Raw genomic sequence first — 56,787 nt, 5'->3', positions numbered from 1 at the left:
GCCCAGACCTTCTGGACCGACGAGATCTGCACCCGCTCGCCGGGTGTGTGGGCACCTTCGATATTGGGCCCGTAGGAGACCATCTGCATGCCCGGGAACGTGTTCGACAGGATCCCCGTCTCGAGGCCCGCGTGAATGGCGATCACGGCAGGCGGCTGGCCATGGATCGCCGCACAGGCGTCCGACATGACCTGCAGGAGCGCGCTGTCGGGGACCGGCTCCCAGCCCGGCGCGTCGTTGGCGCAGGTGATCGCGGCACCCGTCGGCGCAAGGCAGTCCTGCACCGCCCGCAGCACGGCGGGCTTGTGGCCCTCGACGCAGCTGCGGGCGAGGCAGACGATCCGCATCCGCCCCTCCGCCACCCTCGCGGTGGAGAGGTTGTTCGACGTCTCGACCAGGCCGGGCACCGAGGCGCTCATCGCGATGACCCCCGTCGGCAGGCGGCGCAGGGCCTCGACCAGCGCGGCTTGGAACACGGGATCGAGCCCCTTGGTAACGGCGCCCGTCACCGGCTCGCAGGTGATCCGCACCCCTGCCTCTGCCGCGAGGTGGGGCACGATCAGCTCCGGCAGCGCGGCTAGGGCCGCTTGCAGCATGGGGACTGCCTGCGGAGCGACGGCGAAGCGCGCGCTGGCGCTGCCTGGGATGACATTGGCGACCGTGCCGCCTTCGAGAAAGGTGAGAACCAGCGGCACCGCCTGCCCGAGGCGGGCCAGCGTCTCGGCCAGCGTCGCAATCGCATTCATCCGGCCAAGGTGGATGTCGAGCCCCGAGTGCCCGCCCAGCCCGCCGTCGACCCGCAGCTCGAACTGGCAGGAGCCGGCATCCAGCGGGCGCTCGTCGCAGAGGCCCTCGGCGACGATATCGACGGCACCGGCGCAGCCGATGGTCAGCTCGTGATCGCTCTCCATGTCGAGGTTGATCAGGTAGCGCGCGCTCAGCTGGTCGGCGGTCAGTGCCTCAGCGCCGGTCATCCCGACCTCCTCGTCGACGGTGAAGACCGCCTCGATCGCGGGATGGGCCAGCTCGGTGCCGGTGAGCACCGCAAGGGCGAGGGCGACGCCGATGCCGTTGTCGGCGCCGAGCGTGGTGCCATTGGCGGTGACCCAGTCGCCGTCGACGACCAGCTCGATCGGGTCGGTGTCGAAGTCGAAGCCGCGGCCCTCCACCTGCTGCTGCACCATGTCGAGATGGCATTGCAGCGCGACGGCGGGGCGGTCCTCCATGCCGCGCGTGGCGGGCTTGCGGATGACGACGTTCCCGCGTGCGTCGGTGCGCGTCTCGAGGTTCAGCGCCAGCCCGACGCCCTGCACGAAGGCGGCGGCCTCCTGCTCCTTGCCCGATCCGCGGGGGATCCCGCTCAGCCGCGCGAAGTGATGCCAGACGGCATGGGGTGAAAGCCCCGAGAGTGCTGCAGTCGCGTTCATCGGAATATCCCTTCGGCGCCGCGGGGTCCGCCGCGGCGCCCGTTGTCTCAGGCCCTGCGCCCGAGCAGTTTCGCCAGCACGAAGTAGAGCAGGGCGGTCGGGATGAGCGCGTCGATCGCGGAGAGGCCGGTCAGGCTCAGCAAGCCGTTCTCGGTGAGATATCCGAGCGTCGAGCCGAGGGCCCAGGATACCAGGGCCGGCCAGCCGATGGCGGGTGCGGCTTCGAGCCGGCGCAGGTCATAGTCGCGTCCGCGGATCAGGAAGAAATCGACGACGTAGATGCCGACGAGCGGCGTGGTGGTCACCCCGATGAACAGCAGGAAGGTGGTGAACTCCCCCGCGAGGCCGCCCATCGCTGCAGCGGTCGCGACGACCGCGCCGAGCACGGTCAGCTTCCAGCTCGGGACCTTCGTCGCGATGGTCGAAAGCGTCAGCGTCGACGAGTAGAGGTTGGTGATGTTGGTCGACCACGTGGCGAAGACGAGAACGAAGAGCGCGGCGAAGACGACCCCCATGCCCGCCATGATCATGATCAGGTCGGACTCGCCCGTGCGCACCGCCGGGATGGCCGCCAGCAGCGCCACCATCGGGAAGGTGAAGCCCAGCCCGACCACCGAGGCGATGATGCTCTCGCGGCTGTTGGGGCAGAAGCGGGTGAAGTCGGGCATCAGCACGGCGGCAATCACGAAAAGCCCGATGACCGTCGAGATGAGCGAGACCTCGGCCTCGGCGGTTGCGCTCCGGGACCAGTCGAGCGCCACATCGCCGCTGCCGGTGGCCTGCAGCGCGACATAGACCATGAAGCCCGCGAGCAGCGGCACCGAGAAGCGCGAGAACTTCTCGATCATCTGGAAGCCGAAGATCGTGGTGAGCGCCATCAGCACCGAGCCCGCCAGCGTCGCGAGCTGCACGTTCAGGTCGATCCCGAGCATGGTCTCGAGCGCCTGCGAGATGGCCAGTCCGAACTCCTCGCAGGTGACCGCGTACCAGCCCAGCAGGATGACCGCCATCAGGAGGTTGACCAGCTTGGCGCCGGTCCGCCCGAAGGAGAACTGCAGGATCATGTAGGTCGAGAGCCGCGACTGCGCCCCGACCATGCCTGAGAAGACCGAGATCAGCGCGACGATCCAGCTGCCCGCCCAGAACCCGAAATTGGCACTTCCGAGGCCGTTCTCCTGCGCCAGCCAGGAGCTGTAGGCCAGGACCGGCAGCGTGATGCCGATCGCGCACTGGATGATCGCGATCTGGAGGCCGCGCGTGTTCACATGCGCCGGGACCGGCTCGCGCGTGTAGTCTTCGGTCAGCGTTTCGAGCCGCGAGGCTTCGGGTCTCATTTCCGTGTCTGCCATGTTCCCCCCCTGCCGCATCGTTCCCGAGAACGGGGCCAGGTCTGTTTTGTCCTAATGCAATTAGCCTAACATGATTAGGTTTTTCTTCCTAACGAAAATAGGTAAACTTCCGGAAGGATAGGAATGTGGGCGGTTGCCTGAGATGAAGACACGCGGCGCGGGCGGTTGGAGGTACAAGGTGACGGGCAGGAAAAACTCAAAAGATCATATACTTGATGTTGTCGAGCAGCTCTGCGCCGAGGTCGGCCCCTACCGTCTGCGGCACGCGCAGGTGGCCAGGCATCTCGGGATCAAGCCGCCGTCACTCTACGCCCATTTCCCCTCGATGAACGACATGCTTGCCGCAGCGACACGGCGCGCGCTCGAGGCGATCCGCGCAACCTACGAAGAGCTTGGCGAATCGATTTCGCCCGCGGCAGCGCTCGACCGCAGCCAGGCGCGCCAGGTCGATCTTCTCGTCGCCCGACCGGGGATCGCGCGGCTGGTCCTGTTTGACCTCAGCCAGCCCGGCGGGGCCGAGACTGTCGCCTGGGACATGCCCGAGATCGAGCAGATCACGGCCTGCGAAGAGGCCCTCTTCGACCGCGCCGTGGCAGCCGGGCAGATCCCGGCACAGGATTTTCCGATCTGGTTCAGCACCCGCATGGGCGCGCTCTACGTCGGACTTTCCTACGAATGGCTGCGCCCGGAACCGAAAGACCCGTCGCGTATAATGATGCTCAAGAAGTCGCTGCAACTGACCAAGTGTTCGCGAAGCTTCGCGCCCGATATGAGCTGAAGTGCTGACCCGAGCGACGCCTTGTCATTCTGCCGGCGGTGCGCGCCGATCTGGTCGACGCCGCGGACTTCATTGCCTTGAACAATCACGAAATCGGAGTGTCGTTCCTAGCCGCGATTGAAGCGAATGGAGCAGGTTGCAGAGCGCTCCACCTAGAGCTTTCTCCGGCGCGACGATGTGGACCAAAGGAGGAGCGTGGCGCGCCACGGGCGCTACCTGATCTTCTTCCTAAAGGAAGGGCAGGGGGTCGGGACGTCAGGGCATTGCATGGCGCCCGTGATTTGCCTGGCCTCATTTTCTGACCGGTAGTTTGCTCGCCCAAGTGTTCCGGACCGTTGCAGTTTCAGTCGGAGATCTTCTTCATGAATTGAGATTTCAAGCCCATCTGACCAATGCCCGGAACCTTGCAGTCAATGTCGTGGTCTCCGTCCACCAAGCGGATGCCGCGGACCTTGGTGCCGACCTTGACGACGGCAGAGGAGCCCTTGACCTTCAGGTCTTTGATGACTGTCACGGTGTCGCCGTCGGTCAGCACATTCCCCACGCTATCGCGCACCTCTGAAGTGTCGCCCTCGGCTTCGGTAGGCCGCCATTCATGGCCGCACTCCGGGCACACGAGCAGGGCGTCCATCTGATAGGTGAAGCTCGAAGCGCATTCTGGGCATGGGGGCAGGGCATCGGTCATCGCAGTCTCTTTCCTTTCAGGGGTTTTGTGTTTGAGCGCCGTGGATTCGTCGCGGGGCCAGCTGCTTCCAACCCGAAAAAACCGTTTGGGGGATAGATGTGTCCCTCGGGGTCGGTTCTCTCCCAGATGCGGGTGTGTGCGATACGTTCCGCGGGCCGGACGAGGCCGCTTCGCTCCATTCGCCGGAGAATGTGAAGGATACCGCTGTTGCTGAGGCCGAGCATATCTCGGAGCTCTGCCTGGGTGCGTGGCTTGGCCAGGGCGTCATAGAGCGACTCCTGGCGTTGCTCCGCGGGGCTCAGGGGGCGACCGAGTGCTCTTGAGCGGGACCAGCGGTCAGGCATCGGCTGTTTCGCTTTTCTCTGCGACGGCGGCGCGATGATGTGCAACGGCCTTGGCAACATTCGCGGCATGATGGCAGAAAGGAGGCTGCAGGCCATGCACGCGCAGGGAGCGCAATATTGAAGGGCGCGCGCCAGCGGTCCAGAGGGTCACGCTCTGACTGTCGGCTTTGCGGGAGAGATCGAGGAGCATGTTGCTGCCGGTGGCATCGAGTACCGACACATTCGTCAGGTCGAGGATCAAAGCCGACTGATGCTCGTGGATGCGGTCGAGCGCGGTGGCGATCGATCCCGCAGCCCCGAAAAAAAGAGGTCCATCGATACGGTAGACCAGAATATCCTCGTTTGGAGCTAAAGCGGGCGCAGCTTGTGCAAGACCGACGTCCGCATGCGTGTGTGCGGTCACCGAGGTGGCTTTACTCATGCGTTGGATAAACACCACGCCGCCCAACGCAATGCCGATCACAATTGCCTCAGTCAAATCACGGAAAACGGTGAGCAAGAAAGTTGTCGCCAGAACAACGCTCTCACCGATGCCGGAGCGAATGAGGATCCGGATCGCACTCTGGTCGATCATGTTCCATGCAACTACGGCGAGTACGCCGGCGAGCGCGGACAATGGGATGAAGGCGGCAAGCGGCGCAGCAATCAGGACGAAGACCAGGAGAAACACGGCATGCAGCATGCCCGCCACGGGACCGTGAGCACCTGCACGGACATTGGTCGCCGTCCGCGCCACGGTGCCTGTGACGCAAAATCCACCAAAGAGGGCAGCGCCAATGTTTGCGACCCCTTGCGCGACCAACTCGCAATTGGAGCGATGCTTCCTCCCAGTCATCCCATCTGCAACCACCGCAGACAGCAATGACTCGATGGATCCGAGCAACGTGAAGGAAATAGCCGCAGGAAGCACCGCCGAGATTTTCTCGAGCGAGACCTCAGGCAAAGCTGGGCGTGGGAGCGCAGATGGTATGCCTCCAAATCGAGAGCCGATGGTTTCGACGGGCAGGCCAAGAACAAAGGCGCCACAAGACGCCACGACTATGGCGATCAGCATACCTGGCCACGTTGGACGGACCCGTCGCAGCAGCAGTATCAGGGCAACCACGGTGAGCGCGAGCGCAATTGCGGCAGGGGTGATGCTCGTCCGAACTTGCCACAATGCCGCGATCTTCTCGAGAATCTCCCCGGGTTCGTGGAGCAACGCTAGGCCGAGCAGGTCCTTTATCTGGCTGGCAAAGATGATCACGGCGATTCCGGCGGTGAAGCCAACGGTCACGGGGAAGGGAACGTATTGCACGAAGCTGCCGAGCCGCAACACTCCGACAGCGGTCAGCATGATCCCGGAAAGGCAGGTTGCCAGAATGAGCCCATCCATTCCGTGCTTTGCAACAGTTGCGGCCACAAGGATGATGAATGCGCCGGCCGGCCCACCTATCTGGAATCGTGAGCCCCCGAGGAGCGAGACCAGAAATCCGCCGAAAATCGATGTGTAGAGCCCCTGTGCCGGGGTTGCACCGGAGGCGATCGCGATGGCCATCGATAGAGGGAGTGCAACAATGGCTACAGTGAGGCCGGCGATCGTATCCTTGCGGAGCTCGGCTGCTCCATAGCCCTCACGCAAGACCGTAAGCAGCTTGGGAGTATAGGAAAGCAGGAGAGGGCGCTCCATCCGAGAAAGAGCTTTAACGTCAGTCATATCGTGGGCCGCACCTTGGAAAATAGGGCGGCGGGATCGTCGGCAGTATGTCGGCGGTCGCCGTCGCAAGGAATTAATTGATGTGAAGACGCGGAGATTTCAGTCGAACACCCCGTCCACCAGCGGAACTCGTCATGCCCTCTCCGATCAATTCAACGCCAGCAAGGTTGAGAGCATCGACTACCTTCACGAGGCTATCAACGACTCCACGTACGTTCCCGGTACCAGACTCCATACGTTGGATGGTCGGCACCGAAAGCCCTGAGAGCTCTGCGAGGGTCTGCTGGCTGATGCCAAGCAGCGCGCGTGCCGCGCGCATCTGAGCGGAAGTGATCATGCGGACCTCGTCTTGAGATATCACGCAATGATCGTTCCCACAGCGGAAGTGATAGATCAAGTATCAGTTGTGGCGCATAGAAAATCACTTGATTGGTGGATTATGGGAGGACGGCGCGTCGACGTCCTTAGCCTGCCGTGGTTGAAACCTCTCAGGACCAGGTGGAAACCAGCTCAATCCTTGGGAAACGAGGTCTGCCACGACACGTTCTAAGCACTATACGAACGAGGCGAGGCTGCGGAAATCGACGCGGATTTCTTCGGGTTCGGAAGGGACTGACGCTGGACAGGATGCAGTCACGAAAGTGCCGTTTCTGCGTGGGTTGCAAGCGAGAGTTCCCGACCTACCGCTACGACGCGAATGGCGGTCTTGGAGGCAAGACCCTTCCGTAGCTCCGCGATCACCGGGCCCGTCGAGAAAGTCGCGGGCCCAGGCTGAATCCACAAACAAATAGACGCTCACCCCTGCCCAGAACGACGATCCAATCCCCAGATTTTCCAAACCAATCCGGGCACCTAATATATTTTGTCTGCTGCTTCGGGTGCGACTTGTAGAAGCTTTTCAACGGGGATCTTCAGATCGTAGTCGATTGCGAGATGGGCTTGGGTTTCGGCGGGGCCGCAATGGCTGCGGGTTTGGGGCTCTGTCTTCCTGGAAGGTCAGCCGAAGCCGCGGGTGCCGACCTTGGCGCAGGTTGCGTCGTGCGGGCACGTCAATGGGGAAATGCACAGCTCGTGTTCCTTGGTTCTGCCGGGGCACTTGGCCCCGGCGCTAGTCAGGCCAGCTCTTCTTGATGCTTGCCAAGCTGCGACATCAGCAGCGGCAGGTTGATGCTGAGCCAGGTCTCGGCGATGAGCCCACCCTCCATGCGGTAGAGCGCGACCCCATCGAAGACGACGCGGGCACCATTGGGCCGGATGCCGTGGAACTCCCCGGAATGGGTCGCCCAGATTTCCCAATGCGCCGAGACGAAGTCCTCGGTTGCGAGGGTCTTCAGCGTCTCGAAGCTCATCTCGCTGAAGGACTGGCGGAAGACCCGGAAGAAGGCCTTGTAGCTCTCCCGGTCGCGGAACTCGCCGTCCGGGAAGCCCGGAAATCCGTGGCAGACGATATGCGGCACAACGGTTTCGTCGATGATCTCCACGTCGTCGATCTGCGGCGAGTGGGTGCCGGCCAGAAACCGTGCCACGGTTTCCCTGTTGGTCTTGATCCTTGCGTCGGTCATGTCGTTCCTTTCGTTGTGAAAAGGGATTTTGAGAAAGTCGCCGGTCCCGCAGGCCGCAGGCCGCGGGGCCGGGCTGGCGGTGGAGAGCTGGGCGCGGACTTCAGTGGAGATCGCGGATCAGCCGGAAATCGCGTCCGTAGCGGGCCGCGTCGGGGAGGTCCTCGGGGGTAAGCCCGATGTCCCGCAGCAGGTGATCGTCCAGCTCCCGCAGATCGCGAATGCCGCGCCGGATGCTGGCCTCGCGGACGAGCTGGCGAAGCCGGTTCGTAAGGGGGTTGCCCTTCGGGCGGGCCCGGAACAGGGCCCCGGGAAAGGTGCGCATCGGTCTGTCCTTTCATTCTGGCCGCGTCAGCCGAGGGCAGCCTCCAGCTGCGCGGCGGTTTCGGAGGGGATGGCCCCGGTCGTGCCCTGGCCGTAGGCCGTACGGAGCGTCCGGGTGAGAAGGTCTAGGCGGCGCGCAGGCGGCAGATGCCCCGAGAGGACATGTGCGGGAGCAAGCGCATCGAGGCCGTTCAGGATGGCACCAAGGGTGGTCCGGTCGAGCGCTGCGAGCCACGGCGCATCCACCGAGGACCAGCCAACGAGACCATCGCGCAGCGCCTCCGCGCCGATCTCCTCGATTCCGCCGACCCTCTCCGGCAGCAGGGCTCCGAAAGCATCGGCCGCGAAGAGGATGCGCTCGCTCGGGTCGAAGAAGCCCATGGTTTCGGGCGCGTCGTAATAAGGCGGCCGGACCTGGTGGACCCGGTCCGCGCCGAGCTCGAAGTCTTCGCCGGGCTGCAGGATCCGCAGGCGCTCCGGCGTGTCGAACCCGAGCAGCGAGAGCTTCCCCGCGCCGAGGAAATTGGTGACCACCTGCGCTTTTGGCGCCTTCGCGAGAATGGCCGCAAGGTTGCCGACATGGTCCGCGTCGGTGTGGCTCAGCCAGATCCAGCGCAGGTCACCGGGATCGACCTCGGAAAAGAGCGTCTCGATGAACCGGTCGGACAGAGCGGCAAGGCCGGTGTCGACAAGCATGGGCTCCGCCCCCTTTCTGAGGAAGGCGTTGACCGGAAGGGCGCCGAGCCCGGACACCGGTAGCCACGAGGGCAGCACGGACCATGTCTCGGTCACCTTCTCCGCCGGCATTTGTACCGGGACGTCGTTTTGGGTCATGCGATCTCTCCTGTGATGCGGGGGCCGGGAGCCGCGCAGCGCGGATCCCGGTCTTTGTTGCGCGGCGCTCAGCGGGCAGCGCGGGCGACGTTGCCATGCCAGTCCGCCGCGCCGACGGTGCCGTCCTGCAGGATGGCACCGGTTCCGCCCGGCACATCGGTGGCGGCAAGTCCAATTCCTACGAAGAGGATCAGTATGGCGAGCACGCGGCCCAGATCGGCGATCTGCGGAGGGTGCCTCGCGGGAGCGGTCTTGAAAGAAGGGTGAAGGTCGGTGTCCATGATGTCCGGGGCTCCTGTCGATTTCCCCGGAAATATGCCAATCTGGAGCTTACCGACCGAGACGCTCCCCAGCATGAGTTCGTGAAACTCCCTCATGAATGAGACGCGAAACATCTTCCCGTTGGAAAAGCTGGTGCAGTCGATGACTGTTCTTGCCGCGGTTTACCGCCAGCGGAGCTTTGCCGGGGCAGCGCAGGAACTGGGACTCGATCCCAGCGGCGTCAGCCATCGCATCCGCTCGCTCGAGGAGGCGCTCGATCTGGTGCTCTTCGACCGCACCACCCGCAGGGTGCATCCGACCCGTGCCGGCACGCTCCTGTGTGGCGCGGCCATCCGCACCCTCGACGAGGCCGCGCGGGCACTCGACGCGGCGCGGGACCTGCGGTCGGAAACCTCGATCCGCCTGTCTGTGCTCAGCGCCCTCGCGATGAAATGGCTTATCCCGCGGCTTCCGGATGCGCAGCGCGCAGGCTTCGACCTCTCCGTCGACGTGCGCGAGGAAGCGGTGAGCTTCGAGAAGGGCGACGTCGACGCGGGCTTTCGTTTCGGCCCAGGCCCTTATCCGGGGCTTCACGCGACCCGGCTGGCTCCCTGCGATCTGCAGCCGGTCATCGGCGCCCGGATGAGCCGCGCAAGGCCGCCGGACGAGGCTCTCATGCGTGATGGCCGCACCCCTCTGCTCGGCGCGCGCGGCGCCGAGAAATTCGGCACCGGCGGAACCTGGGCCGACTACTGGCGCCTGCTGGGCCGGGACGCGGACAGTCCGAACCCCAGGATCAGCTTCGATCGTTCGGACCTCGCGATCCAGGGCGCGGTGGGAGGGCTCGGCATCGCCCTGGGCCGCACGCTGCTGATCGAGGACGATATCCGTCACGGGCTGCTGATACCGGTCGGACAAAAGGTCAGAGCATCGTCCTCCTGGTGACTGGTGACCACGCCGGAGCTTGCCGGAACGGAAGGCATCCGGCTGCTGCAATCCTGGCTGAAGGAGCAGATCAGGCTGACGCACAGTCGTTCATGAGCGCTGGCTGAGGCCAGGAGCGCCGGGGATGCTTCTCGCGTCCGCAGCGTCCGTGAGCAGCGTGGTACTTCAGGGTCTCGACTGCGCCGTTGCGTTGATCGCGCTGGCGTTCGCCGTGACCTCTGGTCTTCGCGCTCTCAAGGTCATGCGCCTGAAAAGGCGACCAGGAAGGTGCACACCTCGCATCCGCGATGCGGCGCCAACTCATGCATGTACGACACGTTTCGGAAGCGCGCCGTCATCTGCAAAGCGTCGGCGTCTTCCGGCAGGAGGTTGACTACCAAGGCGCCACGACATCTCAGCCGAAGCTCCTCTTTGACAGCGGGAGTGCCGTTGGTATTTAATCGCGTCGAACAGCGAAGGGCGCCCTCCCTCGTTACGACCGCTCAGCGGCTATGGTCTTTGGTTCCTGACCATTTCAACAACCGTGCAAGCCAGCGCTGCAATTCCGCCAAAGAGCACTGACGCGATGCCGAGGGGGAAGAGGATGGTTCTGGAGGAGACGAAGTTTCCGGTGACTTCGGCACCGAAGGCCAGATGGTCGGTCGCGAGCATCGCAACACCGACGCCAATCAGGACGAGACCGCCAAAGAAGATGATTTTCTTCATACCTACGCTTCAACTCATGCTTTGTTCGACTAAATATTCATTCCAGCAAATACGAAGCAAAAACGGTGACCAAGAACATCTGCCGGGGCTCGGTCTAAACCCAACGTCAAGCAGGTCACCATCCGCGTAAATGCACGCAAAACGTGCATTGCTGCACAATAGACGCCGCGCATCCGCCAGCCCGACGGAAGCGGTGCCCGAGTGGCCGTATTGATCTCCTTCTCAGGTTCTCAAGGTCCTACTGTTAAGATGTGGCGCCCTCGGCGGAAAAGCTCAGCAATCCCCGCTGTCAATCCTCCCTTCCACGCTGGATCATCACATTGATATTGTGGACACAGTCGCGTCGCACCTCCTCGAAGCTCATGTTGGGCCCGGTCCGCGACTTCACTTTTGCGAGCTAATTGTCTGCGTCCGTGGGAGGCGCTTGTCACTCTACGCCGTCGCGCTTTATCAGCGTCACGACAAGCGTACGCCGCCTCCTGCAAGGCTAGTCGCAGTGAACCATAGCGCTGAGGTTCATGGTGATTTCGGCGCTTACGGTGTCGGGCGTGACTTCTCGCCGGAAAGTCCCCCCAAGCGCGGAGAGCATGCGAACGCACATGCGGGTTCCGAAGCCGTCTTCGGGGCCGGGATCTGGCGCCAGCTCGAAGCGTCCGCTTTCCCGCCAGCTGACCTCGAGACTTTCCCCATTGATCCGGGAATGGACAGTGACCGTGCCGTTGTCCTGCCCAAGCGCGCCATATTTGACCGAGTTGGTGCAGAGCTCGTAGAAGACGAATGCGAGGGGCGTTAGGGCTCTATCCGAGAGAAGGACGTCAACGCCTTCCAGAGCCAAGGGTTCGGCTCGAAAAGGTTTGACGATCACGCCCACCAACTCGCTGAGCGGAATGCCTGCGCGCAGCGACGCCAGGGGATCACTGACAGCAAGGGATTGTGCCGAGGAGAGTGCCACCAGCCGATCCTTCATCACCCTTGCGAGTTCCTGTGCCGTGTCGACCCCGCGCGCGCAGACGCTGATCAAGCCGCTGGCGATAGCGAAACTATTGCCGACCCGGTGGCGCATCTCGGCAAGAAGGATCCGTTGCTGCTCCTCAACCTGCTTTCGCAGGCTGATGTCTCGCGCAATCTTCGAGGCCGCGACGATGTTTCCCGCCGCATCCTTGACGGGAGAGATAGTGAGAGAAAGATCGACGAGGTTGCCATTCTTGCGGCGTCGGACTGTCTCGAAATGTTCAATCCGCTCGCCGAGTTTCAGCCGCCGGATGATGTCGACCTCTTCGTGTAGGTGGTCTTCGGGGATGATCATCGTGATGGGACGACCAATTGCTTCGCCCGCGGCATAGCCAAAGAGGCGCTCCGCGCTTGGATTCCAGCTCATGATGCGGCCATCGAGAGTTTTGGTGATGATGGCATCGTGCGAGCCCTCGACGATCGCGGCGAGATGGCTTTCGAGGGCGCCTTGGAGCTTTGGGGTGCTTTTCCGTTGTTTGTTCATCGCGGTATCACCCTCGCGTTGATCTTGGGTGCACATGTCTCACGCCGGACGCAATTTTGGATCAGGGTAGGTTTCGGTCCAAGTGGAAAATCTTGGCCCCATCCCACGTAGCTGACTGGCACCATGGTCAAGTCTGCTCCGCTTCCGGCTCCTCCTCGATGTGGAAGGCGGCGTCGGTCTCGAGGCGCAACGTGCCGTAGCGGTTGCGTCTGAAGATGCCGAGACTTGTCACGACATGGTTTTCGGCCCTTTCCATTACCATGACATGAGCACCATCCCAGACATGCCCTTTTGGGCCGCGCACAATGACAAAATCACCCATGAGGCCGTGTCTTCAAGTTGTTCCGAGAAAATCTGCAGACTGCAAAGGAATTCCTTCACCTCTCCACCGCCAGTCATCATGACGCTGGACTTCGCCAAGGCGATGGTGCGACAGTGATGGCGTCTCCGAAAGTGGCTGGTTCCTCGTTGGTGCCGTTGCTGCGGACGGTCTTTCTATCATCTTTGCGCTGGACCGCATCAATTTCACGAAAAATGTTTCTCAGGGTTTTATTCGATTTTTTCCGCATTCCGGTCGCCTGGTTTCGAAAATATCCGGCTTCCATCGGGGCGGAAACTTCGGGGCTTGTCGTGACCGGCCGCATCGCGGATGCGAACACCGCTCGACTACCGGCCTCTCAGACGCCCTTGGAAGCGGCCTCCGCGCAGCTCCCTGCGCGGCTGACTGCGTCACAGGGAGATGAAGCGGCACCCCGTGTTGGCCCGGTCGCCAGTGGCCCTGTTCAGGCCCAGCCCAAAGCGGAGTCGCCAAGTCTCGACGCGTCCGTGGTCGCCTCCAAGGAGCTTGCGTCGCCACCGCGGGCTTGGCGCCGGGATCTCGCCATCGTCGATGGCATGGATGTTATGTGTTGGGAGGATGGGGCCGCAAATCTGGACTCGCTGCGCTCCGTGATCGATCTGCTGCAGGAGCGACGGGTCACACCGCATATCGTTCTGGCCCCTGACGCCTGCCGGACGTCGTTGGGCGGAGATGGTGATCTCCGCGCGTTCCGTCGGCTTCTAGGGCGTGACGTGAACGTCGACGTCTGCCCGTCGGAAAAGTCGGTCGCGGCTTGGGTGATCGAGCTGGCGGGCGATTTGGGGGCGCCTATCGTGTCGAACGATCCTTACGACGCATGGCCGACCGCCCGTCATATTCCACGCCTGCAGGGCTATTCGGTTCATGGGATTGTCGGACTTCTCGAGCCGATGGCGCTGCCGAGGGCGTGATCGGGCTGATGCGCATGGAGAGGCTCCATTTGCGCTGCTGATGGCGTGATCACCTGCAGGATTTCCCGGTCTTTCCGATGGAACGCTGTGCTGCAGGAGAAGAGTTGGGGTGGTGGGTGCCCCACGTGAGCATCACGTCCCGCGCCGGGCGGGCTCGGAGGGCCGATGGCGGGGGCAAAGGCGCTCGCTCCTCGTCATTTTACCGCGCGCGCCATCTGAAGTGAAACTGCTTGGTGCGGGGGAGCGCTTTGCGCTAAAAAAGAAATGGTGCATGGCATCGTTGGGACGCATCCAGTCGCGACGTGCAGGACTGCGATCGGACGCAAGGCGGAGCGCGCCTCGTGGGACAGCATGCCAGTGTCACGTATTCCTATGGGAGATTCTCACATGGCGCTTTTCAGCTCCGAACAAGGCAAGACCATTGAATGTCTTCTGGAACGCGGCCTGTCCGATTTCGAGATTGCAAGGAGGGTGTGCCCGGAGGGCGAGGACCCCGAGCTATTGCTCGAGGCTGTCGCACTGAGGCGCGAGCGTCAGGAGCGCTGCGACAGCGTGTGATGATCGCCCAAGGTTCAATGAACTGCGCGCAGGTCTCGCTCGTCAGGCGAACCCGCTGGCTGCGCCAGCTTTTGTGGGCGCTGTGTGATCTTGCCGGAATTTAGTGGCCCGCCAATCGTTCATCTCCCCTGTCGTCTCGCCAGGTCAGAAACGCATTAAGCGTCCGCTGAATCCGCGATGCCGAGCCGATCCTCGCTTGTGTCAAACACTTGAAGTGCCGAGTGAACTGCAGCGAGCCCAAGCGTAGGCAATCATTCGGGTCAATGTCGGGCGCCTCGCACGAGGCGCCCTGAAAATCAGACGACTTGGTCCTCGAGCCTGGCGCCCTCCGCGTTTGCCTTCACCGAAGCGATCCCCGCTTCGCGAGATGACTCACTGCTGTAGGCTTCGCTGGTGCCGATGACTTGGCCATTGCTGGCCTTGAGATTGAACATGGGCTTGCCAGACGAAGTGTCCTTGCGCTCGTAGCGCTCATCGAGCGGCGCGTTTCGACGAACCGATGAGATCCCATTCTCCGCGCTGGCCTTCTGTGTGTACCCCTCACTGACGAGGATGATTTCCCCGTTGCCGGCTTTCAAGCGGAACCGGAACTCGCCGGCCTTATCCTTGTAGAGCTCGAACTTTCCTGCCATTTCTCCAAATTCCTCGTTACATCCTTCGGTGCACCCATCGTGCAACCAGTGCCGTCCGGTTGGCAAGTCATTGGTAAAACTGCAGGCGTGGGCGTTTAATCGCTGGCAGCGTTTGAGGCAGAGACCATCGGCAAGGCCGTCCTGGGGGCGGTCTCAAGGGCTCCAAGAAGGGTGGGCGCGGCGCCCTTCGCGGCCACGTCCCGGCGGCGGCCGAAGCGGACGGGGCGACGGATTTGGCGAAGTTTGAGGAGGCCGATGGGGATGTGCTGCAAAAGGAGAGTCAGGAAGGTTGGGAAGACTTTTCCACAGGGGGCCCATCTTCCTCTCCTCACCGCCGGGCCTGAAAAACGGTCCTTGGCCCTGAAAACTGTACCTGCCGCGGCGATGGCATGAATTCTGTCACCGGGTCCGCGAGTTGGTGTCCGAGGAGCTAGTGTAATTTCGACGCCGCTGACGGTGTGATCCCTGTGACAGGGCACATCGCCATCGGAGAGCACCTTCTGCGTCCGCTCGATGAGGTTTGGCGATTATTCCTCTTTCTCAGCTGTCGGGTAGGCACTCGCTGCCACCCCTGCCGGCCTTGGGGGCACGTCGATCCAGGCTTCCCCGCTGGCCAGGATGCAGGCGAGCCCATCTGGATGCTGGCAAGGATCGTCCAGTTTCCCTCCTCGGCTGCGCGCCAGACTTCCAGCATGCGCGTTGCAGACCGAAGTCCACGCCCGACAAGCGCTTCGTCGTAGGTGCTTTCGAGCGTTCCGGTGATGCTCTCGTGGAGCCCGCAGGCCATCTGCGCCGATGCCGGCGGTCCAGCGGTAGCCAGTCCAAATGTCAGGCTGAGACTTATCAGACGTTTCCACATGATCTTCTCCTTCCCATTCCCGGGGTCGGAGAACTCAAGGGCAACGACCCCAGCTCCAAGTTGCGTCATATATATGGTGTCTGAGTGTCGCGGTTACGCCGAAATATTCCGAAGATTTGATCCGCCGCGTGAGAGATGGTCTTCGTTGTGCTCGCTTATTCAGGTGCCCCCGAACTACTTGCCCATAGAGCTCGTTACTCAGCTCGCGACCGGGTCGAGACCGGCCCCCGTGTCATTTCCGGGCCGTCAGACCTGACCTGTCGGGCGCAGTTCCACTGTGAGATGCGTGGCCACAATCCAAGGTTTTGCGTGTGTGCATCAAAAAATACTTTGCTGCAGGCTGTCAGTTGTGTGTATCAATGCCATATTTGATGCACACAATCGAAACGCAGGTAAAAGATGGATCCGATATCGCACTCCCGCGCCGCCCAAGTCGCGTATCAGGACTTGCTGCGCATGCATCTCGACGAGGCGGCGTCGGAGATCATCGGCAGTGTAGAGGAGCGTCACCGCAATGGGCGGACCTATCTCTATGACCGGTTCCGAATCGGGACAGAGATGAAGAGCCGCTACCTCGGCGAGGATAGTCCAGACTTGCGTGATCGCCTGGAACGCGCTGCCGCTTTGAAAGCAGAGGCGCAAGAGCGAAGAAAACGCATGTCGCGTCTGGCGCGCGTTCTAAGGGCCGAAGGCATGATAGGAACTGATCGGGAGACAGGCTCATTACTCCTGGCGTTCGCGCGCGCCGGCGTCTTCCGGCTAGGCGGTACGTTGATTGGGACCGGAGCCTATGCGCTCTATCAGGGGGAACTTGGCGTTCGCTTTGACTCTGACGAACTTGCCCAGACAGGGGACATCGATTTCGCGAGCTTCGAGCGGCTCTCAGTGGCACTGGGCGACCGGGTGGAAGAAGAGCCAGGGGAGATTCTTCGGTCGATGAAATTCGAAGCCGTCCCTGGGGTTTATGATCGGCAGATCTGGAAGTGGCGTCAAAGCGGCGGCGAAGCCATGGTCGAGTTCCTGACACCGGCTTTCGGCGACGAGGGCATCAAGCCGCTTCCGGCACTGGGTGTCAGCGCACAAGCATTGAACTACCTCAATTTCCTGATTGCGGAGCCGATACACGCTTTGGCGCTCTACCGCTCCGGAGTCCTTGTGCAGATCCCGCGCCCCGAGCGCTTTGCAATCCACAAGCTGATCGTGGCCAGCAGACGGCATGGCGGGCCGGACGAGGCGAAGGCGCGGAAGGACCGAGCCCAAGCGGAGTTCCTGATCCGCATTCTCGCGGAAGATCGGCCCGACGATCTCGCCGAAGCATACGATCACGCAATGTCGCAAGGCCCCCGATGGCGGGAGCGGATCGCTTCAAGCCTTGGACGCATGTCGGGCACAAAAGGCCTTCTGAATGGGCTCGCGTGACCTGATGAGGATGGTCGCCCCGGTGATCAGGACCTTTGGTCTGCGTGACGAAGGACTTCGCCCGGTCATCTCGACGGCTTGTCTGAGGTATCCTCAGACTGCAGTGGAGTGCGCGCCCCTGAGTTTGCCCCCCACAATGTCTAGTCGACGGGGACCGGTGAAGGTGGGAACCAGTCGCCGGACTTCACTACCTCCTTCGGAACGTAAGCGCGGAACGTCAACGAGAAGTTCTGCCCCGCCGGGCTTGGCAGCCAGTTCGCCTCGGGGCTGCCATCGGGAAGCTCTGCGGAGACCACCAGCGTCAACGAGCCGTCCTCCTCCCGCGCGAGCGGAGAGTAGGAGTTGAAGTTGTAGCGCTGCAGGGGGTTCTCAACCACGCGGTAGTCGGGGAGGTCGACAAGAATGACCGACCAGTAGCCATCGACCACCGTCTCCGGCAAGGCATCCGCGTCGAAGTGCAGCTCGTAGGTCTTGTCGCCGCTGAGCGCCGCGCCATCGGCGTCCTGCGTGCCGACGAAGTAGATGACCTCGTCGCTCGCGTTCGCCCAGATGCCGACAAGGTTGGCCGCTGTACGAGTGCGATACTCGGCACCGTAGGTGCCGGCGGTCAACGTGCCGAGCCAGCCGCCCTGGAACTTCCCCGCCTCGGAGACGGCGGATTTTAGGAAGCCGGGGATCACCTCGTCCGCGAGCGCTGCGGCGATGCGGTTGCGCTCCGCGGGGTCGTCCGTTGCCTTAGCCACTGCCATGACCTGCGCCTGCATGCGCGCGGCGGCGGGCGAGACATCTATGGCGGAGGTCAGCAGCTCCTCGGCAAAGTCAAAGATCTCGACCCCGATCAGAGAGACGTTGTCGAAAGCAGGGAGTTCAATCGCCGGGGCGATCTCGGGCTGGCCCATGGTTTCGACGGTGAAGGCCTGCTGCAACTCTACCGCCGCATCGCTGTCGGTCTTCAGCTCGACCCGTGCCAGCATCTTGGCCTTGCTGCCATGCAGCGGCACGCGCACCACGCCTTCCAGCAGATCGATGGTCGAGCCGGGCGTGACGAGGGCAAAGGCACCGTCCGGACTCAGCGGGTAGGTGCGCTCGTTGATATTGGTGACGACCTCACCCCATTCGTCGATGATCTGGGCGGTGTAATAGCGGCCCTCGACTTGCGGGATCGACAGGATCGCGGCGGATTGATCGTCCACCCCAAACCAAGTCTCGAGGTAGGCGACGTCGAGATTGGGGTTCACGAAATCCGCTGAACCGACGGGATTGTATTTCACCACGTTGTAGTCGACGCCCTCCTCGGCGAGGTCGGTCTGTTCCTGTCGCACGACGAGGGCGCGCGACAGCAGGTAGACATAGGCATCGCTCAGCACTTCGTCGCTGATCTCGGCGCGGCCCCGAGCCGGGAAGGTAACCATCAGGGCGACGAGGAGCAGTGAAAGGGCCTGTACAGCCATCGCGCGTGCCAACATGCGGGGGTGAAGGTGACTCATCTTCTCGGCTCCTCTCATTGCTTCTCGATGGCTGGCAGGCGGTAGCGTCCGTCCTGCGCCGGTTGCTGCGGCATGTAGAGGCGCGCAATGATGTAGAAGCCGCCCTCGGGCGCGGGAAGCCAGTTCGCGTGGTGTTCGGCGCCGGGATCGTCGTGCTGGATGAGGATCCGCAGGCTCCCGTCCTCGCCGCTTTCGAGCCCCTCGGTTCGGTCGCCGATGGAATAGCGGTCGATCGGGTTTTCGACCATGAGACGGCTTTCGCTGTCGTAAATGGTGAGCGACCAGAAGGCATCGACCGGCGGCAGTTCCCCGGCCGGAAACTCCAGAATGTAGGATGCAGCGCCGGTCAGTGGCGCGCCTTCGGCATCGGTTTCGGCGATCGGGTAGAGCGCCTCGGCGGGGCTGTTGGTGTAGATGAACTTCCAGGCCACCGCCGAGCGGAAGAGATAGTCGGTGCCATAGTCGCCCATGGGCGGCGTGTAGAGCCAGCCTCCCACGTCCTGCGACAGGTTGCGGCCCTTCTCCTCGATCGCGGCGTGGCCCGCCGCGGTGCCCTCGGCAATCGCAGTCTGCACGTCCTGTGGGAACGCCGCGAGGTCAAAGGTACGGTAGGGGCCGACGTCAATCGCCGAGAGCCGGGCCATCAGGGCACTTTCCTCAAGCCGCGGGGCCTCCCATTCCAGCAACTGGTTCAGAACGCCCAGCAACTCCGGCTTTCCGTAGAAGGCACTAGCGTCGTAGATCGGAAAGTCGATGGCGGTGGCCGCCGTGGGTGGCTCGGTTCCGAGATGAGCGCTCAGGGGCGCGAGTTGGAGCTGGTCCTGAAATGCCGTGACATCTGCAACGTCGTCCGGCCCATCCACCGCGGTGCGGGTCGCGAGTGCCGCGAAGTCGCTCCGAGAGACGATCACCCTGTCGAAATCGCCCTCCGGAAGCGGGCCGTCGAAGCTTGGACCAACGAGCAGGAACGTGCCGCCGTCCCTCCCGGTCGCGCGGGTACCGATGTAGGCGAAGTTGTCAGTGAACATGTCGACCAGCTGAATTACGAAGTACCGCTCGCCGGTCCGCGGCACGGTGATCGCCAGTGGCTCGGCGCGCAGGTCTGCCCAGGTCGTGGAATAGAGTGTGTCGTTGTTCGGGCTGACGACCAGATCGTAGTCAGGACCGAAGAGCGCGCGGGCATGCACGTAATTGTTGAACCCGCCGTACTGCGGTGACGGCTCGTAGACCGACATGCCGAACATGGACTTGTAGTTCTCGACGATCCCGAAGCCGAAGACATAGGCCTCTTCGGCAAGCTCGCGGGCCTCGGCCGGAGTTATCTCCTCGGCGTAGGTCGGGATGGTGCTGAGCAGAAGAATTGGGAGGGCGGTGGACGCGCGGAAAATCTGGGAAAGCACTGGGTGTCTCCGGAAAGAAAATTGGTATAGAGGAAGTGCCGAGATCAATTTGAGCGAATGCTGAAAGTCAACTTCACCTTTGAGACGATTGCAATGAGTTAGGTAGCGCTCTACCGGCGCTCTTCTTTCCTCGTAGAGCTCCGCTCCAACCAAGTACTTCGCGGCGCTCGGCACCGGGGCATTGAATCAAAGGCCGGCAAGGTCTCGGTGAAGCCTTCCAGCACCGTGGCATTGGACCGCAGGTGTTCGGGCTCACCGGGCTTTGCGCAAGAATGCCCGAAGGTCCACATCGGCAGCGCACGTTCTCCTCGAATATGGTCGTGGGGAAACGAAAGGTGCGTCAGTTGTCGCAAAAGGCCAGCGACGGTCTTGGTTACCGTCACTGACTTCTTTTGCCGATTTTGTCTCGGTTACTCGACCTTATGCAGGTCCCCTGGTTTCCAACTGCCATCGAGCGCCGGCTCGGAGGGCGCATAAAGACGAAGGATCGCGAAGAAGCCGCGATCTGGGGCCGTGGCGAGCCAATTGGCTTTCTTACCCTCGGGAGCCTCCGGCCCGATATAGAGATCGGTGCTTCCATCAGAGTTTTGCTCCGGCTCGTTCAGCTTGCCCAACGACGGGAAAGGCTGACCGTTGTCGAGCCCCGAAGCGTTCTCCGCCTCGTACAGCGTGACCGACCAGAAAAGCTCAGCAGGGATATCAGCGGGCAGGTTCAGAACATAGTCCTGCGCGCCATCCAGGTCATCGCCGTCAGCGTCCTTGAAGCCGATCATGTAGAAGGCGCCCTTGCCGGGGGTCATGGACACCATACCCGGACTGATCGAGAAGTAGTCGGTGAAGAACCAGGCGCGCGCGTCAAGATCGGTATAGCCGGCATTTTCGGAGCGCCAGTCCAGACCCAACGGCACCTCGGGCCAACGCGCGCTGACATTGTTGACGGGGTTGAGCCATTGGCGGTCCTCGTAGACACGGAAGTCTTCACCGTTCAGGCCGGGCTCGAAACCAATGACGCGGCTGGTCTTGTATCCTGTCTCGGCGGCCGCCTCGAGGACGGCGACGGTGGGGGCGTCGGGTACGAAGTCCCGGCCCGCAACGATACCAAGGCCCTCGAGCATTCCGAGCCAATCCGGACCTGCAAGATTTTCGCCTTCGGTATCCACGAGGTATTTGAGTTGATCGAAGGCGGTTGCGTCCGAGCGGGGGAGCATGTCGTAGGACCCGCCCGCAGCGTCGGGGAACTCCATCGGTTTGGCGCTCTCCTTTTGCCCTAGCGGATAGATGACCGACTGCTTCAGGAGTTCCGTGGCCGGGCTGATGTTGTCGAGGCTTTGGTAGAAGGAACGCAGGAAGAAGAAGACGTTGTTCGTGCCGGACTGGTAGACATAGTGGTTGTCCGGCACCTCACCGTCCCAGCCTGGCGGGACGATCAGGAAATTGCCTCCGGCGCCACCATCGGGCCCGGGCAGCCCGAGGTCGCCGAAATATTCCCCGCCATCAACCGGGATGGGCCGCTGCCACGCGTCGAGAAGAATGCCCTGAAGCTTGGGCGGAGCCTCGAAGACAAGCGGCCCGGTCTCTGCGAGGTTGGCGAACACCATCGCGTAGATGAGGTCGGAGTTGGGCGTCGTGATACGGGTCTGCGCGTCGAGTCGCTGCGTCCAGATCGGCATGACATTGTAGCCCGTGCCGAACGCGTCCGCGGCACCGTCTCGCATACCCATGGTATTGAGAAGCGGCATCGCCCAGAGGTAGGTCTGTGTAGCGCGTTGGAAGGTAAGCTCCTCCATGAGCGTTTGCGCCGTCTTCTCGGTCGGTCGGTTTCGTTCGAATGGCAAGTTGGCCAGCGACTCGAACCGCGTGTCTTGCGCAAAGGTGGTGCTGGCAGATGAGAGCAGGGCCCCGCAAAGGAGAGCGGCTGAATATCTGGGCTTCATGAATCAACTCCTGATGAGCGTGGCGCGGGTTCGCCGAACCGGCGACCCGCTTGAAAGATCATTCGACGATCTCGAAGTCCGCGAGGGTGAAGCTCTTGTCGAAGAAGCCCTCTTCGGGGGCGTAGAGGCGGAAATAGACGAACCAGCCATCGTCGCCGACAGTCTCGAGGTGATTGCTCTCCAGTCCATCGGGAGCGTCGGGCCCGACGTAAAGATCGACCGAGCCATCTTCGTTGTACTGGAGCTGCTCCATCCGGCTATCGAGGCTGACATCTGAGATCTCGGTGCCGCCGTTGTCATAGGGGCGCCGCGTGTTCTCGCTATAGAGGGTCAGTGACCAGAACTGGCCCACCGGAACATCGGCCGGGACGTGAAGCACGTAGTTGCGGTCCGCCCGCAGCATCTCGCCGTCGGCATCGCGCTTGGTCGTCATGTAAACCTGCCCCGCACCGGGCGTGGGATTGACCATGCCTTCTGAAGAGCCCACGGCCTCGTAAAACCATGTCGCCCTTTGGTCGAACTGCTGGAGAGTTTCGGTCTCCTGCGGGATGTCAAAATCGAAGCTCTTGTACCAGGAAGTGCCTTCCCACCACACCTCTGTGTAGCGCGGGTTGACCTGCAGGTTGCGGGTCATCAGCTCCCCGAGCGCCGCACCTTCGAGCAGGATGCGTCGCTGGCGTTCGGTCGGCGCAAACTCTTCGCCTTTCACAATCCCCAGCGGTTCCAACATGGCCATCCAGGGCTTGTCGATCTCTCGCACGGGCTCTTCGTTCACGATGGCAGAAAGCGTCTCCCAGTACGCCAGACCGCGCGGAGCCGTTGCACTCCATTCGACATCCTTACCTTTCACGAAGGTGGCGTCGCCTGCCGAGCCCACCGGACCCATTTTGTAGGCCGAGATGTAGGTGTCGTAGTACGACGGATCCGGATCGAGAATGCGGATGCCGACAAGAACGTTGTTGGTCGCGCTCTGGAAGACATGGATACCTTCCGCTTCGTACTGGCTGGGATCGCCTTCCGGGCCGACGACAACATATGTCGCGCCCTCTCCTTTGTCGGGGCCCGTGAGACCGAGGTCGAACACCGGCCGCATCCACATGTCGAGAACGCCGCCGGCCGTCTGCCCCGCAGGGTAATCAATCTGGACTGGCCCCTCGGAAAGGTCCGTGAAGTTGAAGATATAGGGCGTGGTCAGGTTCGCCGTGACGATACCGCGCTTTTCCTTGAGCGTCTCAAGGACGGCAAAGGCCCCCGGCGTGTCAGTGCCAAACGCCTCACCCTGATTGTCACGCCAGGTCGCCGTGCTCACCAGAGGTGTGGACCAGATGTAGAGCTGCGCGGCGCGCTGCAGGTCCATCAGGTCGAACAGACGTTCTGAAGCGTCTTCGTCAAAATAGCTGTCCTGAAGAACGATGGCGCCAGCAGGGGTGTCGAGCGTCTCATCACCCTGCAGCTTCGCTTGAGCGAGAGGGGTCGCCTCTTGTGCGAGAGCCGGAAGCGTGGTGGCTGCGCAGATCACTGCGGACAATGTGAGGATGGCAAGAGGACGGGGCATAAGAAAGTCCTTGTTTCAAAGAAGCCGGGGTCCGGGCGCATGCGTGCCCCGTGGGTCACTTGATGATCTGCAGAAGTCGTTCGCGTTTCTGGCCGTCGCCATCCTGGCTGTAGATGACCGCACGAATTTCACCGACCTGCTCTACCGTTAGTGCCGCGAGGTCTGCGCCAGAAACGTAGGTGTTCACCTGCTGCGCTTCGGCAGGAGTAAGGGCGGGCGTGATGCCGATGACCATCGCTTCCAACTCGCCGGAAATCTGGTCCTTGGAGGTTTCGCCATTGATAAGCGCGAGAGCATCCGCCTTTTGCTGACCCGACATCATCATGACCAGCGAGGGATCAACATACTCCTCGATCAATCTGATCTGCTCATCCGAGAATGTCCTGGGAGGCTCGACATTCTTGGCAATGAAGGCAATGCGGATCTGCTTCTGCGCATCGTTCGCCGTGCCGTTCGCGATTGCGAAAGCCTCGGAAATCTGGTCATCGGTCATCGCCGCGACATCGACGTCTGGGGCATATTGATTGATCATCGCCGTCTGCTCTTCGGTGGCCGAATACGCAGTACCGGAGATGCTCAGAGCGATGACCATCGTCGCGACGAATGTCTTCATGGATGTCTCCTTGGGTTGAATTATCGAGCCGGGTGCAAAGCGCCCTGAAAAGGGTTCGCTATTCGCGCCAATGACGTTTGCGCTCTTCTTCGAGCCGCTCTTCAATTTCCTCCGAGAGCTCGGATGACAGCCTGAGATAGTCGTCCCACATGACCTTCGGGGCGGCGGCGTTGCCATGAAGGCGACCGAGCGCTCTGCGCACGTCCAGATAGTCCTGCCAGAGCTCCGCGAACCTCTCGTCCGCGCGTCGTAACCGGTGAATTTCGAACTCTCGCTTCCTGAAAGAATGGTCATCATCCATCTGCTGCCCCTCCGCTTGCTCGGTCGCCCCAGCTGGCGCGCGATCGAACGGTGGATGACTGGATTGGACGCGAAATGCATGTGGTCCGTGAAGGTGCAAACATGTTGCAGCTTTGGTTACACAACTGAATCCTCAGCACGTTTTCGAAATATTGCTCGCGCGGCCAACCCGCCGCTCGGTCCGGCAGATAGCTATATGAGCGCGCGACACGAATCGCGTAGGCTGCGGGTCATTACAAAAAGTCACCTTTAAGTGGAGTTTAGATGTGTCCGAAATTTCTCCGGCCCAATCTCCTGCGGCGACAGATGCAGATCCGGATGGCTCTGATGAGAAGGTCCGAAAACAGCTTCAGCGTATGCTCGTCGGGGCAGCCCTGTCGTCGTCATCCACACGAATTCGGCTCTTCGAATACATTGTAGAGGAAACTCTCGCCGGTCGTCATGACCGGCTCCGGGGCGACGTGATTGCCTTCGAGGTATTTCAGCGGGGCAACGATTTCGATCCGCAGATTGATCCCGTGGTGCGTATTGAAGCGCGGCGATTGCGCAAGGAGATCGACACCTACTATCTGGGTGACGGGCGCGATGATCCTGTGGTGATTTCGGTGCCGAAAGGCGCCTATGTGGCGGAGTTCTCTTTTCAGGATATGCCAACACCCGCGCCGTCGAATGACTCTGGCATCACCAAGCATTCTAGGCCGTCGGATCGAAACATTGCCTTGCTCTGGCTCGCGGTGTTCGCCGCTCTCATACTCGGCGCGGCAGCGATCCCGGCGATCATGGGCTTGCGGCTCTCCGAGCTTCCGTCGGCCAACAGTCCACGCCAGCTTGCCGTGCCGCCGGGACTTGCCATTGCACCGTTCCAGATACGTGGGTCATCCGAGGATGATCTCTACTTCGCGCAGGGCATATCAGATCAATTGGTGAATGACCTGCAGCCCTTTGACACTGTGAGAGTGTTTGCGCTGCCCGCGAACCGCGCCCAACTGACGGATGGAGATTTGGCAACGTTGCGGACGGACCATCAGATCGACTACGTTTTGTCTGGCAGCTACCGTAGCCCTGAGGAAGGAGCCTCAGGGCGCCTGGTCGTTCAGCTATTGCAGACCGACGGCAAGGTTGTTTGGAGCAGATCTGACAATCTCACGCGGACAGCCTCCGACTTCCTCGCCGTGCAGGACCGCATTGCCTCGGGCATCGCCACTGAGATCGGTCAGACCTACGGTGTGGTCTGGGGGCAGATGCGGCGTGTCATCCTCGATCGGCCCTTGCCGAGTGAGGGAACGTTCGGCTGCCTCTTGTTGGCCCACGCGTATCGCCGTTCCTTGGAACCTGACCTGCGACACAGAGCGTTGGAATGCTTGCGCACGGCGACAGACCGAGAGCCGAGCAATGCCGAGGGGTGGGCCATGTTCGCGCTCGTAACAAGAGATCAGGCCGTAATGGAGGCCGAGGGGGGTGGCAGCCGCGATGAACTGCTTGAGAGGGCGCTCGCAGCCGCTCAGCACGCAGTGGCCCTCGACCCCCAGAATATTCTGGCACTGCAGGCGCACGCTTCGTTGCTCCACACGATGGGCCAGTACGATGCTGCGGAAGCCACGATGCGTTCGGCACTCGTACTCAACCCAAATGATCCAGAGTCGCTTCACCAACTTGGTTGGAGATTGGCAGTCCGAGGCGAGCTGGAAAAGGGAACTGAGTTCATCCGCCAAGCAATTGCACGCTCGATCGATCCGCCGGGACGATACTATAATCTCCTGGCCGTTTCCGCGCTCATGGCCGGGCGCTATGACGAAATGCTAGCCCCCGCCGCGATCAGCGCGAGTGCGAACTCGGTTGTCGGACTCGCACTTTCCGCCATCGCCAATGATCGGGCTGCAGATGGCTCACCGGAAATTGTGATCGAAGCGATCAAGAAGCTGAAGACCACGGGAACTCCAATGGCCAAGGCCCCGCGCGATTACCTACAGAGCCACGGCGTTAACCAAGAAATCGCAGACACGATCGTGTCAGGCATGATCGATGCAGGGTGGTCTCCAGATTAGCTTGGCTCCAAATCCAGCTCTCCCTATAGCTCACTTGCTGAGCGGAAGCCTGATAAGCTGTCGTTCGATCGAAATGCAGCATTGGTTGAAATGGGCTCGGTGCCGTCATGCGGCAGTGCAGCAGTCAGGGAAAGCCTCCACGACAGGGCACATAGCGCTACCGGCCCGAAACAGCCATTCGCTCTATCCTACCGAAAGCGCCTTTCCTCAATCGGCGGCAAGAACCAAACGGCAAGTCCCGCCAGCGGCAGGAAGGCACAAAGCCGGTAGACCGCCTCAACCCCGTAGCTGTCCGCCAGGATGCCGAGCAGCGCCGCCGCGATCCCTCCGAGGCCGAAGTTCAGGCCGTAGAAGAGTCCGCCGATCAGCCCAATGCGGTTCGGCAGGAGGTCCATTGCGTAGATCAGGATCGAGGCGAAGGCGCTGGCCATGATCAGATTGATCGCTATCGTCAGCACGCCGGTCCAGAACAGGCCGGCGTAAGGCAGGATCAGGGTCAGAGGCAACGGTCCCAGCACCGAGATCCAGATGATCTGCCGCCGTCCGATTGCGTCGCCAAGGACACCGCCGATCAGCACGCCCACGGCCGCGGCCATGAGGAAGAGGAACAACATCATCTGCGAGGCGGGAATCGACAGGCCGAACTTCTCGATGAGATAGAAGGTGTAGAAGGACCGGAAGCTCTCGCCATAAGTGTTCTTGGTGAACATCAGGAAGGTGAGGACGAGCAATCCCAAGGCGACCGTCGCGGCGCTCCGCTTCGATGCAGGGGCTTCGGCCTGCCTGCGGGCCGAGCGGTGGGTGAACTCTGCCCGGATCCGCTGCTGCTGGCTGCCGATCCAGGTCAAGAGCAGCATCGCGAGCAGCGCGAGCACGGCAAACCAAGCGAGGCTTGGCTGCCCCCAGGGCACGATGATCAGCGCGGCAAGGACCGGCCCGAGCGCGCCGCCCGCCTGCCCCCCCACCTGGAAGATCCCCTGCGCCAATCCCTGCCGGTCGCCCGCGGCATAGCGCGCCGTCCGGGTCGCCTCCGGGTGGAAGATCGAGGAGCCGATGCCGATCAGCGCGACCGCTATAAGGATGCCGCCATAGCTTCCGGCGAAGGCGAGGCAGATCAGCCCCGACAGGGTGAAGGCCATGCCGACGACCGGCGAGTAGGGCGCCGGATAGCGGTCGGTCACCATCCCCATGACCGGCTGGAGCAATGACCCGGCGATCTGGAAGGTCATCGTGATCAGCCCGATCTGCACGAAGTCGAGGCCGTATGCCTCCTTCAGGATCGGATAGGCCGCCGGGATCAGCGACTGCATCAGGTCGTTCAGAAGATGCGTGGCGCCGAGCGCGCTGAGGACGACGAGGTAGGTGCGGGCGGGCGTGGTGGTGGTCACGGCAATCACTTGGTACTGGTTGCGGCGGAGTATGCCTCTAATTGCGAGCGCGACAAGGGTGGCGATGAAGCGGCGGCCTACGCAGTGTCGCGATAAGGATGTCCTAGCCTCCGCAGTCGTCAGAAGATTGCTGTGTTTCAGAAAGCAGTAGCGGGCGCTGAGCCGGTGTTCGAGACTTCGGCAATCGAGCACACGGCCGAGGTGCTGCAGGTTGACGAGACCTACCGTGTCGCCGGGCCGGAGGACTGGACCTAGGCCTCTGGGCGCAGCGACCAGTGGGGCATCGCCCCGCCGAAGACCGTGGCTTGCACGAGGGCACAGCTGGCGGTGCCGGTCCTCTGAGCATTTCCACAATACGCCGATCCCGCAAGAGCTCCGGCAGCCTTGGCACCAAGAGAGAGAGGTCCAACGAAATGCCGCTTATGCGATTCCGGGGCGGGGTAGGGCGGTTGCCTGAGCATCATCCTCGGCTCCACAAACCGACCCTCGGGCTCGCTCATCGGACTAGCTGTCAGTCGCCTCGCCGCCCTGGTCATGCAGTATACGGAGGACGCCGACCTAGCTGGACAGAGCACCCCGGCTGCCGTGCCGAGACGCTCCCGGCCCTGAGCCGACCTTGGGGCTGGACGAGCTCGCTGCGGCGCAGCTCCACCGAAACAGTCGTTCATGCGTCGCGCAGCATTTTTCTACGGCCAAGGTACGCTGTGCGGACAAAGCGGACGGTCGATGCCGCAATAAGTCGGGTCCCGCGCCCACGTGTCATCGCACCTGTGCTGCGGATTTAAGCCCGCAACTCTTGCGCTCAACGAGGACCAAATCTCCGGCGAACAACCAAGATGAGCAAGGCGAACCGGGCGCCCGACGAGATCGCAGGGCGCCCGGTCAAGTGTCACTTCTTGAGATCCACCACCACTTCCTCAAGCTCGCCCTGGAAATCGAAGGGCGCCTGGTAATCCGTGGAGACGGCCGTTCCGGTATCCGTACCGACATCCTGGTTCTCGGAGAGCGAGTATTTGAAAGGTGTTGTCCTCTCGATGGCACCGGAACCAGCGGCTTGGCCATCGATCGAGAGGGTGATGGTGCCGTTCTTGCCCATCTCCTCGCCGCCCTCATAGTCGAAGTCCATCTTCAGCTCATGCTCTCCGGCTGGGACGGCGCTGTCGCTTTCGATGGTATAGACCGCGACGTCGATATAATTATGTGCGGCCTTCAGCTTGCCATCCTTGAGATAGAAGGCCCAGCCGCCGGTATTGCCGCCCTGCGTGAAGATCATGCCACTGGCATTCTCCTCGACCTTGACCTTGGCGGTGACGCTGAAGGACTTGTTCTTCAGGTCCGGCGCCGAAGATTCCGGTAGCCCGGCCAGCACGCCCGTATAGGTGATGCTGTCGCGCCCGCCTGCGAGGTTCGGCTTGCCGGTGCCCTCTGCGCTGAAGCGCTCGGCGCCGCGCCAGTCAAGCGGCAGCGCCTTGTTCTTTGACGCTTCGGCCCACCAGAGCGCCTTCAGCTCCTCCAACTTGTCTGGATTTTCGGCGGCGAGGTCCTTGGCCTGGGTGAAGTCCTCGTCGAGGTTGTAAAGCTCCCACTTGGCCTTCATCGGGTCGAATTCGCCGCGGACAGGGTCCCAGGGCTCGAAGGCCAGAGAACCAGCCCACCAGCCTTTGTCATACATGCCGCGGTTCACGAACATCTCGAAATACTGGCTGGTGCGGACCTCGGCGGCCTTTGCATCATCCAGTACGCTGAGGAAGCTCTTGCCTTGGATCGGGGTTTGCGCAGTGCCGTTCACGCTGCGCGGCTCGGGGATATGGGCCGCATCCAGAATGGTCGGCGCGATGTCGATGACATGCAGGAACTGGGTCCGCGTCTCGCCCGCAGCTTTGAACTTGGCGGGCCATTTCACGATCATCGGGTTGCGCACACCGCCGAGATGGCTCGCGACCTGCTTGGTCCATTGGAAGGGAGAATCCACCGCCCAGGCCCAGCCGGCCGGGAAGTGGTTGAAATGCAGCTCGGTGCCGATCTCGTCGATGCGGTCGAGCATGTCCTCGGTCTTCATCAGATAGGCGTTGAAAAAGGCGTTCTCATTCAGCGTCCCGTCAAAGCCGCCCTCGGCCGAGGCGCCGTTATCGCCGACGATATAGATGATCATTGTGTTGTCGGCGTCGGGCAGCGTCTTGACGTAGTCGAGCACGCGCCCGACCTCGTAATCGACCTGCTCGCCGTAGGCTGCAAAGACCTCCATCATGCGGGCCGACAGCTTTTTCTGGTCATCGCTCAGGCTGTCCCAAGCGGGAAGGCTGGCGGGGCGGGGCGTCAGCTCGGCATTCTCGGGGATGATCCCGCGCTCTTTCTGGCGCTCGAAGGTCTCTTCGCGATAGCCATCCCAGCCCATGTCGAACTCGCCCTTGTATTTGTCAATCAGCTCCTTCGGGGCCTGATGCGGGGCATGGGTCGCGGCAGGGGCGAGATAGGCGAACCAAGGCTTGTCGGGTTGGATCGCCTCGATTGTCTTCAGCCAGCTGATGGTGTGATCGGTCAGGTCGGTGCTGAGGTAATAACCCTCTTGGTTGGGCGTGCCGATCGGGGTCTGGTTCTCGAACAGATAGGGCCGGATTTGGTTCGTGTCACCGGCCATGAAGCCGTAGAAATAGTCAAAGCCCAGCCCGTTGGGCCAATGGTCAAAGGGACCCGTGGCGCTGGTCTCGTAGATCGGCGTGTTGTGGTTCTTGCCGATCCAGGCGGTGATATAGCCGTTCTGGCGCAGGATCTCGGCAACCGAGGCAGTGTCCTTGGGAATAACCCCGGTATAGCCGTCATAGCCGGTAGCAAGTTCGGTGATGACCCCGGTCCCGGCCATGTTGTGGTTGCGCCCGGTCAGCAGCGCCGCCCGCGTCGGAGAACACAGCGCCGTAGTGTGGAAGCGGGTGAATGTCAGACCCTCCTTGGCCAACTCGTCCATCGCTGGTGAGGGAACCCCACCACCGCTCACATCGAACTGACCGAAGCCGACATCGTCAAGCAGCACCAACAGAACGTTGGGTGCGCCGTCCGGGGCCTTGACCGGGGTGGGAAATTCGGCCGGATCAGCATTCAGATAGGTGGTGCCGGCGCTGCCGCTAAACTTCTTTTCCGCGTAGGGCAACGAAACCTGGCCGTTTTGAGCTCCGAGCGGCACATCCGCCGTCTGGGCATGGGCCGAGGTCGCGAAGCTTGCCGCCATGAACAGTAACGCAAGCAGAAATCGGGACAGTTCGAGCTTCTTCATAAGATGACTCCGTGCTCTCTGACGGGCGTGGAAAACCCGTCGGCTTCAATCTGGATCGTTCATCTTGGGCAGGAGAATGGATGCCCTTTGGGCTGCCCGTAGTGAGGCAACCGCCGTAGAAAATGATTGTCTCACGTCAGCACTTTCAGCGTGGTAGCGAAGCCCAGGGTTGAACCCCTATACTGCCGTTCCACCGCAATTGACTAACATGTGCCTTGGGCGCACTTTGCACAATCAGGTGCAAATCGGAAAAATATTGAATGACTGAGCATGATCTGCAGGGGATATTTCACCGCAGGGGCTGGCTTGCCTCCCAGCCCGAGGAATTCCGCAAGGCCTGGCTCGATCTCGCCGAGTTCAGCGAGCTTTCCGCCGGAGAACTGCTCTTCTCGCTCGGGGGCCCGCCCGGTGGCATTTACGGCGTCGCCGAGGGTTACGCCGACGTTCTAATCGCGTCGGGCTATATCACCCCGGCCTTGGCGCATATCGCCCGCCCCGGCTGGTGGGTCGGCGAAGCAACGGCCCTCACCGGGTCACCACGCCGCGTCGAGATCCGCGCCCGCACTGACCTGAAGGTTTGCTGCGTCTCGCTGCAAGGCATCGAAAGCCTCGAGGCGCGTTTCCCCCGGCTTTGGCGCACACTCGCGCAACTGACCGTGCTGCATCTCGACAACGCGCTGATGTATGCCTCGGCTGTGACCAAGGGGGACGCGCGGACCAAAATCCTGAGCACATTGATTAGGCTGGCAGGGCCGGAAATGACGAACGACGCGGTCATTTCGGTCCCTTGCACTCAGCAGGAACTCGGCGAGATGGCAGGCCTGCATCGCAACAGTGCGGGACCGGCGCTGCGCAGCCTGGAGCGAGAAGGTCTGATTTCGCGAGTGACCTACAGTCAGATTGACTACAACCCTGTTAGACTTGCCCATGCAAGCGAGAGGGAGCTGAGCAGCGGAGCACGGTGACTCATCATAAATTGAGTCGCATGAATGTCGGCCTTGGGCTCGGAGCGGGCTTGCGGCGGCGCGGCGTGCTGGCCGCTTCGGTGAGTCGGGCTGACCGGCAGAGACGGCCCTACCGGTCGTCGCCGGGCCGCTCCGCCGTCTCACCGAAGCGGCCATTCATGCAGGCTGCAGCATTTTGAACGGTCCGAGGTCGGCAGTGCTGACTCTCCAGACGTTCGCTGCCATGCAGCGCGAGCGTGAGTTCGGTAGGCCCGGCGAAGACCGGATAGCCGTCAGGTGGCGGCCCGTACCTCAGTTCAGGAACAGCACTGTGGCCTGCTGCGTGAAATCACCCTTTGGACCTTTCCCAAGAGCATCATTTCACCTGGTGAGGTGCGGTCAGGCCAAGGCGCTCGCCGCGTCAGGGCAATGCGACGGTCTCCAGGATTTCGTCGGTCACGCGGTCAGGCGTCACGCCGTCTCCCAGGGCTTCGAAACGCAGCTTCAGGCGATGGCGGAAGACATTTCCAGCGATGGCGTGGATGTCCTGCGGATCGACATAGTCGCGCCCTTCGAGCCAGGCATGGGCGCGGGCGCATTTGTCCAGAGCAAGCGACGCGCGCGGGCTGGCGCCGACCTCGATCCACGTTGCGATCTCCTCGGAGTATTTCTCCGGCGTGCGTGTCGCCTGCACGAGGGCGGCCATGTAGTCCGTCATCGGGTCGGCGACATGGATCTCGTCGATCTCGGCGCGCGCCGCGAAGATGGCCGACTGCAGGACGGGGGGAGGCGCGTCGGCGACAGCCACGGGGCGATTCTTCGCACTGTCTTCGGCCCGGATCATCTTGATGATCGCCGCTTCATCCTCGACTGGAGGGTAATCCACGCGGACATGCATCAGGAAGCGATCCATCTGCGCCTCGGGCAGCGCGTAGGTACCCTCCTGTTCGATCGGGTTCTGCGTGGCGCAGACGATGAACAGGGGCGGCATGACATGGGTGGTGCCGCCGACGGTGACCTGTCGCTCCTCCATGGCTTCCAGCAGTGCCGCCTGAACCTTTGCGGGGGCGCGGTTGATCTCGTCCGCAAGGACGATGTTGGCAAAGATCGGGCCCTGCTCGAAGCGGAACTCGCCCTTGCCGTCCGTCTGGTAGTAGACATCCGTGCCGGTGACATCCGAGGGCAGCAGGTCCGGTGTGAACTGGATGCGGCTGTAGTCGGCTTCGAGGTTCTTTGCCATGGCCTTCACGGCGCGGGTCTTGGCCAGCCCGGGCAGCCCCTCGATGAGCAGGTTTCCGTTGGCGAGGAGGCCAATGATCAGGTCGCGGATCACGGCCTGCTGCCCGACGATCTGGTCTCCCATGCGGGTGATCAATCTGCTGATGTCGTCATGCGCTGTCATGCGGTGATCCTGTCGTTTTGGTCTTGTTGCGCGTTCATGGATTTAGGTCCGGAAGATCGCCATGCGGTCTCGGGCGGGAGGCGTGATGGCCACGTGCGTGGTCTTTCAAGGTCTTAATTCCGCTGGACCATCGGTCTCCGGGCTCGGCCCCGTTCGTCGCGCCCGGGCCGTAGAGTTCTCTGCCGATGTCCAGATAGGCCGATGTCACCGGCTCCGGTGGAGGCCCGTCATGACGTCCACGCCGCCACCAGTGGCGGGTCCATGTCAGCGCCGGGCCCAGTCTGTGAGCCTGCAAGGACTTTTCGGCCTGCCTCAGCGCGTAGCGCGACGAGTTCCGCCATGCCGCATGCGCGCGGGTCACCCTGTTCGCCACGACCGGCCGGGCGCGCCGCCATATCAACAGAAGCAGCAGCGCAGCCAAGATGAGGAGGGCCGCGACCACGGCAGCCCTGCGCCAGTCAAAAGGCTCGGATGCCTCCGTCGGGGCGGCACCGCTGACGGCGAAATCCGTCCCTTCGAGGATCTGTTCCTCGACCTTGTCCGCGGTGGTGTTATACCACCCCAGGCGAACTTCCGGCAGGCTGAAGCGACCGCCCTGCTTGGCGATATAGGTCACGCTTTCGATGCGGGTCCCGAGCCCGGTCTCGGGATCGTCCTCCACCACTGGCGGGTCGGGGTGTTCCGAAAGCCCCGGCTGATCCAGCGATGAAAGCAGCGGCGGGATGGCCATGGCGCGACCGCCCTCGATGGTCGCGGTGACGCGGCGGGTGATCGCGGCGCCCGGCTCCAGCGCGCCCTCCGCACCCTCGATCACCTGCTCCAGCGTCACCGAAGTCGCCGCAAGAAACGGGTCCAGACCCGCCGCTGCCGCCGGAACCAGCCCGGTCAGGGTCAGTGCCTCGGTCTGAGCCGTCACCTCGACAGGTTTGTAGGCGCTGTCGGCATAGGTGAGGGTGATCGCCTGCGGCGGCAGTTCGATCGCCCCCGGTACAAGCGGCGTGATCTGGTATTCCTGGCGGACGCCGGACCATTTGCGCCCGGCGACGCGTTCACTGACCGGACGCCCGGATTTCTCGGGCACTTCCACCATGATGTTGGGCAGGTCGTAGCTCGGCAGGGAGACGGGTTTGGAAAAGAAGCTGGGCACCAGCACGGTGACGCGCAGGGTCGTGGGCTGGCCGGTGAGGATATCGGCGGGGTCCAGCTCGGTGCGGATCACAGGCGCATCGGCACTCTCCTGCGCCGCCGCGGGCAAGGCGAGGCAGCAAAAGAGGGAGATGATCAGCAGGTGCCGCTTCATTCGCCGCCCCCCGTCTCCAGAGAAAGGCGGATCTTCAGGAAGTCCTGCATCCTTGTGTCGACGGTCCGCATCCACTGCTCCGCCGCCTGGAGTTCGAGCTCCTGGGATTCGATGGGTTGGGCGTCCTGGCCGCCCTCCATCTCGTCGTCGAAGACGACCTCGTCGGCGCCATCGTCGGCACCGGAGGTCTGCCGCGCATGATCGACGTAGGCCAGGATCGCCTGTGCGACCTCCAGGTTGCGGGCGGCCAGCTCGCTGGACGGATCGCGCGCAACGGCCTGTTCCAGCGTCTCTTCGCCCTCGCGGTACGAGCCCTGCCGGATCTGCGACAGACCCTTGGCGATCAAGGCATCGACGCTTTCGAGACGATCGAAAACCTCGGCCGCGTTTTCGTATTGACCCGCACGGTAGAGCGCCCGCCCACGCCAGTCCAAATCTTCAAACAGCCCGGCGGCCTCGGCATAGTCGCGGTGCTCGTAGGCACGGCGCCCTTGCTGATCCGGGGTCCAGAACCAATCCGCGAGCCCCTCCGCACTGGATGGTGTGGCGGGCATCACAAGCGCCGCCAGTGCTCCGACCGCCCATCGCATGGTCCAGCCGCGGCGGAACCAGAGAAGCGCCAGCAGCAGCGCGGGCGCGAACAGGAGCCATCCCCGGTCCTCCCATTTTTGCCGGTCGTCCGCCGCCAGGGCGGCCCGGTAGGCCGCGTCGATGTGGCGCGAGACGGCGGCCACGTCCTCGTCATCCGGTGTCATGGTCACGAGCCGCAGGCCACGGATGCCGCGCAACGCCTCGGCCGGTGCGTCGTCGTCGGAAATCAACAGCAGGATGATCGGCGCGCCGCCGTCCTTCAGGTAGGATTGCAGCGCGGGAATGTCCGCACGGTCGATCTCGTCGGCGACGAACAGTATCGCGCCAGGCGATGTCTCGGCATCCAGAACGGTGCCGGATTTCTCGATGGCGAGAGTCGCGTTGTTGCCCGGCTCTGGCATGACCTGGGGCAGCAGCCCGCTTAGGAAGCTGTCCAGGACCTGTGGATCGTCGGTCAGCGGTGCGATGAGATGCGCCGATCCGGCATAGGCGACAAGCGCCGCGCGCCCGCCCGCGCGGTTCGCGAGGATGTCCTGGATCTTGTACTTCGCCCGTTCCAGACGGCTTGGTGCGATGTCCCGCCGCGCCATGCTCTCCGACACCTCGAGCGCCAGCACCAGTGGCGCGGTGGGGGCGACAAGCGGATTGGGCACCCGCGTCCAGCTCGGCCCCGCGGCCCCGGCGATGACGAGCGCGGTCGCCAACATCACCACATCCACCGGCAGGAGCCGTCGCCTGCGATGCCCGTCGAGGCTGAGCGCATGGGCCAGGTGATCGGCCATCCCGGCGGGCTTCTGCGAGCGCGGCGCGAGGCGTCTGCGGGTCAGCCACCATGCCAGCAGCGTCGGCAGCAGCAGCAGCAGCAGCCACGGGCGGATGAAGTGGAAATACGACAGGCCGGTCAGGAACTCAGGCATGCGCACGCCTCGGCCTGGTGATGAAAAGCATGAGGAACTGCGACGCCAGTGTCAGCAGCACTGCCAGGATTGCCGGAAGATGCGCCAGGCTGTCGCGGGGACGATAGCTGATGGTTTCGACCATGCGCGGCGCGAGTTGGTCGATCTGATCGTAGATCTGCGCAAGCCCCTCGGTGTCGTCGGCGAAGAAGAACTGCCCCCCGGTGCGCCGCGCGATGTCCTGCAGCGCCGCGATGTCGACCTGGTTATCCGCCTGCCCGCCGTCGGGATCACCGACGCCGATGGTGTAAATCTGGATGCCGTTCTGCAAGGCGATCTCGGCGGCATTGACCGGGCTCATCCGGCTGCCGGTGTCGGCGCCGTCGCTGAGCAGGATCATCAGCCGCTGATCGACCTGGCTGTGCTCGAAGCTGCGGATGCCGAGCCCGATGGCGTCGCCGAGATTGGTATGCGGCCCGGCCATCCCGACGGTGGTCAGGGTCAGCAGGTCGCGCACCGCCTGCAAATCCTCGGTGAACGGGGCCTGCACGAAGGGTTTCGCGCCAAAGACGATCAGCGCCACACGATCGCCTTCGCGCTCGGAGATGAACTCCCCGACAACGTTCTTCACCGCGGCGAGGCGTTGCAGCGGCTCGCCGGTTTCGGTCACGAAGTCCTCCTCGTCCATGGACTCCGAGATGTCGACGACCAGCATCAGGTCGCGGGCGGCCTTGGTGACCTCGACTGCCTCGCCGATGCGTTCCGGGCGGGCAAGCGCCAGAAGCAGCAATATCCAAACCAGAACGCCCGCGATCATCTGGATGCGCCGCCGCGCGACCAGCAGCGCGCCTTCCTCCGGCGTAATGCCGAGCGCCTCGACGATGCGTGCGAAGGAGGGAAAGCGCAGGGCCTGCACGCTCTGGCGATAGGGCGCGACGAAGCGCCAGACCAGCAGGGGCAGCGGGAGCAGGAAGAAGACCCAAGGGTGCGCCAGCTCGATCATGTCTTCCCCCGCTTGTGGCTGCGAATCCAGCGCTCGGCGAGGGAGCGAAGCAACGGATCCGCGGCGGCGACGGGACGATAGGCGGCCGACGAAAGCACCCGCCCCGGTCCATCCGCGAAGCCCTCTCCGGCGAAACTCGTATCGAGGAAATTGAGCCAGGCCTCCCCGTAGAGCTTCGCGACCTGCCGTCTGGGATAGGCGGCAACGGCCGTTCTGCGGAGCACCGCCGCGATCTGCGCGGGATCGTCATCGGCCTGCTCGAGCGCCCGCAACGCGGCGCGGCGATAGGCATTCGCGCGCCGGTGGCGGAGCAGCGCCCAGACCAGTGCGGCGAGCACGATCAGCGCCGCAGCCGCCATCACCCACCACCCCGCCGTCTGCGGTGCGTAGGAGACTTGAGCCGGGTCAGGTGGCATCTCAAGCAGCTTGAGCAATTCGACGAGATCGAGGTTTTCGAGGTCCGGGTTCATCGCATGCGCCCTGTCACCCCGCGCACATTTGCCCCCAGTAGCCTGCGGACCTGCGCAACCGTGTCTTCGGCGGCGGTGAGTGGCATCAGAGGGATGCCGAACTTTCGCGACCAACCCTGCAGCGCCTCGGCGTGGCTTTGTGACATGCGCGCAAGCGCCTGCAGGGTCGCCCGGTCGCTGGTGTCAATCTCCGCCTGCATCCGCCCGTCCGAGGCCACCAGCTTGAGATCCGCCGGCGGGGTGCGGGTCATCGGGTCGCTGACCGGGCAGAGGATCACGTCGTTGCGCCGCGACAGGCTGCTGATCAGCCGTTCCGATCGCCAGTCGACCTCGTCAAAATCGCTGATCAGGAAGATGAGGTGATCGCGCTTGGCGATCTGCGCCACGACCTGCAGCGGCTCACGGATCCCCATCGGGCTCTCCACCTCGGCATTGGCATGGAGGGAGAGGTTCGCTTCGGCGATCTTGCCGAGGAAGCTCTGAACCGCGGCATGGCTGCGTTGCGGGCGAACTTCCTGCAAGCGGTGATCCGTAAAGACAATCCCGCCCACCCGGTCGCCCTGATCGAGAATGCGAAAGGCGATCAGCGCCGCGGCCTCTGCCGCCGTGACCGCCTTCATGTTGAGCTTGGAGCCAAAGAACATAGACATGCGCTGGTCCACGACGATTAACGCGGGGCGGTCGCGTTCCTCGGTGAAGACGCGGATGTGGGGCCGTCCGGTCCGGGCGGTCACCTTCCAGTCGATGTCGCGCACGTCGTCGCCGGGCAGGTAGCCGCGCAACTCCTCGAAATCGAGCCCCCGTCCGCGGAGGGCCGAGGCACTGCGGCCATTGAGAACGCTGCGCACGGGCTGGCGCGGCATGAAGCTCAGATCGGTCGCCTTGGAGGCAAAGCTGCGCAAGTGCGCCATGTCCACGTGGATGCGCGGATCAGACGGGCTGTCGCTGACCGGGGTCCGCATGTCCGGGCTACCTCCTGAAAACCTGAAACCTTCTCCCGGATCCCGGAGGGCACACCGACACCGGATTGTACGCTCTGGTCAGGGAGGTCTTCGGGGCGGCGCGCGCGGCGCCACCCCGATTGAGCTCTATCAGTGTTATTCGGCTTCCCCAGCCGAATAGAGCATCTCGGTGAAGTTCCCGACCTGCGGCGAGAAGCTCTTTTGGCGGACCGGGAAGTCCTTGAAGGACGCGACGAACTCGCCCATGACCCCGCCCAGCGTGCCGATCAGCCAGCTGCGGTTCTCGGCCCACTCGTCATAGCCGCGGGAATCGTGGAACCGCTCGAACGGGTCCAGCTTCAGGTTGGTGATGATCGGCGTGGACAGCTCCGGCTGCGGCGAGCGGAACCAGTGTTCCTGATCGCGGAACTGGAACTTCCAGTCGCCGACCCGCAGGCCGTGGAAGGTGGTCTCAGTGAAGTAGAAGAACTCCTTGCGCTTGGTCTCACCGTTGTTCAGCAGGATGTCCGACTGGTCATAGCCGTCGAGGTGAACCTTGTAGGTCATGTCGCCGACCTGCTTGCCCTCCAGAAGCTCCTCTTTCAGCGTGGGGTCACCGAGGAAGGACAGGAGCGTGGGCATCCAGTCTTCCATGGTCATGAACTCGCCAGTCGAGACGCCCGCAGGGATATGACCATCCCATTTCACCAGCATCGGCACGCGGAAGCCGCCTTCATAGGCGCTGACGCCCTTCTGACCCTTGAACGGCTGGTTGCCGCCGTCGGGCCAGGAGTTGGACGCCGCACCGTTGTCGGTCGAGAACATGACGATGGTGTTGTCGGCCACGCCGAGTTCGTCGAGCAGTCCGAGCAGTTGCCCCACGTAGTCGTCCACCTCCTTCATGCCGTCGGCATAGAGGCCGTAGCCGGTCACGCCGTCGGATTCCGGCTTGAGGTTCGTGCGGTAATGCATCCGCGAGAAATTGTGCCAGACGAAGAAGGGGTCGCCCGCCTCCACGCTGCGGCGGATGAAGTCCATCGACTGCACCATGACCTCGTCATCCAGCACGCGCTGCCGCTCCTGGCCGAAGGGCCCGAGATCCTGGATGTCCTGGTCGCCGTCATCGAGTGCACGCGCCTGGATCACCCCGCGCTGCTGCAGCCCGAGAGCCGCCTGGCCCTCTTCGTCGGGATAGTCGTATTGCTCCGGATACTCACCCGCATTCAGGTGATAGAGAATGCCGAAGAACTCGTCGAACCCATGCGCCGTCGGCAGGTGCTCGTCGCGGTCGCCAAGGTGGTTCTTGCCGAATTGCCCGGTCGCATAACCCAGCGGTTTCAGCAGCTCGGCGATGGTGGGGTCCTCAGCCTGAAGGCCCTGCGGCGCGCCCGGCAGGCCGACAGTACTAAGACCCGTCCGGATCGGATATTGGCCAGTGATGAACGAGGCCCGGCCTGCGGTGCAGGAGGCGTGACCGTAGTGATCCATGAAGATCATACCGTCTGCAGCGATGCTATCGATATTCGGCGTCTCGCCGCCCATCATCCCGCGATGATAGGCACTGACATTCCACATGCCGATATCGTCGCCCCAGATGATCAGGATGTTCGGGCGCTCGGCATCCTGGGCAAAGCTGGCGCTTGAGAAGGTTGCGAGCAGAAGCGTGAGCGCGGAGAGCAATAGTAACGGAATGCGACTGAGGTTTTTCGCTGACATGAGCCATTCTCCTATCTGAATTCAGAAAATCATTTTTTGGGTGATCTGCGCCCCGGCGCGGCGCCGCGATTGTAACTCCACCAGCCTAGGAACTCCCCTTCGGACCGACCCGGGCCATGGTGATTTAGGTGATCTCGGGCTTAATATTGCCAGTTGCACTGGCGACAGGAGATCGATGGTTCGAACGGACGATCGTTCGAGTCAAAGGATGGTGCACGGACCAGTCGGACACTTTGCTGTCCATGTGAACTTTTGTAGAAGGCACTGCCGCAGTCCTGCGACGAGAGGACATATTCAAAGAATCTACTCCTGATTGCTCAAGATTGTCGTAGCGTAACCTTTGGTTAGTCATTTTGAGGAGAAGTTTTTGAAAATGAGCGAAATTTTTCTCAATCAACGAGTGCAAACTGTCTGCGGAGTGTTCCGTTCTGTCCGTTGCTGTTTATGCGAGGAGAGTCGAACCTCGTGAAAGGGTTCTCTGCTGCCTTGCGGCGGCGCTACACGGCGACGCTTTCTTGTGGCGTGCGTTGCAGATGAAAAGAGGTGCGACTGCCGCAGGGTTAGCGCAAACATTATTGATGCAACTTTGACATGTGCAGAAGCTGCTCCTAACCTGCCGCACAGAACTGCGGCTTCTGCGCGAGTCTTGCGGACAGGGGCATGAATGTCCTGAAACCGGGCTGAAGGGGTTCTAAAATTTACACGCCCCATAAATCCAAAGCGCCGATGGAATTTGATCCTTCCAGGCATTGGGAATTTGACGGGTTTGTGCTGGACCAGCATGTCGGGCAACTGCAGCGCGCCGGCCAGAACCTACAAATACGGCCCAAGGCTTTGGCGCTATTAACCTATTTCCTTTCCAATCCCGGGCGGGTTCTCGACAAGAGCATCTTGATGGACGCCGTTTGGCCCGAAGTCACGGTTTCGGACGATTCATTAACTCAATGTGTTTCGGAGCTCCGGCGTCTCCTCGGCCCCTCAGCATCACGTGTCCGCACGCTGCCGCGTCGCGGCTATCTTTTTGTCTCTGACGGGGTCGAGACAAGCGAGACCACGACAGACACTGCAGCGCCAGACGCAGTGGCGCGCCCATCTGTATTGGTTCTCCCCTTCGTAACCTATGATCCCGCCGATCGAATTGCAGACGGACTCGCGGAAGAAATCAGCGCAGGTTTGGGGCGCTTCCGCCAGATTTTCGTGGTCGCTCACGACAGCGCGCGGGCCCTCTGTGACGCCCAGTTGGACGACTTCGCTGTCGCGCGAACACTCAGCGTGCGCTACGTAGTGTCCGGCTCCGCGCGCCGCTCCGGCGCCCGCCTTCGTGTCACCGCGCGGTTGGTCGAGGTGAACTCGGGCACGGAACTCTGGGGGGACCATTTCGATAGCGTAGACACGGAGATCTTTACCCTACACGATCAGGTCACCCAGAACATCCTTGGTGCGATGGTACCTCGAATGGAGACGGCTGAGATCAGCCGGGTATGTCGCAAGCCGCCGGAGAGTTTGGAGGCTTACGACATCTGCCTCGCCGCCCATGCCGCGATCCGGCGAATGACGCCGGATGGCAACCGGCTGGCACTGGCACTTGCCGACCAAGCACTCGCGCTAGAACCAGATTACGGGTTGGCGGCAGGTTTGGCGGCATGGGCCTATACGCTGCGCGTCGCCCATGGGTGGTACGAGGATTTCGGGGCTGAAGCACGGCGCGGCATCGAATTGGCGCACCTCGCGATCACTTCCGGTGCGCGCGCGGGAGACGCTGCCGCCTTGGCAACAGGTGGCTATGCGCTCGCGTTCCTTGACGGCTCGCTGGAAGAAGGGCTGGCAGCCATCGAAGAAGGTATTAGGATTAATCCCGGTGACGCGCGTGCCTATGTATTCGCAGGCTGGGTTCTCGGCTATCTCGGACGTGCGACCGAGGCGATCAGTATGTTCCAAACCGCGCTGAAGCTTAGCCCACGCGATCCAGAATTGTTCAGACTGCAGGCGGGCATGGCCTTTGGGCATTTGCTGAATGGCGACATGTCTTCTGCCATTGCCGCGGGCCGGGCTGCCCTGCAACATCATCCGGACTTCAGCCCGACCCATAGAGCATTGGCCGCAGCATTGGCCCTGTCGGGTCGGACCGAAGAAGCCAAGAGGGTCGTCGCCGAGCTGCTCAGGCTGGTTCCGAACCTCACTGTGAGTAAATTTGGCGAGCAGAGTCTTTTCCGATACTCGGGCCAGATGGACCGTATTCTCGAAGGCTTGCGCCAGGCAGGTCTACCGCCGTAACTCCAAGCTGTCACGCCCGTGGGGAAGCGGCGAGCAGCGTGCCTTAGTGGTGGCAATAGGTCGCTCGCTTGGGTCGCGACGAGAGCCGCGGATTGTCATGACTTTAGTTCATGCCGCCTGCTTATCGGTCTGAGCAAAACGACAGGACCATCTTCTGATCTGCCACGTCGGGTTGATGGATTGCCACCGTGCCGCTTCGTGCTGACCCATGACCATGCAGGTCATCAATGACACTTCGTAGGCGTCATATAGCAGCGATACCTCTCGGCAGGTCGCCGTTTGGCAGGCCAAAACCAAAAGTTCTATCATTCGATATTGGGTAGTTGATGCGAAATCGAAGGTTGCGTCAGCATTTGCGCTGTACGACGGCAGTCCACACAATGATGCCGTTGAAAGCAGGATTGCTGAAGCAGTGCAAAGGAACGGTCGTGACATCCGATAACTCCCAATTCGGCAAGGGGGCAGCGCGGACAAGAGCTCCGCACCTTGAATGCAAGATTGAGCAACCAGCGTGACGAAGTCCTGAACAAACCCTGAATTTCTTCCGAAGGATTCCGACCTCCTTCGAGCTCTACCTCGATGGCGGACGTATCAGCATCGACAAGTGTCCCGCCGAACGCGAATTGCGTTTCATCGGGCTCGGGCGCCGCAAGTGGGATTTCGCAGGCCTTAGTAGCGGTGGCAGAAACCGCGCTCGGGCGATGACGTGATCGAGACCGCCAGGAAGCGCCCGTGAACTCGCAGGCTAAGTGACCATGTCCTCGACCACGTCGACGATCATAAGATCAATCGGCTCGGCGAAGGGGCGCATCGATGCCGTCGGGGGGCGGTTACAGCATCAGAGCAAGTCTGGAGCCTAGTGATCAGTCGATGGTGGGGTCTGCCCGCATGTCTGCTCAGTGCAGGAAGCGGACGCACGGCAGATTCGCCCTGGACCGGCCGGAATGCGCAGCGAGCGGACGGTAGCGCGATATCCCGTTGGCGACGGCATAGGGTAAAAGCGGTCATGCTGCTTGGGGCGCATCGAAAGGAGTTCGAAACGTTCCTTTTCCTTGGTTGTGGTCTGGAGTGGGCGAGTAAATTCATCCCTCGTCACATTCGAAACGTGTTAGTGTGAGATGCAACGCCAGGACGTTGAAGCTGCCTGCGTCGCCAACTGCCAGTTCAAAGCAATGCGATGTCCGGGATGGATTCGATGCAGGAACTGAACTCTCTGATCGGCGAGCTCTACGATGCCGCGTTGGATTCGACGCGCTGGGAGATTGCTCTTACGGCGGTCGCGGCATATCGCGACGCGATTTCGGCAGGGATTGTCGTATTCGACACACGTACCCGGACGCTTCGAAATCAGATCATGTCAGACGGGGACAGCAGATCAAGCCGAGATTTTCTCGATACCTATGGTGCTCTCATGCCGCCCGAGTTCTACAATGCTTCCCTGATGACTGTAGATAAGGCTATCTGCTCAATTGATGCCATCGATCGAAGGGTGTTTGAGAGTAGTCGCTTCTTCAGGGAATGGGTGGAGCCGAATGGCCTTGTTGATTCAAGCGCCTGTTGCCTGATGAAGGATGTCAATCGCTTCGCGATGGCAGCATTCTTCTTGGCCCGCGAGGCCACAGATCGGGATCGCGAACTATCGGAGCTCTTTGGGGTACATATTCGGCGGGCGGCCACGATTTCCGACCTCCTGAACTATAGGCTCGTGGAACTCATGGACTTCGAGAACACGCTGAACACGCTGAGCGCGCCGATGATGCTGGTCGATGAGGCAGGCACTATCCATTTTGCCAACCATGCCGCCGAAGCAATCTTGCGCCACGGTGGACTACTGCGTTCGGCAAAAGGCCGGATTTCCGCCGGCTCGACAGCGCTGACGAAGGCGCTGCATGCAAAGATATGCGAGGTTATTCGCAGCACAGTACCGACTGCTGCTGTAGGAATTGGGGTGCCGGGTGAGCACGGACCGCGGTCCGGTGCTGTCTTGCACATACTCCCGGTAGAGCGCCATTTGAGCGGATCACTGCCTATTGGTCCCCGGGCTGTTGTCTTTGTTGGAACGCAGTCTGCACGCCCAATGATCGGCCCCAATATCCTATCGGCAGTGTTTGGATTAAAGCCGACCGAATCTGAAGTAATGCTTCATCTCGCCCAAGGCAGTTCCATTGAAGAAGTAGCAGAAGTACGAGATTGTGCGGTCAGTACAGTCCGGACTCATCTGCTAAAGGTTCTAAGCAAGACAGGGTCACGGCGCCAGAGCGATCTTGTTCGCATCGTCCACCAGTTGGCGCTCTAGGACAGCCCTACACCGACTTATGTCCGATCTCACCCTCTGTGCCAGTCACAACAGTTCTCCACCATCTGGTGGACGCCAGTCACTGCCTTTCGGGCTAGTCTGAAATCAGGGCCGCCGCAGAGCGAAGTCAATTCTCTTGCATTTGGACAGAGATTTCTCGGCATTTCCGCAGACGTGCTTAGCTCGATCTGGCGCCCTTCTATTGGCTGCAACTGTCTCACAGGAGAACCCGATGCCAAACGCTGGACCGAACATCATCGGCAAGCAACCCGGTCCCCAACCGTTGATGTTTCACGAGGGAGATCGCGCTATTGAGGAAAAATTCAACGCCATGGGAGGGGCAGCGCGACTGGGCAACATTGATCACAAGGAAATCGGCAAGGTCTGGTTCTTCAAGAACGGGTCCTGCATTTGCTACAACAAGAAGGCAAAGCGCGCCTTTGAGATTCATGGTGCGATCTATAGGAAATGGCTCGAGATGAATGGTTTACATTTCGGGGTGCCCGCGACGGATGAGACCGAGACCCCTGATCGTAGCGGACGGTACAATCACTTCGAGGGCGGCAAGTCCATCTACTGGAGTCCCGGAACCGGGGCGCACGCGATCTACGGGGCCATTCGCGACAGATGGGAGGCGCTTGGCTGGGAGAATTCCTATCTAGGCTACCCGATGACTGACGAGATAGACTTTGATGGCGGTCGCGCCACCGGCTTCCAGCACGGCGACATATACTGGTGGGACGATCTGGGCGCGATCGACCTCAGGGGGATCGTAATCCACTACACGGGCATGTATTGCTTCGACAAGATCGATGGGCTGGGCGACGACTCTCCCTTCGCGGTGATAAGCGTCGCATCGGCCAATGATGTCGCCACCCAGCGAACCCAAATCTACGACAACATGCGCGACGGACAGTCCCGCCCGATGGTGCCCGCGATGGAGGTCTACCGCGGTAAACCCTATGGCCTGGTGCTCGATACCGTTCTGGTAGAACATGGACCCGGTGGTGATCCGGATAAATATCGCGACGATGTCAAAAAGGCCTTGCTCGCCGTCCATACCATTGGCGTCGCCGCCCTTGGACTCATCCCGGTCGTTGGCCCGATCATTGCCCCGATCCTAGGTCCAGCGCTTGGCGCGCTAATGCCTGGAGTCGGTGATGCTGTCTCGAACCTTCTCGGCGACAAAAAGATCGGCGAAAATACTCGCCAGATAGGTCCTAAGGAACTGGTTCGCTTGGCGGCCCGCGAGGAGAACCGAAACTTCGAGGGCATCGGCTTCCGCTTCGACACCGGGCGGATCAATGGGCGCGGAGGTTCCTACACGCTTTACTATGGGATAGTCCCGGCCTAGCGATCGCTCCGTCGCCAGCGTGCCGCATTTGTCAGGCTGGCCGAAAATTCTGCGGAGTCCGATGTAGATCAGTTATCCGGCGCCCAGCAACTTTACAGCTAGAAAGGCATGGGCAGACGCCATGACGATGGCCGATACCCCTACTACGGCCAGCAGAGTGTGGATCACATCGACTAAACCGATGCCGAGGCCTGCATGAGCAGGGCGGCGCGCGTAGCCCGGCAGCTATCTGGGTCTGGAGACCGCTGTGGTCGCCAGACCCAGCGTCCGCAAGCTTCCATTCAGGCAGAACCCGGCTAGGGTCGGCTCAGCGCCCTTCGTGCCCGTCGCATAGCTGACGCTTCGCCGCTTCTGCCCGACCGCCAGATGCTGCTTCGAGGCGGCCCAAGCTTGGCGTGACCAGCGGTGTAGGGCTGACCTGAGTAGGATACCCCGGCACTGCACCCGGGGGCTTAGTTCTGCTCTTGGATCCACACCCCGGCCTGGATGAGTTGGGGTATTGGTCTGAGGCGGTTGGACGGGTTGAGTCCTGAAAATGCTCCGCTCCCACGGAGGCGTCCATATCCCTCAATCCGTCAATTTGAAGATCTTCGAGAATACTGCGACCTTTGGCTCTAGGTAGAAGGCTCAGGCGCCTTTGATCCCAAAGCCCGCCGCACTTGAACTTCGATATCCTCCTTATTCCAGGAACGGTGGACTTCTATAAGCTCAACTCCTGCACGTCTAAGGGCCTCTCGTTTCACCGCATCCCGAAGAAATGTCTTCTGGTGATAGTGGCCGCTGCCCTGCACCTCGACGGCCGCGGTTAGAAGGCCAAATCTATCAATTATTGCAAAATCCAACCGCTTTGAATTGATTGAGGCGTGGGCATCTTTCCTCAGCTGTTCGGTCGCTGACGACGGTCTTGGTTGGATCAGCTCGCCCAGACTGGTTTGCGCCATAATTCTATGCATTTGGCCGCCTTCTGCAACGACCCGGTCCAAAACCTGTAGCACTTCATACTCTGCCTTGTTCAGTAATCGACGCTTCTCAAAGCTCACTTTGGAAATAGCCTCGAGCTGGGCCTGTGGATTCGAGAGGTCTCTTGATTCAAAATAAGGTCGTTCTGGGTTGGAAGTCCGGTGTCTGTTTTGAAGCCAGTTTCGGTTTGGATTGCGTTGTCGCGATGGACGAAAATGCGGCTTCCTGAGAAGTTTCGCTATATGCCAGACCAGAAATGCGGAGATGATACTTAGCGCGATGATTTGCTCACTTGGAAGTTTCAATGAGCCTAAATCGATTAATAAATCACTCTTCATACAGCACCTTCAGAAATGTACTTGAAAGTTTTGGAAGTATTACCGTGGAGGTCCTTAACAAACTTGAGTGGTATAACCCTTCGCTATGCTTGGTCAATGCTCCAAAGGCGTCACGTGCCGGCCTCAAATTTTAATGTGGATCTGACTTAGTTTCTCTACCCGCCAATCATGGCGAGCGCTGCCCGACCATTCATGCCGTAGGGGTTTCCGAGGGTCTCCCAAGTGTCCTGATGGTAGAGATAGGGCCCAACCAAAAGGGTTGCGGCTTTGCCCGCAGAGGTGAGTGCCGCCGCGAAGTCTTTCGCCTGCCTTTGAAACTCCGGTGTTTCAAGGGTGCCAAATGACACGATGACGGGAGCTGTTATTCGATCGAGGTGTCGCTGGGGGCTCATGTCCTGTTCCATCTCGTCCGTGAATGCAATGTAATTTCTTCGCCAGGACAAGCGGACTGGAGCGAGATCGTACATGCCGCTCATGCACAGCCCGCCCTTCACCGCATCGGAGGGCAGACCGAATTCGGTCCAATCGGTCGTCAAAACCACCGCGGCTAAGTGTCCTCCGGAGGAATGCCCCCCAATGTAAACTTTCTCCGGATCCCCACCGAAGCTCTGCGCATTGTGAACCACCCAAGCGATCGCACGCCTGACCTGACCCGCAAGTCTCCCAAGGTCCCCATCAAGTCTTCGGACGTCCGAAAAATCGAGCGCAACGAACTGAATGCCGCGGTCAATAAAGAGCTCGGCGGCGAAGCCGGACTTCGCCGCATCGAGGCCACGCCATGTCCCTCCATGGATGAAGACGAACACGGGCGCATTTGAAGCATCCGCCTTGTAAATATCTAGTGCCTCATCCGGGTTCTGCCCGTACTCCGCGCGCTGTGGGTATCCCTTTCTGGTACGCAGATCATAACTTGCCACTGACAGCCTGCTTGTCACCTCTTCTATGTGCGGCTGGTAGACCTCCTGCCGGTAAGCGGCATCTAGTTCCTCCTGATCCATGTTCAGCCACACGCGTGGCCCTTGGACATGATCCTGAAGGGGAAAGCCGCAGGGTGTCTGGCCAAGCGCTGGTGCCGCCAATGAGGCTCCGACGAGGGAAAGGGCGGATCGACGTGAGCATCTTTCTAAAACATGCCGACGCATTGTTATCTCCTTGAATAGAGCATCTGCGGCGGCGAATTGTGTGGGAAACAACGCGGAAACATTTCGTAGGCTCAACCTGATTTTTCCGTCCGTCGCGCCGTTGATCAATACCACGTCCCCAGCACATGGCGGAGGATTCTTTTGAAATCCTATTTCACCAAGATCTCGCTTGGTATCTCCTGCGCATTGGTGGAAAGCAAACTGCGGACCTTGGATTTATCGAGTGCAGAGAGGGAGTGCGCGAGACCACTGTACCATTGGTTCAAACCTTTGTCTCTGGGCGCATAGGAATTTGATTCTCAGCCCTCGCTGCAGTCGATTGTTCTGCTCCGAGCCTGCGAAATCACTGGCCGATTGCAGACCGCAGACTGTGCCAGATGATCCGCTATCGACCTGCAGGTCACTGACGAGAGCTCTTCATATCGTCGCCGCATGGAAACGTTGGTCGCCTTTCCGTGCCAAGTCCACCGAAGTCGGCGCCCTTTGCGGCGATCCGATGAAGTCAGTCGGGATGCACGTCGTGAGGCGAGCATCCGGCGGCAAGCACGATGGCGATCCAGTTGACGTCGGCCCGCAGTCCCAGTTCGGCGAGCCAGGCATCCTGCAACCTGTATGCGGAGAGTTCCTGTGCCTCGGGGCAGACCCAGTGCTGGGCGCCGTCCTGCCGGTGATGGACGATCTCGTGAAGCAGGATGCTGACGTCCACAGGGTCCCGGCGGTCCCACGGCCGAACGAGGTAGATCGTGTCCGTCTCCGCATCGTAGAGACCCCGTGTCGGGCCGGTTCCGGCGAAGCGCGGTCTTGATCTGGCATCGGCACTGGCCTGGCTGATCAGGCGGACGTCCGGTTCTGTCGCCTTCCTGGGCCAGGGCGCGCGGGCATCGAGCCAGGTCTCGAGGGTCTCGACGAGCACGGAGACCGTTGCAGAGTGCCGCCACTCCAGAGCATCAGCATCGGCGCCAGCCTCCTGGGGCGAAAGAATGAGCATGCTCAGAACGAGACTGGCACATGGCCTCAGGAGGGTCCCGGCCAGACGTGACATCACGCCCACCTTTGGAGACGGACATGGGCTCTTTCGGGGAGCCCTCCCGGTGCTGTCGGTCATCGCGAACCTCCTCCGCATCTGCTGGCGGGAAGCGTAGGGATCGGCCGGGACGCGGGCGGGATTGGTCGGAGGCAGGCGCGGGAAGAAAGCGGGAAATCGTCGCGAACTCGCGGGAAATGTGGTTCAATTCCGCTGACCGTAGATGAGTGTGGGAGAGCGAAGTGGCCACGGTGTCGATTTCGCTCCTGGGGGATTGCCGGATCACCCCGTCGGCGAGCGATCCGGTGGCGTCCCTCGGGCAGAAGGAGCAGGGCCTGCTCGCGGTGCTGGCGCTGGCGTCCGGCACGCCCATCCCGCGCGAGCGGCTTGCGGCCCTGTTGTGGAGCGATCGCGACGAGCTGCACGCCCGCGACAGCCTCAAGCACGCGCTCGGGCATCTGAGGGAGGCGCTAAGATCCGCCCGGGACGCGCTCTGCTCGGACAGGCACAGCGTGCACCTCGACCCGGTCGCGGTGGACATCGACGCTCTCGCCTTCGAGCGGCACTGCGCCGAGGGCTCCGAAGCCGCTGCGGAGCGTGCGCTCGCGCTCTATCGCGGCGGGTTGCTCGAGGGCTGCGCGGTGCGCGATCCCGCCTTCGAGGACTGGCTCGCCACGGAGCGGCGGCGCTTCGGACGCCTTGCCGAGCAGGCGGCCGGGCGGGTGATGGCGGGCGCCCTGGAAACGGGCGACGCGGACCGGGCGCTCGGGGCCGCCCTCCGGCTCGAAGCCATGGACCCCCTGCGCGAGGATGCGTGCAGGACGATCATGACCTGCCTTGCCCGCAAGGGCGACCGCTGCGGCGCGCTGCGCAGGTTCGAGACCCTGCGCGCCGCCCTGCGGGATGAGCTCGGCGTCGCGCCCGAGCCGCAGACGCTGGCGGTGGTCGACGAAGTCAGCAAGCACCCGCTGCGGCAGGCCGATCCCGCGACCCCGCCGCACAAGCCGGCGCGGCCCTCCATCGCCGTGCTCGCCTTCGACGTTTCCGGGACTGAAGCCGAACAGGCCTATTTCGCCGACGGGGTGGTCGAGGAGATCATCGGGGCGCTGTCTCGGGTGCGCTGGCTCTTCGTCATCTCGCGCAGCTCGAGCTTCACCTGGCGTGGCGAGCAGGAGGACGTGACGCGGATCGGCCAGACCCTTGGGGTGCGCTACATCCTCTCGGGCAGCGTCCGGCGCGGCGGCGATCGAATGCGGATCGCCGGCCGTCTGGTCGACGCCGCAAGCGGTGGGCTGCTCTGGGCCGAGACCTTCGAGGGTGGGCTCGAGAATGTCTTCGACCTGCAGGACCGGGTCACCGCGCGCGTCGTCGGAGCGGTGGCGCCGCGGCTCGAGCAGGCCGAGATCGAACGCGCCCGGGCCAAGCTCACCGGGCATCTCGACGCCTACGATGTCTACCTGCGCGGCCTTGCCGCCCTGCACCGCTGGACCCGCGAGGGCAATCTCGAAGCGATAAGCGCGTTCCGCACCGCGACCGCGAAAGACCCCGGCTTCGCCTCTGCCTACGGGCTGGAGGCGCGCTGCTATTCGCAGCAGAAGGCCTGCGGCTGGGTCACCGATCTTCCGGCGCTGATCGCGGCGACGCGGCAGGCGGCCGGGCGCGCCATCGACCATGGCCGGGACGATGCGGTCGCACTGGCAACCGCGGGGATCGGCATGGCCTTAGTCGCCAACGAGGTCTCGCACGGCGACGATCTGGTTACCCGGGCGCTGGAGCTCAACCCCAACCTCGCCAATGCCTGGCTGTTCAGCGGTTGGATCAACGGCTGGCTGGGCCGGGCGGAGATCGCGCTCGACCACGTGGCGCGCGGGATGCGCCTGAACCCTTACGATCCCGAAACCGCGATGATGTACGCCGCCAAGGGCTACGCGCATTTCGTGGCGGGCGACTACGCCGATGCTGCAAGGTGGGCGGAACGCTCGGCCCGGAACCGCCCGAGCTACCTCATCGCCTCGTGCATCCTGGCCGCGAGCAGGGCCTTTCTCGGCGACATCGAGGAGGCGCGGCGCATGGTGGCCCGGATCCGCGAGATCGACCGCCGGATGAGCGCAACGAAGCTCATCGCGCACTACCCCATCCAGCGCGACGTCGACCGGGATCGGTGGAGGGAAGGCATGAGGATCGCGGGCCTCCCGGACTGACATCTTTGTCTCGGGCGCGACAGGCGTTCATGGCCAGCCCGAAGCTGTCGGACGTTCGGCCAGCAACTTTGACCTTACACGGGTACGACGCGCGGACTGCAGGCCATCGCTACGCCCACTGCGCTAGGGGGCCTCAGCTTTTCGAAGGCGGTTCTCCCTACGCGCAGAGACAAGGCCTGGAGCGCGCAAAAGCGGACTCTTGCTCAGAGTCGACCAAGTCAATGAAGCGTAGTTGGCGAAATTAGTGTCATCATTAATGACATTGATTGACCATAGGTCAAATTTGCGTCACAAGTAGTGTCATCAATTCGGAGACTCAGGGTGACGGCGACCAGAACCTACAACAGCCCTCTGCGTGACGAGAAAGCCAGGGCAACGCGCGAGGCGATCCTGCAAGCGCTCTACGACCTGATGAAGGACGCAGAGGATTCTTCCGAGATCGGGATGGATGCCATCGCGGGCCGTGCAGGCGTCCAGAAGCGGACGGTCTTCCGCCACTTCTCGACAAAGGAAGAGCTTTTCGCTGCATTCTGGCCGTGGCTGAACGCAAGGATCGGCGCCTCCGTGTCGCCGCGCGCGCCTCGCGACGTCCTGGATGGCCCACAGCACGCTTTCCCGCTCTTCGATGACCACGAGGCCGCCATGCGCGCCGCGCTTCATACGCGGACCGGGCGCGAAATGCGCATGGGCACCGTGGAGGCCCGGCGTATCCACTTCGCCAATGCCCTCGCGCCTGTCTGCGCGTCCCTGGCGCCGGAAGAGGCCCGCAAGGTCACGGCCCTGGCGCATCTGCTCTATTCAGCCTCCGCATGGGAGGTCCTGAAGGATTATGGCGGTCTTTCCGGTGCCCAAGCCGGGGAGGCCGCGTCTTGGGCGCTCGAGGTGATCCTGTCCGCGGTCACAAAGGGCGACGTCAGGGCGGACATTGCATCGCAGCGAAAGGATGAACGCGATGAAGCTTGACCGAAATGCCTCCACCGACGCCGACGCGATCTGGGTCGTTGGAGACCGCATCCGCTTCCTCGGCGGACTGCCGACAACGGATGTCGAACTGATCGAGGTAGACGTGCCGCCGGGATCGGGCACACCGCCGCACAGCCACGCCTCCGCCGAGATGTTCTATATCCTCTCGGGCGAATTGACGGTCCGGGACTTCTCAGAAGCAGGGCACCCGCCATCCGTCACCGTGGCGAAACCGGGCGACGCGATCACGGTCGCATCCCGCAAGGCGCACAACTACAGCAACGAGGGCGACATGCCGGTGAAAATGCTCGTGCTTATCGAGCCGTCCATGATCGCCTTCTTCCGCGAGGCCGGCACCAGCGAACCGCAGGCAGAGCCCGATTCTGCACGGCTCGGTGCAGCCATGGAGCGGCACGGCATCGACCTGCTCGGTGCGGCAGCCTGAGCAACTGCAAGAGACCAGAACCGGCCGCGCATGAGCAAGCGCGGCCGGTGCATCCTGGTCAAAGCTGCGCTGCTCCAACCCCATTGGAGAGGTCAACCAGCATACCCGTTCCGCGATGTGGCCCGCGTCGAAATCCGTCGCGACGGCCCCATCAGAAGGTTGCATTTCCAGCGCGAAGCTTTCGCCTGAGGGCAGCTAGAAGGTCTGGCTGTTGCAGCGGTAGTCCACAGTCTAGCTCGCAAAGCCCGCGTAGATCGGCCTTTCTACAATCTCTGGGAAACTGTGGCTGCCATCATGCGCAGCCTTCAGGCAGGTTTCGGCGATGGCGATCTGTTCTGGCCTGCTGCCGGTTTCATGGACCGGCCAGGATTTCATCTCGACTCGCGAAGTGGTCGCCTATCCGTTCCTATTCGGTTCAGGTCAACTCAATGGCGCTTATGCGATTCCAGTGCGGGGGAAGGGCGGTTGCGAAGAGCTTCATTCGGCCGGTCCAGAAATCTGGTCGCGCACCGGTTTAGAGCAGGCTCCGGTCGCATGCGGTGTTCGGCTCGGGCACCAGCGCGCAGGAAGCGGACCTGGCTCCGCTGAGTTCGTTTATCGAAACCTGCCGTTCAGAAGGAGCGCAGCGATCGGCGCCTCCGAGCCCAAATTGTCCATGGCCAGCGAGAGCGATCTCGCAAATGCAGCGAAGGGCGCGGCATCGCCCTCGGCCCATTTGTATGTGCCGGCTGCTGTTCGCAATCGAGAAATCGGCACGACTTCGGAAATCGCTCATATGTATCCGGCCTGTTTGTCGGCTCGCGGGCCGTGGCCTCGATGGGGTTACGCACGCACCGTGGTCTCATTAGCGGCAAGGTCGATGATGACCTAAAGGGCCGTCAGACTCTGGGGGCGTAGTTTCTCCGTTCCATGCTGTCCTCTTTCGCGAACTCCTTAGTGACCGGGAAGCTGTCAGATCGCTTCCATGGCCAAATCCCTGGGGGTGTCGAACCGTGTGCCGTGACGCAGGATGCTCCACGCCGTGCGGGCCAGCTTGTTGGCCAAGGCAATCGCAGCCTTGTTCCTGGGCATTCGGGATACGGCGCGTTCGAGCCAGGCTCCGAAGCTGAACGCCTGCCATCGGTGGGGGCGCATCATTATCACCTTGGCCGCCTGCACGAAGAGCATGCGCAGGTATCGGCTTCCCCGCTTGGTGATCCGCCCGAGGATCGCGCGCCCTCCCGTGCTGAACTGTCGGGGCACCAGCCCGACCCAGGCGGCGAAGTCGCGGCCTCGGTCGAAGGCATCGCCCCGGCCGACCGCCGCGACCATGGCCGTCGAAATCACCGGTCCGATGCCGGGGATCGACATGATGTTCGCGCAGTTCTCTTCCGTGCGGCTGATCTCCTCAATCTCCGTCGATACGGCGGCAATCCGGTCATCGAGCCAGAGCCAGTCGCCGTAGAGCCCGATCAGGATGCTCCGCATGCGGGCAGAGATCTCGTCGCGTCTCTGTTCGAGGATCGCCTCGAAGGAATTCCGCAAGGCGCGTAGCCCGCTGCGAACCGCGATCCCCTGTTCGATCAGGAAGGCACGGATCTGGTTGATCGTTGCGGTACGCCGCGAGACGAGCCGGGCCCGCACCCGATGCAGGGCCTGAAGGTCGAGCTGGTCCTGGCTCTTCTCCGTCACCGTCCGGAGGTTCGGCCGCAGAGCGGCTTCGGCGATCGCCTCTGCATCGTTGTAATCGTTCTTCTGGCCCTTGTTGAACGGCTTCACGTAGATCGCCGGAATGATACGCGGTTCGAACCCCATGTCGCGCAGCCTTCGGCTGACGAAATGGGCGCTGAGGCAGGCCTCCATCCCGACCACGCATCGTGGCAACTTCTCGAACGTTGCGTCCAGCGCGAGCCGCTTGATCTGCTTGCGCAAAACCACCTGACCCGAGCGGTCGAAACCGACCAGATGGAAGGTATCCTTGCCGATATCGATGCCGACAACTGCCAGGTCTTCAATGCTTCCTGTCTTCTTCGCACACATGGCTGCTTCTCCTTTGGCGCGGATTATCCTGCTCCAGGATAACCCGACGGTGGGGAAAGCAGCCGGCACATCCCATTAGCGGTCACTCATCTCATGACTGGACGCGGTAACGCAGCGTCACCAAAGCTGCCTTTTTTGCCATCTGCAGCGGAAGCGACCGCAAGGACAGACTTAGAGAGGACCTTCCCGCCCCGCACTGCGACTCCTGCTTTGTCGCTGCAACAGCCAAGGCCCGCGAATTGGGAGTCGGATAGCGAAAGTTCGCCACGGCAAGTTCGGTTATCCGCTTGAGGCTTTCTCGATCGGCCAAGGGGTACCTTCGCAGTTCGTTTCTGCGCTCGTGGGCCTTGATTCTGTGTTAGTCTACCGGTCTCAGCACGAGGGGGGAGAGACCTTGGGACACCTTGTGGACATAGGTCAGTCTGCGAAGTCGCCGGGCCTTGAGTTCAGGTTGCTGGGAGATGTGGTGGTCCTGCGCGACGGCGCGCCGGTCGAATTGCCCCGGTCGCGCAAGCTCCGGGCGCTACTGGCGCTGCTCATCCTCGAAACCGTTCCAGTCAGTCGCCAGCACCTCTGCGAGGTGCTTTGGGAATGCCCGAATGACCCGCGCGGGGAGTTGCGATGGTACTTGGCAAAGTTGCGCCGGATCGTTGACCAGCCCGAACGTCGCCGCTTGATATCGAGTGCGGATACTGTGGCTCTCGATCTTGACGGGTGCGCGGTCGATGCTTTGCGTGTCCTGAAAATGATGGAAACCTCGCAAGTGGCTGGTCGCGCCAAGGACTCCAGAAACAACACTGGTCTGGAACTCTTCCGCGGCATGTTTCTGGGGGATCTCGACCTGACCGGATCGCAGGCCTCGCTTTGGCTGAATGCGCAAAGGCGCCGCTTCGCTGGCTGCGAACTCAAACTGCTGCAGCATCAGTTGGAATTGCTGCCACCGGCATCGGAACTGGTCGCGCCACTGCTCGATCGTTGGCTCGAACTCACGCCCTACGACATCGCCGCGCACCGCGCGCTGCTCGAGCATCTCGCGCTGCGCGGGCGGCAGGCCGAGGCGGAGACCCACGTGGCGACCGCAGTGCGGCTCTTTGCCGAGGAGGGTGTGCCAGAGGACGGGCTCCGGAGGATTTGGAACGAAATCCGGCATCGAACGCGACCCTCGCCTGCGACGAATGATGTCTCTCCGGCCAAGATAGGCCCCCCCGGGGCAACCGATAAGGAACATGCGCGGCAATTGCGCCCGGGGCTTGCGGTGATGCCGTTCCGTTTCCTGCAGGACTGGTCCGAAGGACCTGCCATTGCTCTTGGCCTGACCCGAGATGTCATCACGCGGATGGCGAAGCTGCGCAGCCTCGCGATCATCGCTCTGGGGTCCA

Annotated in this window: 49 protein-coding genes and 1 pseudogene (2 of these 50 only partly in view); 17 read left to right on the top strand and 33 right to left on the bottom strand. The window is 62.0% G+C overall.

Annotated features, from left to right (window positions below; all coding sequences use genetic code 11):
* Positions 1–1,427: the 5' portion of a beta-Ala-His dipeptidase gene (gene pepD / locus PVT71_RS29190; RefSeq protein ID WP_353476773.1), read on the bottom strand. It extends 55 nt beyond the left edge of the window; only the first 1,427 of its 1,482 coding nucleotides appear in the window; it begins with the start codon at positions 1,425–1,427; its stop codon lies beyond the left edge, outside the window.
* A 47-nt stretch (positions 1,428–1,474) separates the two neighbouring features.
* Complete coding sequence (locus PVT71_RS29185) at positions 1,475–2,776, bottom strand: cytosine permease (protein ID WP_353476772.1); 1,302 nt, start codon at positions 2,774–2,776, stop codon at positions 1,475–1,477.
* Between the two features lie 142 nt (positions 2,777–2,918).
* Here PVT71_RS29185 and PVT71_RS29180 point away from each other — a divergent pair, with 142 nt between their 5' ends.
* Positions 2,919–3,554 carry a TetR/AcrR family transcriptional regulator gene (locus PVT71_RS29180; RefSeq protein ID WP_353476857.1) on the top strand — a complete coding sequence of 212 codons (636 nt, stop codon included), beginning with the start codon at positions 2,919–2,921 and terminating at the stop codon, positions 3,552–3,554.
* Between the two features lie 343 nt (positions 3,555–3,897).
* Here the strand turns inward: PVT71_RS29180 and PVT71_RS29175 are convergent, their stop codons facing one another.
* The 8 genes from PVT71_RS29175 to PVT71_RS29140 form a co-directional block, all read right to left on the bottom strand.
* Entirely contained in the window at positions 3,898–4,239 is a 342-nt protein-coding gene (locus tag PVT71_RS29175; protein WP_353476771.1) for a zinc ribbon domain-containing protein YjdM, read from the bottom strand.
* Positions 4,236–4,463, bottom strand: a complete 228-nt coding sequence (locus PVT71_RS29170) for a hypothetical protein (RefSeq protein ID WP_353476770.1) — start codon at positions 4,461–4,463, stop codon at positions 4,236–4,238. The genes PVT71_RS29175 and PVT71_RS29170 overlap by 4 nt, the downstream gene beginning before the upstream one ends.
* A 112-nt stretch (positions 4,464–4,575) precedes the next feature.
* Complete coding sequence (locus PVT71_RS29165) at positions 4,576–6,279, bottom strand: SulP family inorganic anion transporter (RefSeq protein ID WP_353476769.1); 1,704 nt, start codon at positions 6,277–6,279, stop codon at positions 4,576–4,578.
* A 73-nt stretch (positions 6,280–6,352) separates the two neighbouring features.
* Positions 6,353–6,616 carry a helix-turn-helix domain-containing protein gene (locus PVT71_RS29160; protein WP_353476768.1) on the bottom strand — a complete coding sequence of 88 codons (264 nt, stop codon included), beginning with the start codon at positions 6,614–6,616 and terminating at the stop codon, positions 6,353–6,355.
* A 775-nt stretch (positions 6,617–7,391) separates the two neighbouring features.
* Positions 7,392–7,841, bottom strand: a complete 450-nt coding sequence (locus PVT71_RS29155; RefSeq protein ID WP_353476767.1) for an ester cyclase — start codon at positions 7,839–7,841, stop codon at positions 7,392–7,394.
* Positions 7,842–7,941: 100 nt separating this feature from the next.
* Positions 7,942–8,163: a DUF1127 domain-containing protein gene (locus PVT71_RS29150; RefSeq protein ID WP_353476766.1), complete on the bottom strand. Its 222-nt coding sequence runs from the start codon at positions 8,161–8,163 to the stop codon at positions 7,942–7,944.
* 26 nt (positions 8,164–8,189) lie between these two features.
* Complete coding sequence (locus PVT71_RS29145) at positions 8,190–8,996, bottom strand: MBL fold metallo-hydrolase (RefSeq protein ID WP_353476765.1); 807 nt, start codon at positions 8,994–8,996, stop codon at positions 8,190–8,192.
* Between the two features lie 68 nt (positions 8,997–9,064).
* On the bottom strand, positions 9,065–9,277 hold the full coding sequence (locus PVT71_RS29140) for a hypothetical protein (RefSeq protein ID WP_353476764.1): 213 nt from the start codon (positions 9,275–9,277) through the stop codon (positions 9,065–9,067).
* 94 nt (positions 9,278–9,371) lie between these two features.
* Between PVT71_RS29140 and PVT71_RS29135 the strand changes: the two genes are divergently transcribed.
* On the top strand, positions 9,372–10,202 hold the full coding sequence (locus tag PVT71_RS29135; protein ID WP_353476763.1) for a LysR family transcriptional regulator: 831 nt from the start codon (positions 9,372–9,374) through the stop codon (positions 10,200–10,202).
* 489 nt (positions 10,203–10,691) lie between these two features.
* On the opposite strand, the gene PVT71_RS29130 is transcribed toward PVT71_RS29135, so the two are convergent.
* The 3 genes from PVT71_RS29130 to PVT71_RS29120 form a co-directional block, all read right to left on the bottom strand.
* Positions 10,692–10,907 (bottom strand): hypothetical protein, encoded by a 216-nt coding sequence (locus tag PVT71_RS29130; protein WP_353476762.1) that lies wholly within the window; start codon positions 10,905–10,907, stop codon positions 10,692–10,694.
* A gap of 487 nt (positions 10,908–11,394) precedes the next feature.
* Complete coding sequence (locus PVT71_RS29125) at positions 11,395–12,438, bottom strand: PAS domain S-box protein (protein ID WP_353476761.1); 1,044 nt, start codon at positions 12,436–12,438, stop codon at positions 11,395–11,397.
* A 91-nt stretch (positions 12,439–12,529) separates the two neighbouring features.
* Positions 12,530–12,724, bottom strand: a complete 195-nt coding sequence (locus tag PVT71_RS29120) for a hypothetical protein (protein ID WP_353476760.1) — start codon at positions 12,722–12,724, stop codon at positions 12,530–12,532.
* A gap of 17 nt (positions 12,725–12,741) precedes the next feature.
* Between PVT71_RS29120 and PVT71_RS29115 the strand changes: the two genes are divergently transcribed.
* Positions 12,742–13,671: a hypothetical protein gene (locus tag PVT71_RS29115; protein WP_353476759.1), complete on the top strand. Its 930-nt coding sequence runs from the start codon at positions 12,742–12,744 to the stop codon at positions 13,669–13,671.
* A 387-nt stretch (positions 13,672–14,058) separates the two neighbouring features.
* Positions 14,059–14,229 (top strand): hypothetical protein, encoded by a 171-nt coding sequence (locus PVT71_RS29110; protein WP_353476758.1) that lies wholly within the window; start codon positions 14,059–14,061, stop codon positions 14,227–14,229.
* A gap of 296 nt (positions 14,230–14,525) precedes the next feature.
* Here PVT71_RS29110 and PVT71_RS29105 read toward each other — a convergent pair whose 3' ends face one another.
* Positions 14,526–14,861, bottom strand: coding sequence for a YegP family protein (locus PVT71_RS29105; protein ID WP_353476757.1), 336 nt, complete (start codon positions 14,859–14,861; stop codon positions 14,526–14,528).
* Between the two features lie 1,258 nt (positions 14,862–16,119).
* Here PVT71_RS29105 and PVT71_RS29100 point away from each other — a divergent pair.
* Entirely contained in the window at positions 16,120–17,139 is a 1,020-nt protein-coding gene (locus tag PVT71_RS29100; RefSeq protein ID WP_353476756.1) for a GSU2403 family nucleotidyltransferase fold protein, read from the top strand.
* A 140-nt stretch (positions 17,140–17,279) separates the two neighbouring features.
* Here PVT71_RS29100 and PVT71_RS29095 read toward each other — a convergent pair whose 3' ends face one another.
* The 6 genes from PVT71_RS29095 to PVT71_RS29070 form a co-directional block, all read right to left on the bottom strand.
* A complete protein-coding gene (locus tag PVT71_RS29095; RefSeq protein WP_353476755.1) occupies positions 17,280–18,626 on the bottom strand; it encodes a DUF1214 domain-containing protein in 1,347 nt (448 codons plus the stop codon).
* Positions 18,627–18,640: 14 nt separating this feature from the next.
* Entirely contained in the window at positions 18,641–20,026 is a 1,386-nt protein-coding gene (locus PVT71_RS29090; protein WP_353476754.1) for a DUF1254 domain-containing protein, read from the bottom strand.
* 410 nt (positions 20,027–20,436) lie between these two features.
* Entirely contained in the window at positions 20,437–21,960 is a 1,524-nt protein-coding gene (locus PVT71_RS29085; RefSeq protein ID WP_353476753.1) for a DUF1254 domain-containing protein, read from the bottom strand.
* A gap of 58 nt (positions 21,961–22,018) precedes the next feature.
* Positions 22,019–23,515, bottom strand: a complete 1,497-nt coding sequence (locus PVT71_RS29080; protein WP_353476752.1) for a DUF1214 domain-containing protein — start codon at positions 23,513–23,515, stop codon at positions 22,019–22,021.
* A gap of 55 nt (positions 23,516–23,570) precedes the next feature.
* On the bottom strand, positions 23,571–24,128 hold the full coding sequence (locus PVT71_RS29075; RefSeq protein WP_353476751.1) for a hypothetical protein: 558 nt from the start codon (positions 24,126–24,128) through the stop codon (positions 23,571–23,573).
* Positions 24,129–24,186: 58 nt separating this feature from the next.
* Positions 24,187–24,429, bottom strand: a complete 243-nt coding sequence (locus PVT71_RS29070; RefSeq protein WP_353476750.1) for a hypothetical protein — start codon at positions 24,427–24,429, stop codon at positions 24,187–24,189.
* A 265-nt stretch (positions 24,430–24,694) separates the two neighbouring features.
* Between PVT71_RS29070 and PVT71_RS29065 the strand changes: the two genes are divergently transcribed.
* Positions 24,695–26,473 carry a hypothetical protein gene (locus tag PVT71_RS29065; protein WP_353476749.1) on the top strand — a complete coding sequence of 593 codons (1,779 nt, stop codon included), beginning with the start codon at positions 24,695–24,697 and terminating at the stop codon, positions 26,471–26,473.
* Positions 26,474–26,661: 188 nt separating this feature from the next.
* Here the strand turns inward: PVT71_RS29065 and PVT71_RS29060 are convergent, their stop codons facing one another.
* Positions 26,662–27,783, bottom strand: a complete 1,122-nt coding sequence (locus PVT71_RS29060) for an MFS transporter (RefSeq protein WP_353476856.1) — start codon at positions 27,781–27,783, stop codon at positions 26,662–26,664.
* Between the two features lie 210 nt (positions 27,784–27,993).
* On the opposite strand from PVT71_RS29060, the gene PVT71_RS29055 reads away from it, so the two are divergent.
* On the top strand, positions 27,994–28,116 hold the full coding sequence (locus PVT71_RS29055) for a hypothetical protein (RefSeq protein ID WP_353476858.1): 123 nt from the start codon (positions 27,994–27,996) through the stop codon (positions 28,114–28,116).
* 634 nt (positions 28,117–28,750) lie between these two features.
* On the opposite strand, the gene PVT71_RS29050 is transcribed toward PVT71_RS29055, so the two are convergent.
* A complete protein-coding gene (locus PVT71_RS29050; RefSeq protein WP_353476748.1) occupies positions 28,751–31,129 on the bottom strand; it encodes an arylsulfatase in 2,379 nt (792 codons plus the stop codon).
* 260 nt (positions 31,130–31,389) lie between these two features.
* Between PVT71_RS29050 and PVT71_RS29045 the strand changes: the two genes are divergently transcribed.
* A complete protein-coding gene (locus PVT71_RS29045) occupies positions 31,390–32,094 on the top strand; it encodes a Crp/Fnr family transcriptional regulator (RefSeq protein ID WP_353476747.1) in 705 nt (234 codons plus the stop codon).
* A gap of 400 nt (positions 32,095–32,494) precedes the next feature.
* Here PVT71_RS29045 and PVT71_RS29040 read toward each other — a convergent pair whose 3' ends face one another.
* From PVT71_RS29040 to PVT71_RS29010, 7 genes are all read right to left on the bottom strand, one after another.
* Positions 32,495–33,475: a MoxR family ATPase gene (locus tag PVT71_RS29040; protein ID WP_353476746.1), complete on the bottom strand. Its 981-nt coding sequence runs from the start codon at positions 33,473–33,475 to the stop codon at positions 32,495–32,497.
* Positions 33,476–33,509: 34 nt separating this feature from the next.
* The gene (locus tag PVT71_RS29035) at positions 33,510–34,775 is read right to left on the bottom strand and encodes a hypothetical protein (RefSeq protein WP_353476745.1); all 1,266 of its coding nucleotides are present in this window, start codon (positions 34,773–34,775) and stop codon (positions 33,510–33,512) included.
* Positions 34,772–36,283, bottom strand: coding sequence for a VWA domain-containing protein (locus PVT71_RS29030; RefSeq protein WP_353476744.1), 1,512 nt, complete (start codon positions 36,281–36,283; stop codon positions 34,772–34,774). The genes PVT71_RS29035 and PVT71_RS29030 overlap by 4 nt, the downstream gene beginning before the upstream one ends.
* Positions 36,276–37,265 (bottom strand): VWA domain-containing protein, encoded by a 990-nt coding sequence (locus PVT71_RS29025; RefSeq protein ID WP_353476743.1) that lies wholly within the window; start codon positions 37,263–37,265, stop codon positions 36,276–36,278. Before PVT71_RS29025 ends, PVT71_RS29030 begins: the two co-directional genes overlap by 8 nt.
* On the bottom strand, positions 37,262–37,735 hold the full coding sequence (locus tag PVT71_RS29020) for a DUF4381 domain-containing protein (protein ID WP_353476742.1): 474 nt from the start codon (positions 37,733–37,735) through the stop codon (positions 37,262–37,264). Before PVT71_RS29020 ends, PVT71_RS29025 begins: the two co-directional genes overlap by 4 nt.
* The gene (locus PVT71_RS29015; RefSeq protein WP_353476741.1) at positions 37,732–38,697 is read right to left on the bottom strand and encodes a DUF58 domain-containing protein; all 966 of its coding nucleotides are present in this window, start codon (positions 38,695–38,697) and stop codon (positions 37,732–37,734) included. The genes PVT71_RS29020 and PVT71_RS29015 overlap by 4 nt, the downstream gene beginning before the upstream one ends.
* A 135-nt stretch (positions 38,698–38,832) precedes the next feature.
* Positions 38,833–40,392: an arylsulfatase gene (locus PVT71_RS29010; RefSeq protein ID WP_353476740.1), complete on the bottom strand. Its 1,560-nt coding sequence runs from the start codon at positions 40,390–40,392 to the stop codon at positions 38,833–38,835.
* A gap of 726 nt (positions 40,393–41,118) precedes the next feature.
* Between PVT71_RS29010 and PVT71_RS29005 the strand changes: the two genes are divergently transcribed.
* From PVT71_RS29005 to PVT71_RS28990, 4 genes and pseudogenes are all read left to right on the top strand, one after another.
* A complete protein-coding gene (locus PVT71_RS29005) occupies positions 41,119–42,666 on the top strand; it encodes a winged helix-turn-helix domain-containing protein (RefSeq protein WP_353476739.1) in 1,548 nt (515 codons plus the stop codon).
* A gap of 533 nt (positions 42,667–43,199) precedes the next feature.
* Complete coding sequence (locus PVT71_RS29000) at positions 43,200–43,376, top strand: transposase (protein WP_353476855.1); 177 nt, start codon at positions 43,200–43,202, stop codon at positions 43,374–43,376.
* A 485-nt stretch (positions 43,377–43,861) separates the two neighbouring features.
* Entirely contained in the window at positions 43,862–44,962 is a 1,101-nt protein-coding gene (locus PVT71_RS28995; protein WP_353476738.1) for a LuxR C-terminal-related transcriptional regulator, read from the top strand.
* A gap of 496 nt (positions 44,963–45,458) precedes the next feature.
* A pseudogene (locus PVT71_RS28990) lies at positions 45,459–45,698 on the top strand (esterase); the annotation flags it as partial.
* A 1,232-nt stretch (positions 45,699–46,930) separates the two neighbouring features.
* Here the strand turns inward: PVT71_RS28990 and PVT71_RS28985 are convergent.
* From PVT71_RS28985 to PVT71_RS28975, 3 genes are all read right to left on the bottom strand, one after another.
* Complete coding sequence (locus tag PVT71_RS28985; protein WP_353476737.1) at positions 46,931–47,614, bottom strand: DUF2726 domain-containing protein; 684 nt, start codon at positions 47,612–47,614, stop codon at positions 46,931–46,933.
* A gap of 155 nt (positions 47,615–47,769) precedes the next feature.
* Positions 47,770–48,864, bottom strand: a complete 1,095-nt coding sequence (locus PVT71_RS28980) for an alpha/beta hydrolase (RefSeq protein WP_353476736.1) — start codon at positions 48,862–48,864, stop codon at positions 47,770–47,772.
* A gap of 394 nt (positions 48,865–49,258) precedes the next feature.
* Complete coding sequence (locus PVT71_RS28975; protein ID WP_353476735.1) at positions 49,259–49,861, bottom strand: DUF6647 family protein; 603 nt, start codon at positions 49,859–49,861, stop codon at positions 49,259–49,261.
* A gap of 170 nt (positions 49,862–50,031) precedes the next feature.
* Here PVT71_RS28975 and PVT71_RS28970 point away from each other — a divergent pair, with 170 nt between their 5' ends.
* The 4 genes from PVT71_RS28970 to PVT71_RS28955 all read left to right on the top strand — a co-directional run bounded on the left by PVT71_RS28970 (position 50,032) and on the right by PVT71_RS28955 (position 54,260).
* Complete coding sequence (locus PVT71_RS28970) at positions 50,032–51,981, top strand: BTAD domain-containing putative transcriptional regulator (RefSeq protein WP_353476734.1); 1,950 nt, start codon at positions 50,032–50,034, stop codon at positions 51,979–51,981.
* A 321-nt stretch (positions 51,982–52,302) separates the two neighbouring features.
* The gene (locus tag PVT71_RS28965) at positions 52,303–52,944 is read left to right on the top strand and encodes a helix-turn-helix domain-containing protein (protein ID WP_353476733.1); all 642 of its coding nucleotides are present in this window, start codon (positions 52,303–52,305) and stop codon (positions 52,942–52,944) included.
* Complete coding sequence (locus PVT71_RS28960; protein WP_353476732.1) at positions 52,934–53,389, top strand: cupin domain-containing protein; 456 nt, start codon at positions 52,934–52,936, stop codon at positions 53,387–53,389. Before PVT71_RS28965 ends, PVT71_RS28960 begins: the two co-directional genes overlap by 11 nt.
* 322 nt (positions 53,390–53,711) lie before the next feature.
* Positions 53,712–54,260: a hypothetical protein gene (locus PVT71_RS28955; protein ID WP_353476731.1), complete on the top strand. Its 549-nt coding sequence runs from the start codon at positions 53,712–53,714 to the stop codon at positions 54,258–54,260.
* 80 nt (positions 54,261–54,340) lie between these two features.
* Here the strand turns inward: PVT71_RS28955 and PVT71_RS28950 are convergent, their stop codons facing one another.
* Positions 54,341–55,408 carry an IS110 family transposase gene (locus tag PVT71_RS28950; RefSeq protein ID WP_353476730.1) on the bottom strand — a complete coding sequence of 356 codons (1,068 nt, stop codon included), beginning with the start codon at positions 55,406–55,408 and terminating at the stop codon, positions 54,341–54,343.
* Positions 55,409–55,874: 466 nt separating this feature from the next.
* Between PVT71_RS28950 and PVT71_RS28945 the strand changes: the two genes are divergently transcribed.
* Positions 55,875–56,787 carry the 5' end (the start) of a BTAD domain-containing putative transcriptional regulator gene (locus PVT71_RS28945; RefSeq protein ID WP_353476729.1) on the top strand. 1,040 nt of this gene lie beyond the right edge of the window, so the window shows 913 of its 1,953 coding nt (coding positions 1–913); it begins with the start codon at positions 55,875–55,877; its stop codon lies beyond the right edge, outside the window.

The organism is Salipiger sp. H15, assembly GCF_040409955.1.
GTDB lineage: Bacteria > Pseudomonadota > Alphaproteobacteria > Rhodobacterales > Rhodobacteraceae > Salipiger.
Note: the sequence above shows the minus strand (reverse complement) of the source record. Positions and strands in the feature narration are given on the sequence as shown.

What these genes read in the sequence shown, in the direction of transcription:
- PVT71_RS29105 (WP_353476757.1), bottom strand. Translation starts at nt 14,861, where the DNA reads ATGGCAGGAAAGTTCGAGCTCTACAAGGATAAGGCCGGCGAGTTCCGG.
- PVT71_RS29085 (WP_353476753.1), bottom strand. Translation starts at nt 21,960, where the DNA reads ATGAAGCCCAGATATTCAGCCGCTCTCCTTTGCGGGGCCCTGCTCTCA.
- PVT71_RS28995 (WP_353476738.1), top strand. Translation starts at nt 43,862, where the DNA reads ATGCAGGAACTGAACTCTCTGATCGGCGAGCTCTACGATGCCGCGTTG.
- PVT71_RS29180 (WP_353476857.1), top strand. Translation starts at nt 2,919, where the DNA reads ATGAAGACACGCGGCGCGGGCGGTTGGAGGTACAAGGTGACGGGCAGG.
- PVT71_RS29040 (WP_353476746.1), bottom strand. Translation starts at nt 33,475, where the DNA reads ATGACAGCGCATGACGACATCAGCAGATTGATCACCCGCATGGGAGAC.
- PVT71_RS29185 (WP_353476772.1), bottom strand. Translation starts at nt 2,776, where the DNA reads ATGGCAGACACGGAAATGAGACCCGAAGCCTCGCGGCTCGAAACGCTG.
- PVT71_RS29060 (WP_353476856.1), bottom strand. Translation starts at nt 27,783, where the DNA reads ATGCAGTCGCTGATCCCGGCGGCCTATCCGATCCTGAAGGAGGCATAC.
- PVT71_RS29005 (WP_353476739.1), top strand. Translation starts at nt 41,119, where the DNA reads ATGGAATTTGATCCTTCCAGGCATTGGGAATTTGACGGGTTTGTGCTG.
- PVT71_RS28960 (WP_353476732.1), top strand. Translation starts at nt 52,934, where the DNA reads ATGAAGCTTGACCGAAATGCCTCCACCGACGCCGACGCGATCTGGGTC.
- PVT71_RS29175 (WP_353476771.1), bottom strand. Translation starts at nt 4,239, where the DNA reads ATGACCGATGCCCTGCCCCCATGCCCAGAATGCGCTTCGAGCTTCACC.
- PVT71_RS29015 (WP_353476741.1), bottom strand. Translation starts at nt 38,697, where the DNA reads ATGCGGACCCCGGTCAGCGACAGCCCGTCTGATCCGCGCATCCACGTG.
- PVT71_RS29050 (WP_353476748.1), bottom strand. Translation starts at nt 31,129, where the DNA reads ATGAAGAAGCTCGAACTGTCCCGATTTCTGCTTGCGTTACTGTTCATG.
- PVT71_RS29075 (WP_353476751.1), bottom strand. Translation starts at nt 24,128, where the DNA reads ATGAAGACATTCGTCGCGACGATGGTCATCGCTCTGAGCATCTCCGGT.
- PVT71_RS28955 (WP_353476731.1), top strand. Translation starts at nt 53,712, where the DNA reads ATGGCGATCTGTTCTGGCCTGCTGCCGGTTTCATGGACCGGCCAGGAT.
- PVT71_RS28985 (WP_353476737.1), bottom strand. Translation starts at nt 47,614, where the DNA reads ATGAAGAGTGATTTATTAATCGATTTAGGCTCATTGAAACTTCCAAGT.
- PVT71_RS29030 (WP_353476744.1), bottom strand. Translation starts at nt 36,283, where the DNA reads ATGCCTGAGTTCCTGACCGGCCTGTCGTATTTCCACTTCATCCGCCCG.
- PVT71_RS29145 (WP_353476765.1), bottom strand. Translation starts at nt 8,996, where the DNA reads ATGACCCAAAACGACGTCCCGGTACAAATGCCGGCGGAGAAGGTGACC.
- PVT71_RS29160 (WP_353476768.1), bottom strand. Translation starts at nt 6,616, where the DNA reads ATGATCACTTCCGCTCAGATGCGCGCGGCACGCGCGCTGCTTGGCATC.
- PVT71_RS29100 (WP_353476756.1), top strand. Translation starts at nt 16,120, where the DNA reads ATGGATCCGATATCGCACTCCCGCGCCGCCCAAGTCGCGTATCAGGAC.
- PVT71_RS29140 (WP_353476764.1), bottom strand. Translation starts at nt 9,277, where the DNA reads ATGGACACCGACCTTCACCCTTCTTTCAAGACCGCTCCCGCGAGGCAC.
- PVT71_RS29110 (WP_353476758.1), top strand. Translation starts at nt 14,059, where the DNA reads ATGGCGCTTTTCAGCTCCGAACAAGGCAAGACCATTGAATGTCTTCTG.
- PVT71_RS29165 (WP_353476769.1), bottom strand. Translation starts at nt 6,279, where the DNA reads ATGACTGACGTTAAAGCTCTTTCTCGGATGGAGCGCCCTCTCCTGCTT.
- PVT71_RS29150 (WP_353476766.1), bottom strand. Translation starts at nt 8,163, where the DNA reads ATGCGCACCTTTCCCGGGGCCCTGTTCCGGGCCCGCCCGAAGGGCAAC.
- PVT71_RS29130 (WP_353476762.1), bottom strand. Translation starts at nt 10,907, where the DNA reads ATGAAGAAAATCATCTTCTTTGGCGGTCTCGTCCTGATTGGCGTCGGT.
- PVT71_RS29125 (WP_353476761.1), bottom strand. Translation starts at nt 12,438, where the DNA reads ATGTGCACCCAAGATCAACGCGAGGGTGATACCGCGATGAACAAACAA.
- PVT71_RS29025 (WP_353476743.1), bottom strand. Translation starts at nt 37,265, where the DNA reads ATGATCGAGCTGGCGCACCCTTGGGTCTTCTTCCTGCTCCCGCTGCCC.
- PVT71_RS29155 (WP_353476767.1), bottom strand. Translation starts at nt 7,841, where the DNA reads ATGACCGACGCAAGGATCAAGACCAACAGGGAAACCGTGGCACGGTTT.
- PVT71_RS29020 (WP_353476742.1), bottom strand. Translation starts at nt 37,735, where the DNA reads ATGAACCCGGACCTCGAAAACCTCGATCTCGTCGAATTGCTCAAGCTG.
- PVT71_RS29070 (WP_353476750.1), bottom strand. Translation starts at nt 24,429, where the DNA reads ATGGATGATGACCATTCTTTCAGGAAGCGAGAGTTCGAAATTCACCGG.
- PVT71_RS28975 (WP_353476735.1), bottom strand. Translation starts at nt 49,861, where the DNA reads ATGACCGACAGCACCGGGAGGGCTCCCCGAAAGAGCCCATGTCCGTCT.
- PVT71_RS28950 (WP_353476730.1), bottom strand. Translation starts at nt 55,408, where the DNA reads ATGTGTGCGAAGAAGACAGGAAGCATTGAAGACCTGGCAGTTGTCGGC.
- PVT71_RS29095 (WP_353476755.1), bottom strand. Translation starts at nt 18,626, where the DNA reads ATGAGTCACCTTCACCCCCGCATGTTGGCACGCGCGATGGCTGTACAG.
- PVT71_RS29120 (WP_353476760.1), bottom strand. Translation starts at nt 12,724, where the DNA reads ATGGGTGATTTTGTCATTGTGCGCGGCCCAAAAGGGCATGTCTGGGAT.
- PVT71_RS29135 (WP_353476763.1), top strand. Translation starts at nt 9,372, where the DNA reads ATGAATGAGACGCGAAACATCTTCCCGTTGGAAAAGCTGGTGCAGTCG.
- PVT71_RS29170 (WP_353476770.1), bottom strand. Translation starts at nt 4,463, where the DNA reads ATGCTCGGCCTCAGCAACAGCGGTATCCTTCACATTCTCCGGCGAATG.
- PVT71_RS29035 (WP_353476745.1), bottom strand. Translation starts at nt 34,775, where the DNA reads ATGAAGCGGCACCTGCTGATCATCTCCCTCTTTTGCTGCCTCGCCTTG.
- PVT71_RS29010 (WP_353476740.1), bottom strand. Translation starts at nt 40,392, where the DNA reads ATGTCAGCGAAAAACCTCAGTCGCATTCCGTTACTATTGCTCTCCGCG.
- PVT71_RS29045 (WP_353476747.1), top strand. Translation starts at nt 31,390, where the DNA reads ATGACTGAGCATGATCTGCAGGGGATATTTCACCGCAGGGGCTGGCTT.
- PVT71_RS29080 (WP_353476752.1), bottom strand. Translation starts at nt 23,515, where the DNA reads ATGCCCCGTCCTCTTGCCATCCTCACATTGTCCGCAGTGATCTGCGCA.